This window comes from Pseudomonas saxonica (genome assembly GCF_007858365.1).
GTDB lineage: Bacteria > Pseudomonadota > Gammaproteobacteria > Pseudomonadales > Pseudomonadaceae > Aquipseudomonas > Aquipseudomonas saxonica.
In genome coordinates, this window is the sequence record NZ_VFIO01000004.1 from 112,206 (window position 1) to 169,241 (window position 57,036).

The 57,036-nt window shown below is 56.2% G+C and carries 53 protein-coding genes and 1 pseudogene (2 of these 54 running past the window's edge); 23 read left to right on the plus strand and 31 right to left on the minus strand.

The window, feature by feature from the left end:
* Together FJD38_RS12850 and FJD38_RS12855 are read left to right on the plus strand one after the other, a co-directional pair.
* On the plus strand, positions 1 to 511 hold the 3' end of the coding sequence (locus FJD38_RS12850) for a GMC family oxidoreductase (RefSeq protein WP_122786223.1). 1,274 nt of this gene lie to the left of the window's left edge; only the last 511 of its 1,785 coding nucleotides appear in the window; its start codon lies off the left edge, out of view; the stop codon is at positions 509 to 511.
* Between the two features lie 12 nt (positions 512 to 523).
* Complete coding sequence (locus FJD38_RS12855) at positions 524 to 1,777, plus strand: cytochrome c (RefSeq protein WP_146385636.1); 1,254 nt, start codon at positions 524 to 526, stop codon at positions 1,775 to 1,777.
* 55 nt (positions 1,778 to 1,832) lie between these two features.
* Here FJD38_RS12855 and FJD38_RS12860 read toward each other — a convergent pair whose 3' ends face one another.
* The 5 genes from FJD38_RS12860 to FJD38_RS12880 form a co-directional block, all read right to left on the minus strand.
* On the minus strand, positions 1,833 to 3,062 hold the full coding sequence (locus FJD38_RS12860; protein ID WP_122786221.1) for a nucleoside recognition domain-containing protein: 1,230 nt from the start codon (positions 3,060 to 3,062) through the stop codon (positions 1,833 to 1,835).
* Positions 3,063 to 3,163: 101 nt separating this feature from the next.
* Positions 3,164 to 4,483, minus strand: a complete 1,320-nt coding sequence (gltP, locus tag FJD38_RS12865; protein ID WP_122786220.1) for a glutamate/aspartate:proton symporter GltP — start codon at positions 4,481 to 4,483, stop codon at positions 3,164 to 3,166.
* Positions 4,484 to 5,084: 601 nt separating this feature from the next.
* On the minus strand, positions 5,085 to 5,549 hold the full coding sequence (locus tag FJD38_RS12870) for an inhibitor of vertebrate lysozyme family protein (RefSeq protein WP_122786218.1): 465 nt from the start codon (positions 5,547 to 5,549) through the stop codon (positions 5,085 to 5,087).
* Positions 5,550 to 5,551: 2 nt separating this feature from the next.
* Positions 5,552 to 5,716: a DUF1328 domain-containing protein gene (locus FJD38_RS12875; RefSeq protein WP_122786217.1), complete on the minus strand. Its 165-nt coding sequence runs from the start codon at positions 5,714 to 5,716 to the stop codon at positions 5,552 to 5,554.
* An 84-nt stretch (positions 5,717 to 5,800) separates the two neighbouring features.
* Positions 5,801 to 6,100: a hypothetical protein gene (locus FJD38_RS12880; protein WP_146385638.1), complete on the minus strand. Its 300-nt coding sequence runs from the start codon at positions 6,098 to 6,100 to the stop codon at positions 5,801 to 5,803.
* Between the two features lie 420 nt (positions 6,101 to 6,520).
* On the opposite strand from FJD38_RS12880, the gene algB reads away from it, so the two are divergent.
* Positions 6,521 to 7,867, plus strand: a complete 1,347-nt coding sequence (gene algB / locus FJD38_RS12885) for a sigma-54-dependent response regulator transcription factor AlgB (protein ID WP_122786215.1) — start codon at positions 6,521 to 6,523, stop codon at positions 7,865 to 7,867.
* 10 nt (positions 7,868 to 7,877) lie between these two features.
* Positions 7,878 to 9,665: an ATP-binding protein gene (locus tag FJD38_RS12890; protein WP_146385640.1), complete on the plus strand. Its 1,788-nt coding sequence runs from the start codon at positions 7,878 to 7,880 to the stop codon at positions 9,663 to 9,665.
* A 13-nt stretch (positions 9,666 to 9,678) separates the two neighbouring features.
* Here the strand turns inward: FJD38_RS12890 and FJD38_RS12895 are convergent, their stop codons facing one another.
* The 6 genes and pseudogenes from FJD38_RS12895 to FJD38_RS25145 form a co-directional block, all read right to left on the minus strand.
* On the minus strand, positions 9,679 to 10,461 hold the full coding sequence (locus FJD38_RS12895; protein WP_146385642.1) for an N-acetylmuramoyl-L-alanine amidase: 783 nt from the start codon (positions 10,459 to 10,461) through the stop codon (positions 9,679 to 9,681).
* A gap of 76 nt (positions 10,462 to 10,537) precedes the next feature.
* Positions 10,538 to 12,541, minus strand: coding sequence for a diguanylate cyclase (locus tag FJD38_RS12900; RefSeq protein ID WP_146385644.1), 2,004 nt, complete (start codon positions 12,539 to 12,541; stop codon positions 10,538 to 10,540).
* Positions 12,538 to 13,416: an endonuclease/exonuclease/phosphatase family protein gene (locus FJD38_RS12905; RefSeq protein ID WP_122786211.1), complete on the minus strand. Its 879-nt coding sequence runs from the start codon at positions 13,414 to 13,416 to the stop codon at positions 12,538 to 12,540. The genes FJD38_RS12900 and FJD38_RS12905 overlap by 4 nt, the downstream gene beginning before the upstream one ends.
* Positions 13,417 to 13,431: 15 nt before the next feature.
* Positions 13,432 to 14,079 (minus strand): thiol:disulfide interchange protein DsbA, encoded by a 648-nt coding sequence (gene dsbA / locus FJD38_RS12910; RefSeq protein WP_146385646.1) that lies wholly within the window; start codon positions 14,077 to 14,079, stop codon positions 13,432 to 13,434.
* 198 nt (positions 14,080 to 14,277) lie between these two features.
* Positions 14,278 to 14,898, minus strand: a complete 621-nt coding sequence (locus FJD38_RS12915) for a c-type cytochrome (RefSeq protein ID WP_122786209.1) — start codon at positions 14,896 to 14,898, stop codon at positions 14,278 to 14,280.
* 45 nt (positions 14,899 to 14,943) lie between these two features.
* Positions 14,944 to 15,068 (minus strand): annotated as a pseudogene (locus FJD38_RS25145) (c-type cytochrome); the annotation flags it as partial.
* 293 nt (positions 15,069 to 15,361) lie between these two features.
* Between FJD38_RS25145 and yihA the strand changes: the two are divergent.
* A complete protein-coding gene (gene yihA / locus FJD38_RS12925) occupies positions 15,362 to 16,015 on the plus strand; it encodes a ribosome biogenesis GTP-binding protein YihA/YsxC (RefSeq protein ID WP_122786208.1) in 654 nt (217 codons plus the stop codon).
* A 222-nt stretch (positions 16,016 to 16,237) separates the two neighbouring features.
* Here the strand turns inward: yihA and rpiA are convergent, their stop codons facing one another.
* A complete protein-coding gene (rpiA, locus tag FJD38_RS12930; RefSeq protein WP_122786207.1) occupies positions 16,238 to 16,909 on the minus strand; it encodes a ribose-5-phosphate isomerase RpiA in 672 nt (223 codons plus the stop codon).
* A 267-nt stretch (positions 16,910 to 17,176) separates the two neighbouring features.
* Between rpiA and FJD38_RS12935 the strand changes: the two genes are divergently transcribed.
* From FJD38_RS12935 to FJD38_RS12970, 8 genes are all read left to right on the plus strand, one after another.
* On the plus strand, positions 17,177 to 17,758 hold the full coding sequence (locus tag FJD38_RS12935) for an alpha/beta hydrolase (RefSeq protein WP_146385648.1): 582 nt from the start codon (positions 17,177 to 17,179) through the stop codon (positions 17,756 to 17,758).
* A 49-nt stretch (positions 17,759 to 17,807) separates the two neighbouring features.
* Positions 17,808 to 18,704 carry a sigma 54-interacting transcriptional regulator gene (locus tag FJD38_RS12940; protein WP_122786205.1) on the plus strand — a complete coding sequence of 299 codons (897 nt, stop codon included), beginning with the start codon at positions 17,808 to 17,810 and terminating at the stop codon, positions 18,702 to 18,704.
* Between the two features lie 137 nt (positions 18,705 to 18,841).
* Positions 18,842 to 19,624, plus strand: coding sequence for a MetQ/NlpA family ABC transporter substrate-binding protein (locus tag FJD38_RS12945; protein WP_122786204.1), 783 nt, complete (start codon positions 18,842 to 18,844; stop codon positions 19,622 to 19,624).
* 152 nt (positions 19,625 to 19,776) lie between these two features.
* Complete coding sequence (locus FJD38_RS12950) at positions 19,777 to 20,907, plus strand: RHS repeat-associated core domain-containing protein (RefSeq protein ID WP_146385650.1); 1,131 nt, start codon at positions 19,777 to 19,779, stop codon at positions 20,905 to 20,907.
* Positions 20,908 to 21,036: 129 nt separating this feature from the next.
* Positions 21,037 to 22,128, plus strand: a complete 1,092-nt coding sequence (locus FJD38_RS12955) for an efflux RND transporter periplasmic adaptor subunit (RefSeq protein ID WP_146385652.1) — start codon at positions 21,037 to 21,039, stop codon at positions 22,126 to 22,128.
* Positions 22,125 to 23,204 (plus strand): efflux RND transporter periplasmic adaptor subunit, encoded by a 1,080-nt coding sequence (locus tag FJD38_RS12960; RefSeq protein WP_122786201.1) that lies wholly within the window; start codon positions 22,125 to 22,127, stop codon positions 23,202 to 23,204. Before FJD38_RS12955 ends, FJD38_RS12960 begins: the two co-directional genes overlap by 4 nt.
* Positions 23,201 to 26,263: an efflux RND transporter permease subunit gene (locus FJD38_RS12965; protein WP_122786200.1), complete on the plus strand. Its 3,063-nt coding sequence runs from the start codon at positions 23,201 to 23,203 to the stop codon at positions 26,261 to 26,263. Before FJD38_RS12960 ends, FJD38_RS12965 begins: the two co-directional genes overlap by 4 nt.
* 322 nt (positions 26,264 to 26,585) lie before the next feature.
* On the plus strand, positions 26,586 to 27,326 hold the full coding sequence (locus FJD38_RS12970; RefSeq protein WP_146385654.1) for an SDR family oxidoreductase: 741 nt from the start codon (positions 26,586 to 26,588) through the stop codon (positions 27,324 to 27,326).
* Between the two features lie 72 nt (positions 27,327 to 27,398).
* Here FJD38_RS12970 and FJD38_RS12975 read toward each other — a convergent pair whose 3' ends face one another.
* The 5 genes from FJD38_RS12975 to dadA all read right to left on the minus strand — a co-directional run bounded on the left by FJD38_RS12975 (position 27,399) and on the right by dadA (position 31,467).
* A complete protein-coding gene (locus FJD38_RS12975; protein WP_208727516.1) occupies positions 27,399 to 27,821 on the minus strand; it encodes a c-type cytochrome in 423 nt (140 codons plus the stop codon).
* Positions 27,822 to 27,990: 169 nt separating this feature from the next.
* A complete protein-coding gene (locus tag FJD38_RS12980) occupies positions 27,991 to 28,539 on the minus strand; it encodes a cupin domain-containing protein (RefSeq protein ID WP_122786198.1) in 549 nt (182 codons plus the stop codon).
* Between the two features lie 127 nt (positions 28,540 to 28,666).
* Positions 28,667 to 29,740 (minus strand): alanine racemase, encoded by a 1,074-nt coding sequence (alr, locus tag FJD38_RS12985; RefSeq protein ID WP_146385656.1) that lies wholly within the window; start codon positions 29,738 to 29,740, stop codon positions 28,667 to 28,669.
* Between the two features lie 100 nt (positions 29,741 to 29,840).
* Positions 29,841 to 30,194, minus strand: a complete 354-nt coding sequence (locus FJD38_RS12990; protein ID WP_146385658.1) for a RidA family protein — start codon at positions 30,192 to 30,194, stop codon at positions 29,841 to 29,843.
* Complete coding sequence (dadA, locus tag FJD38_RS12995; RefSeq protein WP_122786195.1) at positions 30,166 to 31,467, minus strand: D-amino acid dehydrogenase; 1,302 nt, start codon at positions 31,465 to 31,467, stop codon at positions 30,166 to 30,168. Before dadA ends, FJD38_RS12990 begins: the two co-directional genes overlap by 29 nt.
* 156 nt (positions 31,468 to 31,623) lie before the next feature.
* On the opposite strand from dadA, the gene FJD38_RS13000 reads away from it, so the two are divergent.
* The gene (locus FJD38_RS13000) at positions 31,624 to 32,112 is read left to right on the plus strand and encodes an Lrp/AsnC ligand binding domain-containing protein (protein ID WP_122786194.1); all 489 of its coding nucleotides are present in this window, start codon (positions 31,624 to 31,626) and stop codon (positions 32,110 to 32,112) included.
* Between the two features lie 184 nt (positions 32,113 to 32,296).
* Here FJD38_RS13000 and FJD38_RS13005 read toward each other — a convergent pair whose 3' ends face one another.
* Positions 32,297 to 32,650 (minus strand): YkgJ family cysteine cluster protein, encoded by a 354-nt coding sequence (locus FJD38_RS13005; protein WP_016782682.1) that lies wholly within the window; start codon positions 32,648 to 32,650, stop codon positions 32,297 to 32,299.
* 147 nt (positions 32,651 to 32,797) lie between these two features.
* Here FJD38_RS13005 and FJD38_RS13010 point away from each other — a divergent pair, with 147 nt between their 5' ends.
* Positions 32,798 to 34,099, plus strand: coding sequence for an NAD(P)/FAD-dependent oxidoreductase (locus FJD38_RS13010; protein ID WP_146385660.1), 1,302 nt, complete (start codon positions 32,798 to 32,800; stop codon positions 34,097 to 34,099).
* 4 nt (positions 34,100 to 34,103) lie between these two features.
* On the opposite strand, the gene FJD38_RS13015 is transcribed toward FJD38_RS13010, so the two are convergent.
* Entirely contained in the window at positions 34,104 to 34,349 is a 246-nt protein-coding gene (locus FJD38_RS13015; protein WP_146385662.1) for a DUF1127 domain-containing protein, read from the minus strand.
* A gap of 169 nt (positions 34,350 to 34,518) precedes the next feature.
* Here FJD38_RS13015 and FJD38_RS13020 point away from each other — a divergent pair, with 169 nt between their 5' ends.
* On the plus strand, positions 34,519 to 35,955 hold the full coding sequence (locus FJD38_RS13020) for an aminotransferase-like domain-containing protein (RefSeq protein WP_146385664.1): 1,437 nt from the start codon (positions 34,519 to 34,521) through the stop codon (positions 35,953 to 35,955).
* 12 nt (positions 35,956 to 35,967) lie between these two features.
* Complete coding sequence (locus FJD38_RS13025; protein ID WP_146385666.1) at positions 35,968 to 37,521, plus strand: phospholipase D family protein; 1,554 nt, start codon at positions 35,968 to 35,970, stop codon at positions 37,519 to 37,521.
* Between the two features lie 82 nt (positions 37,522 to 37,603).
* Here the strand turns inward: FJD38_RS13025 and FJD38_RS13030 are convergent, their stop codons facing one another.
* From FJD38_RS13030 to FJD38_RS13065, 8 genes are all read right to left on the minus strand, one after another.
* Positions 37,604 to 38,494, minus strand: coding sequence for an ABC transporter permease subunit (locus FJD38_RS13030; RefSeq protein ID WP_122786189.1), 891 nt, complete (start codon positions 38,492 to 38,494; stop codon positions 37,604 to 37,606).
* Positions 38,491 to 39,372, minus strand: coding sequence for an ABC transporter permease subunit (locus FJD38_RS13035; RefSeq protein WP_199750890.1), 882 nt, complete (start codon positions 39,370 to 39,372; stop codon positions 38,491 to 38,493). The genes FJD38_RS13030 and FJD38_RS13035 overlap by 4 nt, the downstream gene beginning before the upstream one ends.
* A 35-nt stretch (positions 39,373 to 39,407) precedes the next feature.
* A complete protein-coding gene (gene potA, locus FJD38_RS13040; RefSeq protein WP_122786187.1) occupies positions 39,408 to 40,550 on the minus strand; it encodes a polyamine ABC transporter ATP-binding protein in 1,143 nt (380 codons plus the stop codon).
* A 69-nt stretch (positions 40,551 to 40,619) separates the two neighbouring features.
* Complete coding sequence (locus FJD38_RS13045; protein ID WP_146385668.1) at positions 40,620 to 41,714, minus strand: polyamine ABC transporter substrate-binding protein; 1,095 nt, start codon at positions 41,712 to 41,714, stop codon at positions 40,620 to 40,622.
* Positions 41,715 to 41,900: 186 nt separating this feature from the next.
* Positions 41,901 to 43,013 (minus strand): polyamine ABC transporter substrate-binding protein, encoded by a 1,113-nt coding sequence (locus FJD38_RS13050; RefSeq protein WP_122786185.1) that lies wholly within the window; start codon positions 43,011 to 43,013, stop codon positions 41,901 to 41,903.
* A 184-nt stretch (positions 43,014 to 43,197) separates the two neighbouring features.
* Positions 43,198 to 44,562, minus strand: a complete 1,365-nt coding sequence (locus tag FJD38_RS13055; protein WP_146385670.1) for an aspartate aminotransferase family protein — start codon at positions 44,560 to 44,562, stop codon at positions 43,198 to 43,200.
* A gap of 57 nt (positions 44,563 to 44,619) precedes the next feature.
* Positions 44,620 to 45,978, minus strand: coding sequence for a glutamine synthetase family protein (locus tag FJD38_RS13060; RefSeq protein ID WP_122786183.1), 1,359 nt, complete (start codon positions 45,976 to 45,978; stop codon positions 44,620 to 44,622).
* A gap of 36 nt (positions 45,979 to 46,014) precedes the next feature.
* Positions 46,015 to 46,791, minus strand: a complete 777-nt coding sequence (locus FJD38_RS13065) for a gamma-glutamyl-gamma-aminobutyrate hydrolase family protein (RefSeq protein ID WP_146385672.1) — start codon at positions 46,789 to 46,791, stop codon at positions 46,015 to 46,017.
* Between the two features lie 278 nt (positions 46,792 to 47,069).
* On the opposite strand from FJD38_RS13065, the gene FJD38_RS13070 reads away from it, so the two are divergent.
* The 3 genes from FJD38_RS13070 (at position 47,070) to FJD38_RS13080 (ending at position 50,046) form a co-directional block, all read left to right on the plus strand.
* Positions 47,070 to 48,446: a glutamine synthetase family protein gene (locus tag FJD38_RS13070; protein ID WP_122786181.1), complete on the plus strand. Its 1,377-nt coding sequence runs from the start codon at positions 47,070 to 47,072 to the stop codon at positions 48,444 to 48,446.
* 161 nt (positions 48,447 to 48,607) lie between these two features.
* A complete protein-coding gene (locus tag FJD38_RS13075) occupies positions 48,608 to 49,351 on the plus strand; it encodes a carbonic anhydrase family protein (protein WP_146385674.1) in 744 nt (247 codons plus the stop codon).
* A gap of 47 nt (positions 49,352 to 49,398) precedes the next feature.
* Complete coding sequence (locus tag FJD38_RS13080) at positions 49,399 to 50,046, plus strand: TetR/AcrR family transcriptional regulator (protein WP_146385676.1); 648 nt, start codon at positions 49,399 to 49,401, stop codon at positions 50,044 to 50,046.
* 116 nt (positions 50,047 to 50,162) lie between these two features.
* Here the strand turns inward: FJD38_RS13080 and tauD are convergent, their stop codons facing one another.
* From tauD to tauA, 4 genes are read right to left on the minus strand one after another with little or no spacing between them, the layout of a single operon-like run.
* The gene (gene tauD / locus FJD38_RS13085; protein WP_122786178.1) at positions 50,163 to 50,996 is read right to left on the minus strand and encodes a taurine dioxygenase; all 834 of its coding nucleotides are present in this window, start codon (positions 50,994 to 50,996) and stop codon (positions 50,163 to 50,165) included.
* Positions 50,997 to 51,051: 55 nt separating this feature from the next.
* On the minus strand, positions 51,052 to 51,888 hold the full coding sequence (gene tauC, locus FJD38_RS13090) for a taurine ABC transporter permease TauC (protein WP_122786177.1): 837 nt from the start codon (positions 51,886 to 51,888) through the stop codon (positions 51,052 to 51,054).
* Positions 51,885 to 52,679 (minus strand): taurine ABC transporter ATP-binding subunit, encoded by a 795-nt coding sequence (gene tauB, locus FJD38_RS13095; protein ID WP_122786176.1) that lies wholly within the window; start codon positions 52,677 to 52,679, stop codon positions 51,885 to 51,887. Before tauB ends, tauC begins: the two co-directional genes overlap by 4 nt.
* A gap of 29 nt (positions 52,680 to 52,708) precedes the next feature.
* On the minus strand, positions 52,709 to 53,686 hold the full coding sequence (tauA, locus tag FJD38_RS13100) for a taurine ABC transporter substrate-binding protein (protein ID WP_122786175.1): 978 nt from the start codon (positions 53,684 to 53,686) through the stop codon (positions 52,709 to 52,711).
* Positions 53,687 to 54,174: 488 nt separating this feature from the next.
* On the opposite strand from tauA, the gene FJD38_RS13105 reads away from it, so the two are divergent.
* The 3 genes from FJD38_RS13105 to FJD38_RS13115 form a co-directional block, all read left to right on the plus strand.
* Positions 54,175 to 55,527 carry an OprD family porin gene (locus FJD38_RS13105; protein WP_122786174.1) on the plus strand — a complete coding sequence of 451 codons (1,353 nt, stop codon included), beginning with the start codon at positions 54,175 to 54,177 and terminating at the stop codon, positions 55,525 to 55,527.
* A 295-nt stretch (positions 55,528 to 55,822) separates the two neighbouring features.
* Entirely contained in the window at positions 55,823 to 56,461 is a 639-nt protein-coding gene (locus FJD38_RS13110; RefSeq protein WP_146385678.1) for a peroxiredoxin, read from the plus strand.
* Positions 56,462 to 56,745: 284 nt separating this feature from the next.
* Positions 56,746 to 57,036: the start of a TonB-dependent siderophore receptor gene (locus FJD38_RS13115; RefSeq protein ID WP_240890935.1), read on the plus strand. 1,812 nt of this gene lie beyond the right edge of the window; the window shows 291 of its 2,103 coding nt (coding positions 1–291); it begins with the start codon at positions 56,746 to 56,748; its stop codon lies off the right edge, out of view.

Sequence of the window (57,036 nt, forward strand, 5' to 3'; positions counted from 1 at the left end):
GAAAAAAGCCACTGCCGATTACTACACCCACCAAGTGTCGATGGACGCCCACGGCGCGCATCAATCTTACCGTGGCAACTACCTCGATCTTGATCCGGTGTACCGCGATGCCTACGGCCAGCCGCTGCTGCGCATGACCTTCGACTGGCAAGAAAACGACATCAAGATGAACCGTTTCATGATGGAAAAAATGGGCAAGATTGCTGAAGCAATGAACCCCAAAGCCATCGCCCGTATCGGCAAGCAAGTGGGTGATCACTTCAACACCGCGTCGTACCAGACCACTCACCTCAATGGGGGAGCGATCATGGGCACCGACCCGAAAACCAGCGCGCTCAATCGTTACTTGCAGAGCTGGGATGTGCATAACGTTTTTGTACCGGGCGCATCGGCCTTCCCTCAGGGTTTGGGCTACAACCCGACAGGACTGGTGGCGGCACTGACCTATTGGTCAGCACGGGCGATTCGCGAGCAATACCTGAAAAACCCCGGCCCACTGGTTCAGGCATAAGGAGCGATGACCATGAAAGCAGTTGTTATCGCGACCCTGACCTTGTTGGGCAGTTTCTCGGCGGTTGGCGCTGAGGATGATCAGCAGGCGTTGATCAAACAAGGCGAATACCTGGCCCGTGCCGGCGATTGCGTGGCCTGCCACACGGTCAAGGGCGGCAAGCCATTTGCGGGTGGCCTGGCAATGGAAACCCCGATCGGCACGATTTACTCGACCAACATCACCCCGGATCCGAGTGGCATCGGGGCTTACAGCTTTGAGGACTTCGATAAGGCGGTGCGTCATGGTGTTGCCAAAAATGGCAGCACCTTGTACCCGGCCATGCCCTACCCCTCCTACGCTCGGGTCAATCAGGCCGATATGCAGGCCCTGTATGCTTACTTTATGAAAGGCGTTGCGCCCGTCGCGCAAGCCAATAAAGACTCGGATATTCCCTGGCCGATGAGCATGCGCTGGCCTCTGGCGATGTGGCGTTGGGCCTTTGCGCCTGCGGTAGCGGACTTCACACCGGTAGCAGGGCAAGATCCGGTCGTGAGCCGTGGCGCCTATCTGGTGGAAGGCCTTGGACATTGCGGCGCCTGCCACACGCCCCGTGCACTGACCATGCAGGAAAAGGCGCTGGGTGCCGACGATGGCAGCGCATTCTTGTCGGGTAGCGCCCCGCTGGAAGGCTGGATCGCTAAAAACTTGCGTGGCGACCACAAGGATGGACTCGGCAGCTGGGACGAAGCGCAACTGGTGCAGTTCCTGAAGACGGGACGCAGCGACCGCAGTGCGGTCTTTGGCGGCATGAGCGATGTGATTGAACACAGCATGCAGTACATGTCGCCGGCTGATTTGACGGCCATTGCCCGCTATTTGAAGTCCTTGCCTGCCGTCGACCCGGCCGACAAACCGCATAAATACGATCCCGCGGTGGCTGATGCCTTATGGAACGGGGATGACAGCAAGCGCGGTGCCGCGGTGTATATCGACAACTGCGCCGCGTGTCATCGAACGGACGGTAACGGTTACAAGCGAGTGTTCCCAGCGTTGGCGGGCAACCCGGTGTTGCAGTCAGAGGACCCGACGTCGCTGATTCATATTGTGCTCAAAGGCGGGACGCTACCGGCGACCCATACCGCGCCTTCGACCTTCACCATGCCAGCCTTTGACTGGCGTTTGTCGGATCAGGAAGTGGCCGATGTGGTCAATTTCATCCGTACTAGCTGGGGCAATAAAGGTGGGGATGTAACCGCGAAAGAAGTTAAAGCGCTGCGCGAGTAGTGACGTATGCCCCGGCCCTCTGCTGTTGAGAACAGAAGAGGGTCGGGAGCCACGGTTAACCGAAGAACCAGTAGCAAACGCTAATGGCCGCCACCACCCCAGCAAACTCGGCCAGCAGGGCACACCCCACCGCATGCCTCGCACGCTGGATACCCACGGCACCAAAATACACGGCCAGTACATAAAACGTGGTTTCCGTACTGCCCTGGACCGTCGCCGCCACCAGTGCCGCAAAACTGTCCACACCCTGGGTCTGCATGGTTTCGATCAGCAAGGCACGGGCTGCACTGCCCGAAAACGGCTTGACCATCGCCGTCGGCAGGGCGTCGACAAAACGAGTGTCCCAGCCCAGCCACTCAACCACATGACGAATGCCATCCAGGCCAAAATCCAGCGCCCCCGAAGCCCGCAACACCCCTACCGCACACAGCATGGCAACCAGATAGGGCAGCAGGTTTTTTGCCACATCAAAGCCTTCCTTCGCGCCCTCGATGAACGCTTCGTAAACCTTGACCTTGCGCAGGGCGCCAATCACCAGAAACAACATGATCAAACCAAACAGCGTCAGGTTGCCCAGCAGCGAAGACAGGCTCGACAGTGTCGCCACCGACAGACTGGCCAGCAACGCCATAAACCCGCCGAGCAGCAAAGCACCGGGTATAAGATACGCCAGCACCACAGGGTCCCACAGGCGCAAGCGCTGCATGACGGCCACCGAGAGCAGGCCTACGAGGGTAGAAGCACTGGTCGCCAGCAGGATAGGCAGAAACACCAGTGTCGGATCGGGTGCGCCCTGCTGAGCCCGATACATGAAGATGGTGACCGGCAATAACGTCAGCGATGATGCGTTAAGCACCAGAAACAGGATTTGCGCATTGGTGGCACTGGTTGGGCTGGGGTTCAGCTCCTGCAAGGCGCGCATGGCTTTTAGGCCAATGGGCGTGGCGGCGTTATCCAGACCTAAACCGTTGGCCGCAAAGTTCAAGGTAATGAACCCCAGCGCGGGATGGCCAGAAGGAACTTCCGGCATCAGGCGTTTGAACAAAGGCCCCAGCGCCCTGCCCAGCCAGTCAACGATTCCAGCCTTCTCGGCAATACGCAAAAAACCCAGCCAGAGGGTCAGCGTGCCGAACAACAGCACCATCACTTCAACCGATAGTTTGGCCATGGCGAAGATGCTTTCCACTATCGCCGCGAAAATTCCGGCATTACCACCCACAAGCCATTGGGCAAGTGCCGACACCGTAGCGACGACAAAAAAGCTGAGCCATAGGCCGTTAAGCATCGGAAAACTCCTAGAAAGTGCGACGAATAATAGCGGCCATACCCCAGAAACAACAAACCCCGGACAAGTCCGGGGTTTGGGAGTGAAGCAGCCTTAAGCGATTATTCGCCTTTTGGCAGGGCTTGCTTGCTGCGCCAGTGCGGCAGCGAGTTCCAGTAGCGTTCGCCTTTGGCCTCGTCGTACATGCCTTCCCAGCGGGAAATAACCAGTACGGCCAACGCGTTACCAATCACGTTCAGCGCGGTACGGGCCATGTCCATGATACGGTCGACACCGGCGATAAAGGCAAGGCCTTCCAGCGGGATACCCACACTGCCCAAGGTGGCCAGCAGCACCACAAAGGACACACCCGGTACACCGGCGATGCCTTTGGAGGTCACCATCAAGGTCAGTACCAGCAGCAGTTGCTGGCTGATCGACAGGTCAATGCCATACAACTGGGCGATAAAGATCGCTGCAATGCTTTGGTAGAGCGTCGAACCGTCAAGGTTGAACGAGTAGCCAGTCGGCACCACAAAGCTACAGATCGCTTTCGGGCAGCCGTAGGCTTCCATCTTCTCGATGACACGCGGCAGCACGGTTTCAGAGCTGGCGGTGGAGTAAGCCAGTACCAGCTCATCCTTGAAAATACGCATCAGCTTGAGGACAGAGAAGCCGAACAGCTTTGCAATCAAGCCCAATACTGCAAACGCGAAGAACAGAATTGCGACGTAAACCAGTACCACCAGTTTGGCCAGCGGCACCAGCGAAGCGAAGCCGAAGTTGGCTACGGTGACAGCGATCAGCGCAAACACACCAATGGGTGCGTAGTTCATGATCATGTGTGTCACTTTGAACATTGACTCAGACACGCCCTGGAAGGTTTTCACCAGCGGGTCGCGCAACTCAGCATTCAAGCTGGACAAGCCAAGACCGAACAGCACCGAGAAGAAGATGATCGGCAACATTTCACCGCGAGCCATGGCCGCGAAGATGTTCGAGGGGATCAGGTTAAGGATGGTCTCGATGAACGCATGTTCATGGGTGACCTCGGCAGCGGTGGCTGCGTACTTCGAAATATCGACCGTACCCAGGGTGCTCATGTCGATCCCGGCACCAGGCTGGAACACATTGGCAAGCACCAGACCGACCAGAATCGCGATGGTGGTCACGACCTCGAAGTAAATGATGGTTTTGAAACCGATACGACCAAGCTTCTTCGCATCCCCCACGCCTGCAATCCCGACAACCAGTGAAGAAATCACGATTGGGATCACGATCATCTTGATCAGACGGATAAAGATATCGCCTGCAGGTTGCAGAACGTTACTGATCCACCAGGCCTTTTCAGCACTGAAATGGTTGAGCAGCGCGCCGATTGCAATCCCGAGGACCAGACCTATGAGGATCTGCCAGGCGAGGCTAAGTTTTGCCTTCTTCATGTCATTACCCTTACTTCAAGTGGACTCGGGCAGAAGCACAAGCTAGAGCGCTCAGAAAGCGAAAAAAGCAGATGCTTCCACCCCCGTAGAAGGTCGCCCAAAACGAACCATACTGGCTCTTTGGCAGGCGAAAAAAGGCGCAACTATTCCCATGCAGGAGTAAACCGTCTAATGCCGTAAACGCCTACCCTATGCCGAATCGGCATGGACATTGTCAGACAAGAGCTTATGGACCCAGAGGTCAGATTGGTAATAGTAGACGACATAAGCGCCGTACACCGGCTGTTTCAAGGTCTTTTATGTAGTGCTGGGAGGGTAAATTTCAAGCTCAGCCATCAGAAATATCTGACAACACAAATCGGAAATGCAGAAGAAATGAATTTAAGGATAGTCGATATACGGTCGACGTTTCTCACCCCTGCCCGAGCCACATTCAGAATGAAAAAAAATCAACTGGCAGAAGGGATTAGGAGGATTACGAGAGGGGCAGAAAGCTGAAAACGGATGACTTCAACGCACGGTTTGAACGCCGGAACAATCGTTGCGATAGCCAACAAACTGCTTATCGCAACGTATTGCCCTGCCTGCTCTGTGTCACCGGTTAATACCAGTTGGGGTCTTTCTTCAGCTGCTCTTTAAGCAACACCTGGATACCTTCATCCGGCTCGCCCAAAAAACGATAATCGGCATGACGCGTCGGCGACTTGTCAGCAGGTAAACCTGCGGGCACCTCTACCAACATCGCGTAGGCATGTTTCTTATCAAAGCTGACAGCCACGATCAAACGCTTGTTGAGACACGTTTGCGCGGTTTCACATAAAGGACCGACCAGGTATCGGTCGCCATCCTCTGTGACCGCTGTCATTTGCTCGGCACTGCCTGAAAGGTTGATCACCCACTCAGGGAGGCGTTCTTCCTTTTTCACGACTTGCTGCCAGGCCTGCCGGTATTCAGGGTCATTAAGTAGCTGGTTAGCATGCGACTGGCCTGCATTATCGGCCAGGGCCATGGTACTGCCGCCCATCAACAGGGCGGCAACCATTGCCTTATAAGAGAGGCTGAACATACTCAGCCTTTACCGCGACGGCCAAAGATGAAGGACACCACGAACATTACCAGGAACACGACAAAGAGAATCTTGGCGATGCCGGTCGCGGTGCCTGCAATACCACCGAAGCCCAGGACAGCAGCGATGATGGCGATAATCAGGAAGGTAATTGCCCAACTCAACATGGTGATTCTCCTTATTGGTGTACGAAAGGGTAAAGCCAGTTTTGCTACTTGAGGCCCCAACCAGGGTCTCAAGGTTGTGAACACTTAAAACACCCAACGTTCCTGCACAGGTTGGGAATTGGCAATTTGCGTGTCTTCAACCGCAGCCAGATTGAATCGACCGGCGTCATATACCCGAGTGACCAAGGCATTGGATTTGATCGCGGTGAAATGCTTCTGCTGCTTATTGATCACGGAGTAAGAGGCGTCAGGCGCCTGCGCTTGCTCCCAGCGTGCATATTGCTGACCACCGATCAGCGTCACCATCAACGTCAGGCTGGCGAACAGGCCCTGTTGAAGATGCCGCGAAGAAATACGCATGCTGGCGAAACCTTGACGATTCATGCTCAAACTCCTGCCAATCGGTGGTTAATAAAGGGGGAGGTCGTCAGCGATAACCCGCTTAACAACCTCATAACTGTGTATTGCAGGGCACATGCCAAGTTTTATATAAATATAAAATCTATATATATCAATGACTTACGGAGAGATATCGAACGAGATAACGCTCATCCTGCACGATGCCTGAAAGATCGGTCGTGCGTTCTGCACGACTCGTGCGGTGCAATAAAAGAAGATCCGGGATAAACGTGGGACATGCTTCAAACGAAAAATCTGGTATAGGTACTTAATTGTTCAAAATCAGCATGTTATGGAATGCAGGGGCACCTCTTCCCTGCTAGCCTCCAAACAATCCTGAAAAATCATGCAACTTGCCCGATTATTCCGACACTAACGAAGATCACTTATTGAGGAAGGCCGGACATGGAATCAGCCAAAGAGAAACAGGGCCGCATTCTGCTGGTCGACGACGAGTCCGCCATCCTGCGCACATTCCGCTATTGCCTCGAAGACGAGGGCTATACCGTCGCCACTGCCAGCAGTGCGGCTCAAGCCGAAGCGCTGTTGCAACGCCAGGTGTTTGACCTGTGCTTTCTGGACTTGCGCCTGGGTGAAGACAATGGCCTGGATGTTCTGGCTCAGATGCGCATTCAAGCACCGTGGATGCGGGTGGTGATCGTCACTGCTCATTCGGCTGTGGATACCGCTGTCGATGCTATTCAGGCCGGCGCGGCAGATTATCTGGTTAAACCGTGCAGCCCTGACCAGTTGCGCCTGGCCACCGCCAAACAGCTGGAAGTGCGCCAACTGTCAGCACGTCTTGAAGCCCTTGAAGGTGAGATCCGCAAGCCCAAAGAAGGGCTCGATTCGCATAGCCCGGCCATGATGGCGGTGCTGGAGACCGCCCGTCAGGTAGCCGGTACGGATGCGAATATTTTGATCCTGGGTGAGTCCGGTACGGGTAAAGGCGAACTGGCCAAGGCCATTCACAGCTGGAGCAAACGGGCTAAAAAAGCCTGCACCACGATCAACTGCCCATCATTGACCGCAGAACTGATGGAGAGCGAGCTGTTCGGGCACACCCGCGGTGCGTTCACCGGCGCCAGCGAAAGCACGTTGGGCCGGGTTAATCAGGCGGACGGTGGCACGTTGTTTCTGGACGAAATTGGCGACTTTCCACTGACATTACAGCCCAAGCTACTGCGCTTTATTCAGGACAAGGTGTATGAGCGCGTGGGTGACCCCGTGACCCGCAATGCCGATGTGCGCATTCTGGCCGCCACCAACCTTAATCTTGAAGACATGGTGCGTGATGGCCGTTTCCGCGAAGATTTGCTCTATCGCCTGAATGTCATCACCTTGCACCTGCCACCGCTGCGCGAGCGCAGTGAAGACATCTTGACCTTGGCCGACCGCTTCCTGGCCCGTTTCGTAAAAGAATATGCCCGCCCCGCTCGAGGCTTCAGCGAAGCAGCGCGTCTGGCGCTGGCCAATTACCGCTGGCCGGGCAATATTCGCGAACTGCGCAACGTGGTGGAGCGCGCGAGCATTATTTGCCCTCAAGAGGTGGTCGAAATCAGCCACTTGGGCATGGCCGAACAAACGGTGCCAAACACCCCGCGCATTGGCGCAGCATTGAGCCTCGACCAGCTTGAAAAAGCCCACATCGGCGCCGTGCTGGCCACCAGTGAGACGCTCGATCAGGCCGCCAAAACCTTGGGCATTGATGCTTCTACGCTCTATCGCAAGCGCAAGCAGTACAACTTGTGAGCTCGCTGCGATGAAACTGGCGATCAAATTACGTACCCGGTTATTTCTCAGCATCTCGGCATTAATCACGGTGGCGCTGCTCGGGCTAGGGCTCGGCGTCGTCAGCGTGATGCAAATGGCCAAGACCCAGGAATTACTGATCCGCAATAACACCGTCACCCTTGATTTGGGCCTCAAGCTGCGTCAAACCCTGGGTGATCACCTCATCTTGCTGTTGCGCAATCACGAGGACCCTCAGGCGTTACAAGCCGCAACGCGCCAATATCTGGCATTGCTGGACGAGGGTATTGAACACGAGCGCAATAACAATCTGCACAGCGGCTTTGCCCAGGCCCGTATCGATTACGAAAACTTTTTAACCGCCCTGGATGAAGCGCAGCGCAATACGCTGGACCTGAGTTCTGACAGCGAACTGACCAATCGCTTCAATCAATTGCGCAACGGCTTGATTGCCGAACATCGCCAGGCACTCAATAACATCTACAACGCGCAGGCAGCGGCCCGTGACCGCGCGCTGATCATTGCCTTATTGCTGGGGCTTATCGGCCTTGCAGTATTGATCATCGGTTTTATTACCGCTCATGGCATCGCCCGGCGCTTTGGCGCACCGATCGAAGCGCTGGCCAAAGCGGCTGACAATATAGGCAAGGGCAATTTTGAAGTGGTACTGCCACTCTCTTCAGCCGCCGAAATGAACCTGCTGACACGGCGTTTCGGAATCATGGCCGAGGCTTTGCGACAACATCAGGCGACCAATGTCGATGAGTTACTGGCTGGCCAGCAACGGCTTCAAGCCGTGCTCGACAGCATTAATGACGGCTTGTTGATGGTTGATCCGCAAGGTCGCCTGGAACTATTGAACCCCGTAGCTCAACGTCAATTAGCCTGGACTGAAGCGCTTCACGGCCAATCACTGGGCGAAGCCTTCAGCCGTCCGGAACTGGACCAGCAACTCAGCACCGTTTTACGTGGCGGTAGCCTAGAGCGCGCGCCTGACGATTTGAGCGTGGTGATTGAAGGTGAAAATCGACTGCTGACCTACAGCCTCACACCTGTCAGCCAACCTAAAGGCCCCATTCTGGGCGCGGTCATGGTGTTGCATGACGTGACTGAGCAGCGCGCGTTTGAGCGTGTGCGCAGTGAGTTTGTGTTGCGCGCCTCTCATGAGTTACGCACACCGGTGACAGGCATGCATATGGCGTTTGGGCTTTTTATGGAGCGCGCGCGCTTTGACCCACAGTCCCGCGAGCTGGATCTGTTGAACACGGTCAGCGAAGAAATGCAGCGGCTCATGCAACTCATCAATGATTTGCTGAATTTCTCCCGCTATCAAAACGGCATGCAAAAGTTGTCGGTGGCACCCTGTGACATTGAGCAAATGCTCACTGAGACACGCGAGCGTTTCGCCGAAGATGCTGCAAGCAAGCTGATAGAGATCCAGATCGACCTGCAACAACCCTTGCCTGCACTTAACGCCGATCGGGCACAGCTGGATCGAGTGCTGGATAACCTGCTGGAAAACGCCCTGCGCCATACCCCAAGCGGCGGGCATATCCGCCTACAAGCTCGGCGTCATGGCGAGCGGGTCATTATCAGTATCGAAGACAATGGCGAAGGCATTGCCTATGGCCAGCAAGGGCGCATATTCGAGCCCTTCGTTCAGGTGGGCCGTAAAAAAGGCGGCGCAGGGCTTGGCCTGGCGCTGTGCAAAGAGATTGTGCAGCTGCATGGCGGGCGTATTGGTGTGTACTCCCGCCCGGGCCAGGGCACGCAGTTCTACATGGCCCTGGCGCTATAGCCTGTGGAGCAGCTCATCGGCTTTTTTGAGTGTTGAGCACGCTCAAAATGGCTGCACTTTCAGCATCCGGAGTGCCATCGAATTTCGAGGGCCGGAAATGCATCTGGAAGGCAGCCAGCACATGACGGGTAGCCACATCCAGCTCACCCGTCTGTGGGGTTTCGTAGCCCAATAGCGCCAACTGTTGCTGAAACCAGGTGATGCCAGGCATCTCGCGGGCAAATCGTGCTTGCTCGCGGGCAACGGCCTGTTCATTCGGCCAAACACCAAAGCCCGCTTGTGCTAATCGCTTCCACGGAAAAAGCGGGCCGGGGTCAAGCTTGCGCAGTGGCGCAATATCACTGTGGCCAATGATGTTTTGCGGATCGATTTTGTAGCGCGTCGAAATGTCTTTGAGCAGCTCGATCAGCGCTTGAATCTGCCCTTCGGTGTAGGGATACCAGACCCGCCCGTTGGGTGTATCTCGATAGCCTTTATTGACGATCTCGATACCAATGGAACTGGAGTTGAGCCAGGTACGGCCTTTCCATTGGCTTTCACCGGCGTGCCAGGCCCGCTGGTTTTCATCCACCAGCTTGTAAATCGTGGGTGGCGTATCGCCAATCAGGTAATGGCTGCTGACAGGGCCTGTCGTCAGTAGTTGCAACGAGTGCTCAAGTGATGTTGAGGTGTAATGAAGCACCACAAACTGCACTCGACTGTCCTGATTGGCCGAAGGATGGCTGGTATCCATACGAGGCCCGCTGGCACAGCCAACCAGCAGGGCAAGAGACATGAGAAGCGCAGGTAATTTCATGGCAGAGGCAACACAGGAAAATGTTAATGGGCCAGCATACCTTACTGATCCTGTCCGTATCTGACACCGGATGCCTTTAAAACGCAGTGCGCTGCTCGTCGGTGGGATGTTCTACCTTGCCGGAAATCGACTCGACACAATTTCGGCCTTTGTATTTGGCCTGATAGAGCGCTTCGTCGGCCCGTTTGAGCACTCGTTCGCTCCGGTCACCCGCTTTGAACGCTGATACACCGATTGAAACGGTAATGGTGACCGGCTCGCCTTTGAAGTGGAACGGGCAGGCTTCGATTGCAGCCCGCAACTGTTCGGCGAGTACAGTGCCCTCATCCAGTGCAGTGTCCGGCATTAACAGCACAAACTCTTCGCCGCCAAACCGGGCCATAAAGTCCCCTGCCCGCAGGTGTTTGCGCAGTTGAGCCGCAATGATTTTGAGCACCTTGTCACCCGCCAAATGGCCGTACCCATCATTGATGCGCTTGAAGTGGTCAAGGTCGAGCATGGCGATCAGCAGAGGAGTGCCGCGGGCTTGCCACTGAGCGACTTCCTGCGCCAAGCGCTCAGCCCAGGCGGCACGATTAGGCAAACCGGTAAGCGGGTCGATCAAAGCCTTCTTACGCTGCTCTTCGAGGTGATCACGATAACTTTGGGCCTGCTGTTCCATTTGCACCACGCGCTCGGCCAGCCCGTGCAGATGTGCCGCGACCTCTTGTTCACGCGCGTCCCGTTGCTGGCGGTGCTGGTCCAGCGTGCCCAGCAGCCCTTCAAGACGATTCTCCAGTAAATGCTTGAGACTCGGCAGGTCGACGGCGTCTTGCACGCTGCTTTGCAACCCGTCGACGTGTTCGCGCAACTGGTCATGCAGGTCAGCGGCAGCGCTGCGTCCTTCTGCGTGGCCTTCGCTCGCCGCTTGCAGGTTGTTCTGGAAGACCTCCAGACGCCCATTGAGCTGCTTCAGGTAAGCCTCGAATTCATGCTGACCACTGTCGTTCACGGCCAACATCAAAACGGCAAGATCGTCGAGAACAGGCAGCAATTCGTACCAGTTAAGGCCTTTTTCGAGACGAGATCGCAATGCCTCTGCTTGCGGCCGGTGGTGCTCGGGCAGCGACAGATCGGTGAGCAACCCGAGCAGAGTGGACTCAATATGCAGGGCAACCGAGCTGTAGGATGGCTCGGGGGTTTCGGGCAAGGCATAGACGGTGTCTGGATCGGCCAGTGCCGAGGTCTCGCCGATTTCATGGGCTGCGCTGTCGATCTGCGGTTCAGTCAGGCTACTGAGTGCTTCAGGTTGCTCCACATCAGGCGCTCGTGCGTCCTTTGGGGCTTGCTCAGCACCTATTTCCGGTACACCTGGTTCTGGCGTGGCCAACGGCTGCTCAGGCAGCCGCTGAACGTCCAATGACGTGGGGCTGTCTTCTTCATCAGCAGGTTGCTGCTCGTCAGGAATGGCATCGTTGAGGACCAGCACAGGCTCGCCGGGGTCCCTGACAGCAGAAGACTGGGGGGAGGCGACTTCACGAACTGGAGCAGGCTCGGACGACGGCTTTTCGGCCTCGTTAGCCCCGAACAGCCGTTGCAACAACCCTGGCTTGACGGGCTCGGGCTCGTGCACCTGCCGCCCCAGCACCAAACCTTGCAAGTGGCTGAGCTCGCCAAGCAACAGGGGAATTTCACGCGCTTGGGTCACCCGGCTGTCGAGCTGCTTGGCAAAAGCCTTTAACGGCTTGCTCACTTCTCGGGGCAGCGGCATGGCTTGCAGTTGGGTGACCAAGGTAGTGAGCGCGGTGCTGACTTGCTCGACACGGGTTTCGCGACGCTGCTCGGAGTCGAGCACGGCCTTTTCGAGACGCGGCAGCAAAGCCGCCAGTGCAGCGTCCATGTCATCCGTACGCACGGCTTCGCGCATCTCTTTCATGCACTGGTCGACGGTACGGTCTGTGCCCTCGGCGGCCAGTGTGCTGCGCACCAGACCACGGCGCAGCAAGTCGAGACGGGCATTCCAGCGCCGTTCAAGCTTTTCTTGTTGCTCGATACTTTTAAGGTACTTTTCTTTCCAGCGCTTGGCGTCGTCGGCGGTCATGCAAGTGGCTCATTGCCAGTCGGGCTTACCACGGGCAACGAATCGATGCCCACAGTACCGGGCAGGCGAATCTCAACCGCCACAGGCAAATGGTCAGAAATGGGTTGATCCAATACCTGCACGCGTTCAAGCGTCAGGCTGGGGCTGAGCAAAATATGGTCAAGGCAACGCTGGGGCCGCCAGCTGGGGAAGGTGGCTTCCAATTGCGGCGCCAGCAAACCGAGGTCGCGTAAAGGTGATGTTTGTAACAGGTCTGCGGCATGGGTGTTCATATCGCCCATCAGCACCTGATGCTGATAGCCGCTCACCAGCTCGCGGATATAGGCCAGTTGCAGCGTTCGTGTTTTGGTACCCAGCGCCAAGTGCATGATCACCACGGCCAACGCATCTGGACCTTCACCAAAACGAACCAAAATGGCACCACGACCCGCAGGGCCGGGCAGGGGATGATCTTCAATCGCGGAAGGACGCAGCCGGCTGAGCACGCCGTTGCTATGTTGGGCCAAGCGACCGAGGTTGCGATTGAGTTGTTGATACCAATAGGGGAATTCACCCTGCTGGGCAAGGTACTTCACCTGATTGACGTAGCCAGATCGATGGCTGCCGCCATCCGCTTCTTGCAAGGCCACCAGATCAAAGTCGCTCAGCAAGTCGCCTATTTTATCCAGGTTACTGGTGCGCCCTTTGTGTGGCAGCACGTGCTGCCAGCTGCGGGTCAGATAATGGCGGTAACTTTGCGTGCTGTTACCAACCTGAATATTGAAACTGAGCAGCCGTAAACGTCGATCATCCGGCAACACGCTGGTTGCCAGATGATCCTCATTGACCTGCGCTTCGTGCAGGCCAACGATTCGTTCGCTTCTCCAGCGGCGCATAGAGAAGGGCGCCGCTTAGTTTGTAGCCGCTTTGGCTGCGCGCTCTTTGGCGATCAATTGATCAGCGACGTTCAAAGCCTGCTCAGGACCACCCGCCGTGCCGAGGTCAAAGCGGTATTTGCCGTCAACGACCATGGTCGGCACACCTGAAATTTCATATTTCTTGGCGAGCTCTTTGGCTTTGACAATCTGACCTTTGATCGCAAACGAGTCGAAGGTCTGCAAGAACTTTGCTTTATCGACGCCCTGAGTGGCCAGGAAATCAGCCATTTCTTCCTTGTCGGTCAGACGCTTGCCTTCTTTCTGGATAGCGTTGAAAACTGCCGCATGTACCTTGTGCTCAACGCCCATGGCTTCAAGGGTCAGGAACATTTGACCGTGTGCGTCCCACGGGCCGCCAAACATAGCGGGCAGGCGGACGAAATTCACATCAGAAGGCAGTTTCTCGGCCCAAGGGTTAACGACGGGTTCAAAAGCGTAGCAATGGGGGCAGCCGTACCAGAACAGCTCGACCACTTCGATTTTGCCGGGCACGGCAACGGGTACAGCGCTGTTCAGCTCAATGTATGTTTTACCCGCTTCGAGCGGTACATCTGCAGCTTGAGCGGTCATGCCAAACAGAGTGGCACTGACGAGAGCGGCGCTGAGAATCAGGTTACGCATGCTTTACTCCTGGACATAGTGAAGTCGCTTCAACGTGACCTGTCTGACAGGCCTGTTATAACTTGAGTTCGGTAGTGTAGCGGTAGATGGTACGAAAAAGGGCAGCCTAAGCTGCCCTTTCAGGTTCACAGTCATACATTAAACGATCGTTAACGTCGCTAAAATCACCGGCCATTGGCGCTGACGCCCGTTCAAGCTTCAGTGCAGACCTTGAATGTAACTGGCCAGCGCCTTGATGTCCTTGTTACTCAGCTTGGCTGAAATACTGCGCATGGTCATAGAGTCGCCGTCATTGGTGCGGTCGCCTTCGCGAAAGCCAATGAGCTGTTTCTCGATGTAGTCGGCGTGCTGGCCTCCCAGATGCGGGAAGCCGGCAGGTGCATTACCAACGCCATCTGGCGAATGGCAGCCCGTGCATGCGGGTAAGCCTTTGCTTAAGTCGCCACCGCGGAACAGCGCCTGGCCGCGCTCAACCAGTTTCGGGTCAGCAGCACCGACCGAGTTTTTCTGTTTGGCGTAATACGCGGCGATGTCCGCAAGATCCTGCTCGCTCAGGTTGGTCAGCTGACCGGTCATTTCCAGCACCTGACGCTTGCCATCCTTGATGTCGGTCAGTTGCTTGAGCAGGTAGCGTTCACCTTGCCCTGCGAGTTTCGGAAAGTTGGGGGCCGCGCTATTGCCGTCCGGGCCATGACAGGCACCACATACGGCGGTTTTTGCCTGGCCGGCTGATGCATCGCCCACAATGGCGGCACTTGCCGCTTGAGCCATACCGGTCACGCCAAAGGTCAACAGCAGACTCACGAATAATTTGTTCATCAGCTAATCCAACTACGGCTAAGGGTTAAAGAGTTGTGGCCGGGCTTACTCTGTCATCCAGAGGATGAATCTTCGGTAATCCTCGGCACAGCGGTCCATGCACACACTTCACGCGGCGGCATCGCCTTGAAACCCTGAGTCACGCGCTGTAACAGCGTCTGCGTACCTTGCTTGAACATGGCGTGCGCCGGTTAAAGGGCTACAAACAGACCTGCATGGCAGACAAATTAACGCGGTTGAGCACGGTCTCCGATTGCGGTGTAGCCTCAATGCTGACAAATGGCATCAAGACACGGGGAGCTGGCTGCGTTCTAATGCGCAACATGATTTTTGCTCCCGCGTACTTCATCCTGCGCTGGGACAAAGCACACACAAAATCTGCGGCATTATATACTGGCGCCACTGAAACGGAAACGACACGCTCGCCGCGTCCCTTCCTGACGCCGCTCACATCGGAAATCCCATGCAACTCAAGAATCCCATTCTCGGTCTGTGCCAACAGGCTACCTTTATGCTCAGCGCTGCCAAAGTGGAGCAATGCCCTGACGACGAAGGTTATGAAGTCGCGTTTGCCGGGCGTTCCAACGCCGGCAAGTCCAGCGCACTCAACACTTTGACGCACGCCAGCCTGGCCCGCACCTCGAAAACACCAGGCCGTACCCAGTTGCTCAACTTCTTCAAACTGGACGAAGAACGTCGCCTGGTTGACTTGCCGGGTTACGGCTACGCCAAGGTGCCTATCCCGTTGAAGCTGCACTGGCAGCGTCACCTTGAAGCCTATTTTGGCAGCCGCGAAAGCCTCAAAGGTGTGATTTTGATGATGGACATCCGTCATCCAATGACAGATTTCGACCTGTTGATGCTCGACTGGACAGTTTCCAGCGGCATGCCGATGCATATTTTGCTGACCAAGGCTGACAAACTGACGTACGGCGCTGCGAAAAATACGCTGCTCAAAATCCAGTCTGATATCCGCAAACAGTGGGGCGACGCCGTCACTATCCAGCTGTTCTCCACGCCAAAGCGCATGGGCCTGGAAGAGGCTTACACCGTGCTGGCTCGCTGGATGGAGCTGCCCAACAAGGGCGAAGAGCTGGTTGAAGAGACGGCAGAGTAAGAAATTGCAGGCAAAAAAAACCCCGGACTTCGTATTGGGGGAGAAGTTCGGGGTTCAAGTGCTGGACCGCTAGGGCGTGGTCCAGCAATCTGCCAACACTTAACACAACATTAGGAGCATTGAAGGGCTTCAGCAGCCATTCAAAAAATCTGAGTCGTGTTGGGCAGATTTAGTTCCTTGGGGCAGAAAATAATTTCGCCGCCAGAGCGAACTCGCTGACTGTTACTTGCGGAGGGTTTTGACCCCCTCAGGTGTACCCAGCAGCAGCAAATCAGCCGGACGGGCCGCAAACAGCCCGTTGGTAACAACACCCACAATGTTGTTGATTTGACGTTCCAGCTCCACCGGGTTGGTGATCTGCATGTTGAACACGTCAATGATGATATTGCCGTTGTCTGTCACCACGCCTTCACGGTAAACCGGGTCACCGCCCAGCTTGACCAGCTCACGGGCCACGTGGCTGCGGGCCATGGGAATCACTTCTACCGGCAACGGGAATGCGCCCAATACAGGCACCAGCTTGCTGGCATCCGCGATGCAGATAAATGTTTTGGCCACCGCCGCGACGATCTTTTCGCGGGTCAGAGCTGCGCCCCCGCCTTTGATCAAGTTCAGGTGTTCGTCGCTTTCATCGGCCCCATCAACGTAAAACTCCAGGTCAGTGACGGTGTTCAATTCGTATACGGGAATGCCGTGGCCTTTAAGGCGTGCAGCGGTCGCTTCAGAGCTGGCCACTGCGCCGTCGAATGCACCTTTGTGCAACGCCAGGGCGTCAATGAAGCAGTTGGCCGTGGAGCCGGTACCGACACCAATGACGCTCTTGTCATCCAGCTTTGGAAGGATGAAGTCGACAGCAGCCTGGGCAACGGCCTGCTTGAGTTGATCTTGAGTCATACGGGCTCCGGAGCGGGACTGAAAACAGAAAGCGCGCATTATACGGTGATGTGCACGGGATCAAATGCCCCAATAGGTGCCGATTGGCAGTTATCCACAGAAGAGGTGAAAACCTTTCGACTGATACCAGCCTCTAAAGACTGAAGGAAGTATCAGCCACAATTAATGACTTTTTGGTTATTAACAAATAGCTTCTTATTCCTTAGCGAATCTAAAAAGCGTCCCTATACTGACTCGGTAACACACCAACAGCAGGAGGCGCCCCCCATGGGAAACGAGTCGATTCGCTATCTGATAGTGCCGGGCTGGCAAGGTTCGTCTGACGATCATTGGCAAACCCACTGGCAAAATAGCTTGCCGAACAGTGCCCGTGTGGAGCAGGCCGACTGGCTGACCCCGCGCCTCGAAGACTGGGTTGCAGCACTCGCCGAGGGCATCGCCTGCGACAGCACGCCGGTCATTTTGATTGCCCATAGCTTGGGCTGCATCACTGTCGCGCATTGGGCCCAGCGTGCGCCTGCCAGCCAGATCAGTCAGGTACGCGGGGCATTGCTGGTCGCCCCGGCCGATGTCGAACGACCCACCTGCGCCCCGGCCTTGCGTAACTTTGCACCGATCCCTGCTCAACGGTTGCCGTTTCCCAGCCAGATTGTCAGCTCCGACAACGACGCTGCCGTCAGCGCCACCCGGGCAATGGAATTCGCTCAGCAATGGGGTGCCAAGATCGGAATTATCAGCGGCGCCGGTCATATCAACGTCAAATCCGGGCATCAACGCTGGGAGCAAGGATTCGCATACCTTTACCACCTGCAAACCCGCATCGAGCACGACGCCCTGCGCCGCGCGTAATTTTTAGTAACGCCCGCGCCCACCCTACGGCGGCGGGCGGGAGCCTGCCATGAGCCTGCACGAAACCTTTGGCCAGCCATTGCTGACCTTTCCCGACGCTGAAAAAAGCCCACTGAGCATCCGCGCCAAGGCACTGGTGTTTGTCGACCCGCGCTCGCGTCAGTTGCGCGACGACCTGGAGCGTTTAGCGCCGCGTGCGCTGCCCGTGTTGATACGCGGAGAAACCGGCAGCGGCAAGGAACTGCTCGCCCGGCACATTCACCGGGCCAGCGACCGTACAGGTCTGTTTGTTTCAGTGAATTGCGGGGCAATCAGCCCGACTTACGCTGACGCGGAGCTGTTCGGCTACGCCCCGGGGGCGCACACCAGTTCGGCCAGCAGCCGCGCGGGCTGGTTCGGCTCTGCCAATGGCGGCACTTTGTACCTGGATGAAATCGGCGATTTGCCACAGGCCATTCAGGTCAAACTGCTCGCCGCGCTTGAAACTCATGAAGTGACGCGGGTAGGGGCCCACCATCCCAACCCGGTGGATGTGCGTCTGGTGGCCGCTACCAGCATCGATCTGGCGCAAGCAGTAAAGGCTGGCAAGTTCCACGAACGCTTGTACCACTACCTCAGTGAAGGCCGTCTTGACTTGCCGGCCTTGCGTGAGCGGGTGGGCGATATTATGTCGTTGGCCGAATACTTTTTGGGCATCTACAGCCAGCGCTTGAACCTGCCCGTGCCATTTATCACTGACAGCGCACAACGTGTGCTGGAGCGTCATAGTTGGCCGGGCAATACCCGGGAGCTGGAAAATGTGATTCATTTTGCGTTGCTGGTGAGCACGGGCGATGAGATTTTGCCGGAGCATTTAAACCTGCCTGATTCGCTCAGCCAGATTGAAGCCTTCGTACAGGGGGCGACTGCACAGGAATTGGCGGCTCTGAAAAAATTGCTGGCTTGAGTGCCAAAAGGCAAGTGAACAAAATGGAATAACAAGCTGAATAAATATTATTGTTCGGGAATAAAGATTCTCGGTATTGTCCGCTTCGTCTTCCAAAAAAACCGTCAATCAAGCGGTCACTGACTTAAGGGCATTGCATGAAAAAGGTTCTGTTGTTTACCGCATTGGCGGCTGCTTTAACGGCAGGCCTGGCGCAAGCGGGCGAAAAACTGGTAGTGGCTGCGACCCCGGTTCCGCACGCCGAAATCCTTGAGCTGATCAAGCCGACCCTCGCCAAAGAAGGCGTTGACCTGGAAATCAAAGTGTTCACTGATTACGTGCAGCCCAATGTGCAGCTCGCTCAGAAGCACCTGGACGCCAACTATTTTCAGACAAAGCCTTACCTGGACAGCTTCAACAAAGGTAAAGGCACTGATCTTGAGACAGTGATCGGCGTTCACGTAGAACCGTTCGGTGGCTACTCGAAAAAATACAAAAGTCTGGCTGAACTGCCCGATGGCGCAACGATTGCCATCCCTAATGAAGGCAGCAACAGCGGCCGCGCTTTGATTCTTCTGCAAAAAGCCGGTTTGATCGAACTTAAAGATCCGACTAACGCTGTTTCTACGCCAAGGGACATTGCCAAGAACCCGCACAATTTCAAGTTCAAAGAACTTGAATCCGCCATGCTGCCGCGCGTACTCGACCAGGTTGATCTGGACATGATCAACACTAACTACGCACTGGATGCCGGTCTGAAGCCGAGCAAAGATGCATTGATTATCGAGGGCGCGGACTCGCCATACGTAAACTTCCTGGTGGCTCGCCCCGATAACAAGGACAGCGCTGCAATACAAAAGCTGGCCAAGGCGCTTACCAGCCCTGAAGTAAAAGCGTTTATTGCAAAAAAATACGACGGCGCGGTGTTCCCAGCGTTCTAAATTACCCCGCACGTCACTGAAAACGCCGACAGCATTGTTATTGCTGTCGGCGTTTTTTTTGTTGTCTGCAAAACTACCTACCTCTTTCAACAGGTAGTCAATTTTTGGCCGCAGGTCGACTCTACAGCTCTATTACGTGAGGAGTCGCCATCATGGCCCAAAGAAACGGATTGATAAAAACCTACGCCTACGACCCGCTTGACCGGCTCACGGAGGCACACACTGGACACCTCAAAAATGAGCAGTTTTTCTATAATCACGAGCGTCTGATTACCGAGAAGGAAGGGGGCGTAACCCGTTCGTTGATGCACGCAAAAAATCAATTGTTGGCGCAGACGTACGTCGACAATCAGTCGTGTGAGACAACGCTTTTGAGCACCAACCGCCAGTGCAGTGTTATACATTCGGTTAGCCATTCAGAAGTGCGCCGGCAAGCGTTCACGCCTTTTGGGCACCATCACATTCAGGAAGGGGTGAACGGTTTGCCAGGCTTTAACGGCGAGCGACCTGACCCGCTCACCGGGCACTATCATCTGGGTAAAGGGCATCGTGCTTATAACCCGCATCTGATGCGTTTCAACAGCCCGGACCAATTGAGCCCTTTCGATGCAGGCGGCCTGAATGCTTACGCTTATTGTGCGGCAGACCCTGTTAATCGGTCCGATCCCAGTGGCCGGGCGTCTCTTAACGATATTCTTATCGCGGGCCTGGGCGTGGTCGGTGTATTGGGGGGCAGCCTGGGTATGTACGCCACTCTAAAAGCCGCGCGCGCAATGAAAACAACCCAGCTCAGTACCGCTGTGGCGGCAAAGGTCGCCGGCTCGGCGCTGACTATCTCTGGCGGTTTGGTCGGGGTTACTCGACTCTCAATGGGGGCCGCAGGAGAAGAAACGGGTAAAAGCGGTATGGTTATTGCGACTACCATTTTGGCTTTGTCGGGGCTTGGACTTTCCGCATATGGGACCCGCCTCGGTGTGATGAACGCTCGGCGTCAGCGGAAGTTGGCCAATATTAAAATCGGTTCGAATTCGAATTCGAATTCAAACATAAGTACCTCTTCGAGCAACCCCCCTACCGTTGACACTCCCCTGTCCGCCACATCATCAGGGTCGGAAACGGCATCCAATTACAGTGGTTCAAATACGCTTGCCTCTGCACCGTCCCAGAGCCAACTCCTGAATGACGTTATCGTGATGCAAAACAGAAAGATGTTCGAAATGATACCGAGCAGTAAAAAACAAATCACAACCAAAAGCGGCCTTGTCAGACGCGATTCAATTTGATCTGCCCCTACACCAAACCCGCTACTTCAGTTCAAGGCCAGCGCCAATAAGACTCACACAGTTACTGAACCCTGTTCTACGCTGTCAGTCGTATCGGAATGTTAATCAGCATCACGCAAAGGAGCTTGCATGGCGGGTCCACTGAAGACGAGCATTTTGGGCTTGAGCCTGTTGGTATTCCTGACAGCGTGCAGCAAGGAAGGCCCCCAAGCACCGCTGGCACCACGGGTGTATGTGCAGCAAGTGAGCACCCGCGAGCTTGCGCCCCCCATTCAGCTCAGCGGTGATATTCAAGCGCGGGTTGAAACCCAACTGTCCTTTCGCGTGGGCGGCAAGATTATCGAACGCAAGGTGGATGTGGGCGACCATGTCCAGGCCCATCAGGTGTTGGCCCGCCTTGACCCCAAAGACCTGAAAATCCAGGTCGAAACCGCGCAAGCTGGGGTCAATGCGCAACAAGCCCAAGTGGTGCAAACCCGCGCTGCGTTTATTCGCCAGCAAAAATTGCTGCCCAAGGGCTACACCAGCCAAAGCGAATACGATGCGGCCAATGCGGCCCAACTGAGTGCAAAAAGCGCGTTGGCTGCGGCGCAGGCGCAACTGGCCAACGCCCGCGAACAACTCAGTTACGCTGATTTGGAAGCGGAGGCGCCGGGGGTGATTACGGCGCGTCAGGCCGAAGTCGGGCAGGTGGTGCAAGCCACCATGCCGATTTACACCCTGGCCCGGGATGGCGCCCGCGACGCGGTGTTCAACGTGTATGAATCGCTGTTTATCGAACCGCCCAAAGACCCCACCGTGCAGGTCACGTTGCTGAGCAACCCGGCCATTACCGTGAAAGGCCAGATTCGCGAAATCACCCCAACGGTGTCGGCACAAAGTGGCACCCTGCAAATCAAGGTGCAGCTGGACGCACTGCCCAAAGGCATGGATTTGGGCTCAATAGTGACCGTTAACCTCACCCCGCACCCAAGCCCCAGCATCGAGTTGCCGTGGTCTGCCTTGACCAAAGACGTCAGCGAACCTGCCGTGTGGATTACCGATGCGCAAAACAATGTGCGGCTCCAGCGCGTCAAAGTCGGTCGCTACCTGACTGGCAGCGTGATTGTCAGCGAGGGCCTCAAGGATGGAGAAAACGTCGTGGTCGCAGGCGGTCAATTGTTACACCCCGGCATGAAAGTCGAAGTTGCCCCCCTCCCGGCACAGGGGACGCAATTATGAGCCGTATTTCCCGCCACCCGTTATGGCTGCTACCACTCGCCGCCATACTGCTGGGCTGCTCTGAAAAAGAAGCGCCTGAGCCTGTCCGTCCAGCCTTGTATGTCGTGGCGCACCCCTTGCTCATCGACAACCTGGGACGCTTTGCCGGCACGATCGAAGCGCGCTACGAGAGCACCTTGGGCTTTCGGGTGCCGGGCCGCATCGTGCGGCGTAATTACGATGTCGGGGCGGTGGTCAAAGAGGGCGATATTCTGGCTAACCTCGACCCCACCGATCAGCAGAATCAGTTGCGTGCAGCCCAAGGCGATCTGGCTAAAGTGCAGGCCCAGTTGATCAACGCCCAAGCCAACGCCCGCCGCCAGCAAGAGCTGTTTGACCGAGGTGTGGGCGCTCAGGCGCAACTGGACACGGCGCAAGCAGATCTCAAAACCACGGCAGCCTCGGTGCAGCAAGCCCAGGCGGCCGTCAATCAGGCCAAGGACGAGCTCAGCTACTGCAACCTGCGCGCTGATCATGACTCCGTCATCACTCAATGGCAGGCCGAGGCCGGGCAAGTGGTGAGCGTCGGTGAGTCGGTGGTCACACTGGCCCGTCCTGAAATCAAGGAAGCCGTGATTGATCTACCGGGGCCGTTGGCCGAAGCGCTACCCAAAGGTATCGAGTTCCGCGTCGCCGGTCAGCTCGACCCTGACGTCAACACGCTGGCCCATGTGCGAGAAATCGCTCCGCAAGCCGACAGCGCCACCCGCACCCGGCGTACGCGCCTGACTCTGGATCAAACGCCGCCAGCCTTTCGTTTGGGCAGCTCGGTCAGTGTGACCGTCAGCTCACCGATTGCCCAACACTACTCATTGCCGCTCACTGCCGTGCAAGAAACTGACGGTCACGCCCGCGTGTGGATCATCGACAAAACCACCTATACCGTTACCCCGCAGAACGTCAACATACTGCGCCGCGGTCCAAAAACCGTGCTGCTGGAAGGGGGACTGAAAGACGGCGATTACGTGGTCAGCTACGGCGTACACAGCCTTAAGCCTGGACAGACCGTCAAACTCGATAAGGAAAGCGCGCAATGAATGGGAAGTTCAACCTGTCCGAGTGGGCGCTCAAACATCAGTCTTTTGTCTGGTATCTGATGTTTATGGCCGCCGTTGCCGGGATCTTTTCTTACATCAATCTGGGCCGCGCAGAAGACCCTTCCTTCGCCATCAAAACCATGGTGATCCAGGCAAAATGGCCGGGCGCTACGGTCGATGAGACACGCCTGCAAATCACTGATCGCATCGAGAAAAAGCTCGAAGAACTGGATTCGCTCGATTACGTGCAAAGCTACACACGGCCGGGCGAATCGACAGTGTTTGTGTTCCTCAAAGACACCACTAAAGCGGATGCCATTCCGCATATCTGGTATGAGGTGCGCAAAAAAATCGGCGATATTCGCGGCGACTTCCCCCAAGGCATTCAAGGCCCTGGGTTCGACGATGAATTCGGTGATGTGTACGGCACCATCTTCGCCTTTACCGGCGATGGCTTTACCATGCGCCAGTTGCGCGATTACGTCGAAAAGGTACGCACAGGTATTCGCGACGTGCCCAATCGCGGCAAGATCATGACCATCGGTGAGCAGGACGAAACCTTCTACCTGGATTTCTCCACGCGCAAACTGGCCGCACTGGGCCTCGATCAGCAACAGGTACTCGAAAGTCTGCAGGCACAGAATGCCGTAACCCCGGCGGGTGTTATCGAAGCGGGGCCGGAGCGCATGTCAGTGCGCACCTCGGGCCAATTTCACAGCGTGGCCGACCTTGAGGCGGTCAACCTGCGGGTCAACGACCGCTTTTATCGACTGGCCGACATAGCAGACATTAGCCGCGGCTACGTCTACCCGGCCACGCCGATGTTCCACTACAACGGCAAACCTGCCATCGGGCTGGCCATTGCCATGGTCGATGGCGGCAACATCCAGGAGTTCGGCCAACAACTGCAACAACGCATCAACGACCTGACCGCAGAACTGCCGGTAGGCGTGGACGTGCACATGGTGTCCGATCAGGCGCAAGTGGTTGAAGTGGCCGTGAGCGGCTTTACCAGTGCACTGTTTGAAGCCGTGATCATCGTACTGGCCGTGAGCTTTATCAGCCTGGGCCTGCGCGCAGGGCTGGTGGTCGCCATTTCGATTCCCTTGGTGCTGGCCCTGGTGTTCGTGTTCATGGAGTTCACCGGGATTGCCATGCAGCGTGTGTCGCTGGGGGCACTGATCATCGCCCTGGGCCTGCTGGTGGACGACGCGATGATCACGGTAGAAATGATGATCACGCGGCTCGAACTGGGCGAAACCAAGGAACAGGCTGCGACATTCGCCTACCATTCCACGGCGTTTCCGATGCTCACCGGCACCTTGGTCACGGTGGCCGGCTTTGTGCCCATCGGCCTCAACAACAGCTCGGCCGGTGAATACACCTTCACCCTGTTCGCCGTGATTGCCGTCGCGATGTTGGTCTCCTGGGTGGTGGCGGTCTTGTTCGCCCCCGTTCTGGGCGTGCATATCCTCAGCGCCAAGGTCAAACCCAAACCCGAAAAACCGGGGCGTCTGGCCCAGGCCTTCGACACCGGCCTGTTGTGGTGCATGCGCAATCGCTGGTGGACCATTGCCGCGACGGTATTGATGTTTGTGCTGTCGATAGTCGGTATGACGTTTGTACAAAACCAGTTCTTCCCGGCCTCTGACCGACCGGAAATACTGGTCGACCTGAACCTGCCGCAAAATGCCTCGATTGAAGAAACCCTCAAAGTGACCCAGCGCTTTGAAGACACCCTCAAGGGTGACCCGGACATCCTGCGGTGGAGCTCCTATATCGGCGAAGGGGCGATTCGTTTCTATCTGCCACTGGACCAGCAACTGCAAAACCCCTTCTACGCCCAACTGGTCATCGTCAGCACCGGGCTTGAAAGCCGCGATGCCCTGATGGACCGCCTGAACAAACGCCTGCGCGAAGATTTCGTCGGGGTCGGCAGCTTTGTGCACACACTCGAATTGGGCCCGCCCGTTGGGCAGCCCCTGCAATATCGGGTCAGCGGCAGCAATGTCGATCTGGTGCGCAAGTATTCTCTTGATCTGGCCTCGATACTCGACGCCAACCCCAACGTGGGCGAAACCATCTTTAACTGGAACGAACCGGGCAAGGTGCTGCGTGTCGACATTGCCCAGGACAAAGCCCGGCAGTTCGGGCTGTCGTCCGAAGATGTTGCGCACGTAATGAACAGTATTGTCAGCGGCGCGGCCGTGAGCCAGGTCAAAGACGATATCTACCTGATCAACATTGTCGGTCGGGCCATTGGCAATGAACGCGACACCCCGCAAACCCTGCTTAACCTACAGATCACCACCCCGAGCGGCACCTCCATCCCGCTGCTGGCATTTGCCACCGTGCGCTATGAACTGGAGCAGCCGCTGATCTGGAGCCGTGACCGCATCCCCACCTTGACCCTCAAGGCCTCGGTGCGCGGTTCAATCCAACCGACGGATCTGGTCGCACTGCTCAAACCTGAGGTCGATAAGTTCGCCGCTAACCTGCCGCAAGGCTACACCCTGCAAACCGGCGGTACAGTCGAACAAAGCGCCAAAGCCCAAGGCCCTATCGCCAAAGTGGTGCCCTTGATGCTGTTTCTGATGGCCACTTTCCTGATGATCCAGCTACAAAGCGTGCAGAAAATGTTCATCGTGGTGAGTGTCGCGCCGCTGGGCCTGATCGGTGTGGTACTGGCGCTCGTGCCCACCGGTACGCCGATGGGCTTCGTGGCGATATTGGGGATCTTGGCGCTGGTGGGCATCATCGTGCGTAACTCGGTGATTCTGGTCACCCAGATCGACCAATACGAACGGGACGGCTATGACCCGTGGCACGCCGTGCTGCAAGCCACCCAGCACCGTCGCAGGCCTATTCTGCTGACTGCAGCGGCCGCCAGCCTGGGCATGATCCCTATCGCTCGGGACGTGTTCTGGGGGCCGATGGCCTACGCCATGATCGGCGGCATCATCTCAGCCACCTTGCTGACCCTGTTGTTCCTGCCAGCGCTGTATGTGGCCTGGTACAAAATAAAGGAGAACAAAAACCCACCGCCTGCGCATGCATGAGATGACTCTCAGGAGCCGTCGGTTGAGGCTCCACAAAGCTTCATCCAATTTGGTAGACGCTTGTAGTCGCTGACGAAGGCTGCGATCGAGCGAGAAGCGGTCGCGAAATGAGGCACCTTGTTGCGTCAGGTTTTAGGGCGGCTTTGCCGCCCATCGCAGCCTTCGTTCCTCGTCAGCGGCTACAAACCCAGCTTGACCCGCAACAGAGTACCTACAGGGATTATTGTGAATTTACGAATACCGCTATCAAATTCACCCTCTTTATCCCTGAAAACTGACATGTAAACCTAGCCCCACGCCTAAGACATTACGGAGTGTTGCCATGAGTACATCCAACCCTAAAGTCGCCCTCATCACGGGTGCTTCACGTGGTATCGGCGCTGTCATTGCCCAACAACTGGCCAAAGAAGGTTTTGCTGTCGTCATTAACTACGCCAACAGCGCCAGTGAAGCCACTGCACTGGTGGCCGAATTGCGCGAGGCCGGGCATCAGGCCATTGCGGTGCAGGCCGATGTGGCCAAAGCCACAGACGTGGCGCGGTTGTTTGATGAAACCGAACAACAACTGGGCAAGGTTGATGTATTGGTTAATAACGCCGGTGTGCTCAAGGTTCTACCCTTGGCTCACTACAGCGACGAAGATTTTGAACAGACCTTTAACATCAATACACGAGGCACCTTCAACACCTTGCGTGAAGCGGCTACCCGGCTGAACAGCGGCGGGCGAATTGTTAATTTTTCAAGCAGTACGGTGGGCATGAACCTGCCCGGTTATGCGGTGTATATCGCCAGCAAGGCGGCGGTAGAGTCGCTGACCCACGTGTTTGCCAAAGAATTACGAGGTCGCCAAATCACCGTCAACGCCGTAGCACCGGGGCCGGTGGCGACTGAATTGTTCATGCACGGCAAGACCGAAGAACAAATTGAGGCGTTTTCAAAAATGCCGCCTCTGGAGCGTTTAGGTCAGCCGCAAGACATTGCCAATATCGTCTCGTTCCTGGTGAGCCCGGCGGCAGCATGGGTCAACGGGCAGGTATTGAGGGCCAATGGTGGGCTGGTTTAAACGGTATTGGCGTTAATACAAACAAAACCCACTAAAAAGCCGCTTTTCAGCGGCTTTTTTGCGCAAGATCGCTTATTTCAAACCCGACATCTTCTCAATGGCGGACTTCAACTCGGCATCTGAACATTCAGCACAGGTGCCTTTAGGCGGCATGGCGTTCAACCCGGTAATGGCCTTGGCCAAAAGCCCATCTAGCCCGCCTTCCTTGTCTGCACGTTCTTTCCAGGCGGCGGTATCACCCACTTTGGGCGCACCCAATAAGCCAATGCTGTGGCAAGCGGTGCAATGGGTTGCAATGATGTCGTCAGCCGATTTAGCAGCACCTCCGGTAGAAACGGCCACGTCCATCCCTTGGCATTCCTGACCCTGCACGCACACTTTACCCACCGGTTCGAGACGCTTGGCAATGTCGTCGTGGGTGGAGGCTTGAGCGGTGACGGCCCAAAGGGCTAACACGGCTGCTGGTACGGCCAGCATTTTCATAATCAGGTTCACGCGTTCACCCTCAATGGTGGCTATTCACGCCCACAACCACGGTTTTGCAGGCGGCGAAAGTATAACGGTTAGCCCGCCACTGCGAAACAACCCTATATTTAAAGGGGGCATTAGCGGTGGCGAAATACAACAACGGGTGCCTCTACACGTGTGCAGGGCGCCTCTTTTCTTAGAAGTTCGCCGGAGTGGCTGCGCTGATTAGCCGCGCTGCAACGTCGAACGGGTTACGAAAACGATGTGGCTTGGCGCTTTCAAAATAATAGCTGTCGCCTGCTTCAAGCACGAAAGTCTCAAGACCTACGGTCAACTCCAGTCGGCCTTCAACCAAAATGCCGGTTTCTTCGCCTTCATGGGTCAGCATTTCGTCCCCGGTATCTGCGCCCGGTGGATAAATTTCGTTCAGAAAGGCGATCGCGCGACTCGGATGCGCCTTGCCGACCAACTTCATGGTCACGGCGCCATCAGAGATATCGATCAGTTCATTGGCTTTGTAAACAATCTGTGTCGGTTTTTCCTGAAGGATCTCTTCGGAAAAAAACTCGACCATAGACATGGGAATGCCACTCAGCACTTTTCTCAGGGAGCTTATTGAAGGGCTCACGCTGTTCTTTTCGATCATCGAAATAGTGCTGTTGGTGACGCCCGCGCGCTTGGCGAGTTCACGCTGTGACAAGCCTTTGAGTTTGCGGATGGATTGCAGTCGTTCACCGACGTCCAATGCGGGAGCCTCCTAGGGATCAGATTCAGGTCGAGAAGTCGCCATCATGGCGATAGCGTTCAGTATTTACAACACTTCGACTTCAAACCTGTGCGCCCCGTTGGCCCCACCTGTTGGATACAACCTTTCAGGCCCCGGAATAGACGCGTGGCACTCGTTTCAGGTTGCAAAATATCTGGTAAGGGATGGTGTCTGCCTGGGCGGCCACTTCGCTGGCGAGAATGTTTTTACCCCACAGTTCCACGGTTGAACCAAGACCGGCTTGCGGCACATCGGTCAGGTCGATGCACAGCATGTCCATCGAGACGCGGCCCAACAACTGGCTACGGACACCGTCTACAAGAACCGGCGTCCCCGTGGGTGCCTGACGTGGATAACCGTCGGCATAACCCATCGCCACCACACCAATTCGCATCGGTTTCGGGGTAATGAATTTCGCGCCATAACCTACCGGTTCGCCCGCGGGTAACTCACGCACGCAAATGACTTTGGATTCCAGCGTCATGACCGGCTGCAAGCGCGCGGCGACGGCGTGTGGCTCTTCAAAGGGCGTGGTTCCGTAGAGCATCAGCCCAGGACGTACCCAATCACTCGGCACCTTCGGCCAACCCAGCACGGAAGGCGAGTTGCGCAAACTGATCTCAGCTGTCAGAGCAGCGCGGGCGCCGAGAAATATGGCCACTTGTTCGACGCTGCGCACGCTGTCCAGCTCATCGGCGCGGGCGAAGTGGCTCATTAGCACGATTTTGGAAACATTGGCGCTGGCTTGCAGGCGCTGATACGCGGCCTGGTAATCGCTTGGATGCAAGCCAACCCGGTGCATGCCGCTGTCCAGTTTTAACCACACGTGAATCGGTTTGCTGAGGGAGGCCTGTTCAACAGCGTCGAGCTGCCACAACGAATGGACGACGCACCACAAGTCGTTTTCAACGATCAATGGCAGTTCATCGGCTTCAAAAAAACCTTCAAGCAGCAGCACCGGCGCGCGAATGCCCGCCGCCCGCAACTCCAGCGCTTCTTCGATACAGGCCACAGCAAAACCATCGGCCTCGGCTTCCAGCGCCTGGGCACACTGCACAGCACCATGACCATAGGCATCGGCCTTGATCACAGCGAGCGCCTTGGCTCCTGTCACCTCGCGGGCCAGTTGATAGTTATGACGCAGGGCTTGAAGGTCGATCAGGGCACGGGCTGGGCGCATGGCGGCGGACTTCTAACGGCTAATGAATAAAAAAGCGGCGCTAGCCCGTGGCAAGCCACGCGCTGCACCGCAAGAGGGACTCTTTACTGCATTGATGGATCTAGGGCAGCGCGGCGATAACGGACAATTCAACCAGAATTTCCGGTTCGCACAGTTTGGCTTCAACGGTCGCGCGGGCAGGGGCAACGCCTTTAGGCAGCCATTGATCCCACGCACGGTTCATGGCCACAAAATCGGCATCGATATCTTTCAGATAAATCGTCACTGAAAGAATGCGTGTTTTGTCGGTGCCTGCCAGATCCAGCAAATGCTCAATATTTTTCAAGGTTTCACGGGTTTGCTGTTCAACCTCGGCGGTCATGTCATCGCCGACTTGGCCGGACAGATAAACAATCCCGTTATGAGCCACAATCTGGCTCATGCGTTCATTGGTGAGCTGGCGCTGGATTGCCATGTTTTGCAGTCTCCTGGTGGTTTCCGTAACGGGAAATATCTAAGCCTTCAGCGCTGATTTGTGGCGTCTTTTTGGCCATCACGTCAGCGAGGAAGCGACCGGAGCCGCAGGCCATGGTCCAGCCGAGTGTGCCATGACCGGTGTTCAGGAACAGGTTTTTAAACGGGGTGGCGCCCACAATCGGCGTGCCGTCCGGTGTCGTTGGCCGCAAGCCCGTCCAGAAGCTGGCTTGAGACAAATCACCGCCCTGAGGATAAAGGTCGTTGACGATCATCTCCAGCGTTTCACGTCGACGCGGATTAAGCGACAGGTCAAAACCGGCTATTTCAGCCATGCCGCCGACGCGGATGCGGTTATCGAAACGGGTAATGGCGACCTTGTAGGTCTCATCCAGAATTGTTGAAGTCGGCGCCATCGCTGGGTTGGTGATAGGGATGGTCATCGAATAACCCTTGAGCGGGTATACCGGCGCCTTGATCCCCAACGGCTTGAGCATCTGCGGCGAGTAGCTGCCCAATGCGAGTACGTAGCGGTCAGCGGTTTCGAGCTTGCCGTCGATCATCACACCGTTGATGCGATCACCAGCGTAGTCCAGACGTTGAATGTCCTGACTGAAACGGAATTCGACACCCAGATTTTTGGCCATTTCAGCCAGGCGCGTGGTGAACATCTGGCAATCACCCGTCTGGTCATTGGGCAAGCGCAGGGCACCGGCCAGAATGTCGGTCACACTGGCCAGCGCTGGTTCAACCCGGGCAATGCCGGCGCGGTCGAGCAGCTCGAACGGCACGCCTGACTCCTTGAGCACCGCAATGTCCTTGGCGGCACCATCAAGCTGGGCCTGAGTTCGAAACAGCTGCGTCGTGCCGAGGTTGCGCGCCTCGTAGGCAATTCCGGTTTCAGCACGCAGCTCATCAAGGCAGTCGCGGCTGTATTCGGACAGACGAACCATGCGCTCCTTGTTAACGGCATAACGGCTGGCGGTGCAGTTGCGCAGCATCTGCGCCATCCACAGGTATTGATCGATATTGGCAGTGGCCTTGATCGCCAGAGGCGCATGACGTTCCAGTAGCCACTTGATCGCTTTGAGCGGTACGCCCGGCGCAGCCCACGGCGAAGCATAGCCAGGAGACACCTGGCCGGCGTTAGCAAAGCTGGTTTCCATGGCAACGGCTGGCTGACGGTCGACGACCACCACTTCGAAACCGGCTCGGGCCAGATAATAGGCGCTGGCAGTACCAATAACGCCGCCACCCAATACCATAACTCGCATATTTATTTCCCTCATCGCGGCCAGCCGCAGACGTTTATTGTTCAAAGCGAAGATGAGCGAAGTATAAGAAGCATTGGTCAGTGGATTTCACTGTATAAGCAGCTATATTTGGCGACAATTCTCGGCGAAAACGCTTTTCACAAAGGAGAATCTCCTATGCGTACAAATCATCAAACAAAGCGGGAATTGGACAAGATTGATCGCAACATTTTGCGCATCTTGCAGGCGGATGGGCGCATCTCGTTTACCGAGCTTGGAGACAAGGTCGGGCTGTCGACCACACCTTGCACAGAGCGGGTACGCAGGCTGGAACGCGAAGGCATCATCATGGGGTACAACGCCCGGCTTAACCCGCAGCATTTGCAGGGCAGCTTGTTGGTGTTTGTCGAGATCAGCCTGGATTACAAGTCAGGCGATACCTTTGATGAGTTTCGCCGCGCAGTGCTGAAACTGCCCCATGTGCTGGAATGCCATCTGGTGTCGGGGGATTTCGACTATCTGGTAAAAGCGCGCATCAGCGAGATGGCCTCGTACCGCAAATTGCTGGGCGATATTTTGCTCAAGCTGCCCCATGTGCGCGAATCCAAGAGCTATATCGTGATGGAGGAAGTGAAAGAGAGTCTGTGCTTGCCGATTGCGGACTGACTGCCCCCTCACCCCAGCCCTCTCCCGAGGGCGAGGGAGCCCAATTGGGGTGCTGCACAGCTCTGTTTTTGCCTTTAGTCCTCCTATTTTTAAATAAGGAGAAGGCCCCAATTGTGGTGTTGCACAGCTCTGTTTTGCCTTTGGTCCCCTCTCCCTTTGGGAGAGGGTTAGGGTGAGGGGCCTTTTAAACCAGCACCTGCCGCGTACTGGCGATGTATTCATGCACCAATTTTTCGGCACTCGGGTGAATCATCTCGACCGGACGCCGACCATTGGGGCAGGGCAAGGTCGGGGTGGTGCCGAACAGGCGGCAAATCAGTGGGCGCTCTTCATACACCGTGCAGCCGTTAGGCCCCAAGTGCACACAGTTCAGTTCATCCATAGCGGCTTCTTGCTCTGCCGCCGTTTTGCGCGGCAAGCGAGCCATTTCTTCGGATGAGGTGGTCACTGGCCCACAGCAATCATGGCAACCCGGCACGCAGTCGAATGACGGAATTTGCTGCCTGAGAAAGCGGATTTTATGACTGTTGCAGCTCATCTAAGGCTCACCGGATGTGAAAAGGCCGCGAAGTCTGCCCCAAAAGCCACGTAATGGACAACGCCGTCTGGCTGTTCTTGCTCCATGAGAAGGGCGCGGCTTATGCTCCGTAAAATTTTCCAAACACACCTAATCGGGATTACGCACATGAACGCCCCTGTTCAGCGCAGCCAGCACACCGCTTCTTACTACGCCGCCAGCAGCCTGCCGCAGCCTGATCATCCGGTGCTGCAAGGCGAGTGGGTGGCCGATGTCTGCGTCGTGGGCGGCGGCTTTTCTGGGCTCAATACGGCTCTGGAGCTGGCCGAACGCGGCATGAGCGTCATCCTGCTAGAAGCTCACAAGATCGGCTGGGGCGCCAGCGGTCGTAACGGTGGTCAACTTATTCGCGGTGTCGGCCACGGCCTTGAACAGTTTGAAGGCGTCATCGGCAAGGAAGGCGTGCGGCAAATGAAGCTGATGGGCCTGGAGGCGGTGGAAATCGTTCGCCAGCGCGTCGAGCGTTTCAATATTGCCTGCGACCTGACTTGGGGTTATTGCGACTTGGCCAATAAACCCAGCGACCTGGAGGGTTTTGCCGAAGAGGCCGAAGAATTGCGCAGCCTGGGTTATCGCCACCCAACGCGCTTGCTCCAAGCCAGTGAGATGCGCAGCGTGGTGGGGTCTGACCGTTATGTCGGTGGCCTGATCGACATGGGCTCAGGCCATTTGCACCCGCTGAATCTGGCGTTGGGCGAAGCAGCGGCGGCGCAACAGCTGGGCGTCCAACTGTTCGAGAACTCCGCCGTTACACGAATCGACTACGGCCCTGAAGTGAAGGTTCATACCGCTTCAGGAACCGTACGGGCGAAAAGTCTGGTGCTGGGATGTAATGCCTACTTGAAAGACCTCAACCCGCAACTCAGTGGCAAAGTGCTGCCTGCAGGCAGTTACATCATCGCTACCGAGCCATTGAGTGAAGCCCAAGCCCACGCCTTGTTGCCACAAAATATGGCCGTATGCGATCAGCGTGTGGCGCTGGATTACTACCGGCTTTCCGCGGATCGGCGCTTGCTGTTTGGTGGCGCGTGTCATTACTCGGGCCGTGACCCGCAAGATATTGGCGCTTACATGCGTCCGAAAATGCTCGAAGTATTCCCACAGCTGGCGAACGTCAAAATCGATTACCAGTGGGGCGGCATGATTGGCATCGGCGCCAACCGTTTGCCGCAGATTGGCCGCTTGCACGATCAGCCCAACGTGTACTACGCCCAGGCCTATTCGGGTCACGGGGTGAACGCTACTCACCTGGCGGGCAAGTTACTGGCCGAAGCGATCAGCGGCCAGCACAGTGTTGGTTTCGATCTGTTTGCAAAAGTCCCGCACATCACCTTCCCCGGCGGCAAATACCTGCGCTCACCCCTGTTGGCTCTGGGCATGCTGTGGCATCGACTCAAAGAGCTGCGTTAAGTGTTCATGAACGCCAAAACGGCTTGCAGCCTTCTTGTCGGGCCTGCTCTTGGTTTAATCCAACGTCGCGTAGTTGATCAGCGTCCAGATTGCGCAAGACACGGCGCGTTTTGAAACGATGTGCAAATAGACCCCAGCGCCCCAAACAGGCAGGGGCGCTGCGGGGTTGAAAAACGTCCTTCACGGCCCCGTGTTCGGCCTCTAACTGGGGGCCGTGCAACGTCAGGCGCACATCACTCAAGCCATTCATCAGGCAGCTCCTTTTGACTCAGCGGGTAGGAGTCAGCATGATGGCCTTGAGCTAAAAACCATGACAGATTCAGCAAGCAGTTATTAAAGCCATACAGAAACCGCTGCCGAGGCGCTGAATCCTCTGTTTTTGCGCCATCTGTACTGCTTATTCCTTATAGAGTCCGGCCATGACACTTTATGTGAACCTTGCTGACCTTCTGGGCATGCGCATCGAGCAAGGCTTTTACCGGCCCGGCGATCGCTTGCCTTCCGTGCGCGCCTTGAGCGCCGAATATGGCGTGAGTTTGAGCACCGTACAACAGGCTTACCGCTTACTGGAGGACAACGGCCTGGCCTCACCTCGCCCTAAATCGGGCTACTTTGTCCCTATGGAGCGTGAGCTGCCGGCACTGCCGGGCATGGGCAAACCTGCCCAGCGACCCGTCGAAATTTCTCAGTGGGAGCAGGTTCTGGAGTTGGTGCGTTCGGTGCCACAAAAGGACGTCATTCAATTAGGTCGCGGCATGCCCGACGTCTCCACGCCAACCTTGAAACCACTGCTACGCAGCCTGGCGCAGATTTGTCGGCGTCAGGACGCTCCAGGGCTGTACTACGACAATGTGTATGGCGTGCTGGGCCTGCGCGAGCAATTGGCGCGCTTGCTGCTCGACTCGGGCTGCCAGTTGGGTGCCGATGATTTTGTGATCACCACGGGGTGTCATGAAGCGCTGTCCTGCAGCATTCGGGCGGTGTGCGAACCGGGCGATATTGTGGCCGTGGACTCGCCCAGTTTTCACGGTGCCATGCAGACCCTCAAAGGGCTGGGCATGAAAGCCCTGGAAATCCCCACCGACCCGCTGACCGGCATCAGCCTTGAGGCTCTGGAACTGGCGCTGGAGCAATGGCCGATCAAGGCCATACAGCTCACCCCAAGTTGTAATAACCCGCTGGGTTACATCATGCCCGAGGCACGCAAACGGGCGCTCGTAACACTGGCGCAGCGCTTTGATGTGGCCATTATCGAAGACGATGTGTATGGAGAGCTGGCCTACACCTACCCACGCCCGCGCACCATCAAGTCGTTCGACGACGATGGCCGGGTGCTCTTGTGCAGCTCGTTCTCCAAGACCCTGGCCCCAGGGTTACGCGTGGGCTGGGTCGCACCGGGGCGCTACCTGGAGCGTGTGCTGCACATGAAATACATCAGCACCGGTTCCACGGCGCCACAGCCGCAACTGGCGGTGGCCGACTTTTTGAAAAACGGGCACTTCGAACCCCATCTGCGCAAAATGCGCACTCAATATCAGCGCAATAGAGACCTGATGCTGGGGTGGGTGAGCCGCTACTTCCCAGCCGGTACTCGCGCCAGCCGACCGCAGGGCAGCTTTATGCTGTGGCTTGAGCTGCCGGAAGGTTTTGACAGTTTACGCCTCAACCGCGTGTTGCTTGACCAAGGTGTACAGATCGCCGTGGGCAGCATTTTTTCAGCCTCGGGCAAGTACCGTAACTGCTTGCGGATGAACTACGCTGCCAAGCCTACGCCTGAGGTTGAAGAGGCCGTGCGTAAGGTCGGGGCCGCGGCGAGCACGCTGTTGATCGACGTGATTGAACATGCGGACAGTTGAGCGAGGCATCGCATGTTGAAATCACTCTGCATACTGTTCTTCGCACTGCTATTGGGGGGATGCAGCACCTTGGATGAACCCCGACACTCGAGCCAGGCCACGCCTGCAGCGACATCATCCTTTGGGCGGTCCATTCAGAATCAGGCTGCGGCTTACAATGGCCGCTCGGGTTTTCGCTTGCTGCCCAACAGCAGCGAAGCATTCCGAGCGCGCGCCGAGCTGATCCGCAGGGCACAAAGCAGCCTGGATTTGCAGTACTACATTGTTCATGACGGCTTGAGTACCCGCATGCTGGTGGATGAACTGCTCAAGGCGGCAGACCGTGGCGTGCGCGTGCGCATACTGCTCGATGACACAGCAAGCGACGGGCTGGACGAGATTCTGGCAACGCTGGCCGCCCATCCCAATATTCAGGTTCGCGTGTTCAACCCGTTGCAACTGGGCCGCAGCACTGGCGTGACCCGGGCCGTGGGGCGCCTGTTCAACCTTTCACGCCAACACCGGCGCATGCATAACAAGCTGTGGCTGACCGACAACAGTGCGGCGATTGTCGGCGGGCGCAATTTGGGCGATGAATATTTCGATGCTCAGCCTGACCTGAATTTCACCGACATCGACTTGCTGGGCGTTGGCCCGGTGGCCGAGCAATTGGGGCAAAGCTTCGATCAATACTGGAACAGCGCCCTGAGCCAACCCATTGGCGATTTTGTTTCGACCCGCCTTTCAACCCAGGAACTGGTCCAGGCACGCGCGGTACTGGAGGCGTCGCTGAAACTGGCGAAACAGAGCAACCCTACGCTCTATCAACAACTGGCGTCATATGAGACCAACCCGCAGTTGGACGTGTGGCGCAAAGACCTTATCTGGGCCTGGAATCAGGCGCTTTGGGACGCTCCAAGCAAGGTCTTGGCCAAGGATGAGCCTGACCCGCATCTATTGCTGACAACGCAGCTGGCGCCGGATCTGGCGGCCGTGAACAAAGAACTGATTCTGGTCTCGGCCTATTTTGTCCCGGGGGAAACAGGCCTGGTGTACCTCACGGGCCGGTCAGACGCGGGCGTCGATGTTCGTTTATTGACCAACTCACTGGAAGCCACCGATGTGCCCGCCGTGCATGGCGGGTATGCCCCGTATCGCAAGGCATTACTGGAACATGGCGTTAAATTGTTCGAGCTGCGCCGCCAGCCGGGCAGCACCAGCGGCAGTGGCCCTCATCTGTTCAAGACCAACATGAGCAGTGACTCCAGCTTGCACAGCAAAGCCATGATCTTCGATCAGCAAAAGTCATTTATCGGCTCATTCAACTTCGACCCGCGTTCCGGATTGTGGAATACCGAGGTCGGTGTATTGGTTGATAGCCCTGAGCTGGCCGCACAAGCCCGCGAGCTGGCGTTGCAGGGCATGGCGCCCGACCTCAGTTATGAGCCGATGCTGGAGCAGGGAAAGATCGTCTGGGTGACTGAAGACAATGGCCAGTTGCACACCTTGCGCCATGAACCGGGCAACTGGTGGCGGCGACTTAATGCGTGGTTCAGTAAACGTGTAGGGCTGGAGAAAATGCTCTGACCGCAGGGAGCGGGGAGCCAGTTCAAGGCCATAAAAAACCCCGCTTCCGGTTAAAGGGAAGCGGGGTCTTCAGAGAGCCGTCTTAAACCGCGCTGGGCGATTTAGGACGGCGCGCATCCGGTTGCTTCCAGGACTCGGCCATCGACTCATCAATGGCTTGCTGGATGGCTTTTTTGCGGTGTTCTTCTGCACGGCGGCTGAAGAACCACACCAGGAAGGTCACCAGCGACACCGCCAGCAGAATCAAGCTGGCCACCGCGTTGATCTCGGGTTTAACCCCCAGACGGACCGCCGAGAACACTTCCATCGGCAAGGTGGTCGACCCCGGCCCGGACACAAAGCTGGCCAGTACCAGATCGTCCAGCGACAAGGCAAAGGACATCATGGCACCCGCCGCCAGCGAGGGCGCAATCATCGGGATAGTGATCAGGAAGAACACTTTCCAGGGCTTGGCGCCCAAGTCCATGGCGGCTTCCTCGATCGACAGGTCCAGCTCTCGCAGGCGCGCAGACACAACGACCGCCACATAGGCCGCACAGAACGTGGTGTGGGCGATCCAGATGGTGACGATACCGCGTTCCTGCGGCCAGCCAATCAACTGCGCCATGGCCACGAACAGCAGCAATAGCGAGAGGCCGGTGATCACTTCAGGCATCACCAGCGGCGCTGTTACCAGCCCACCGAACAACGTACGGCCCTTGAAGTGCGAGATACGCGTCAGCACAAAGGCTGCCAACGTACCCAAGGCCACCGCTGCAATTGCCGTGTAAAAGGCGATTTCCAGCGAGCGCATCACTGAGCCCATCAGTTGCGTATTGTCCAGAAGGCCCGTGTACCACTTCAGCGACCAGCCGCCCCATACGGTTACCAGCTTGGAGGCGTTGAACGAGTAGATCACCAGAATCAGCATCGGCAGGTAGATGAACAACAACCCCGCGACCAACATAAAGCTAGAAAAACGGAAGCGATTCATATCTTGCCCTCCAGTTCTTTAGCCTGGCTGCGGTTGAACAGAATGATCGGCACGATCAGGATTGCCAGCATCACCACGGCAAGCGCAGACGCTACGGGCCAGTCACGGTTGTTGAAGAACTCTTGCCACAGCACTTTACCGATCATCAGCGTTTCCGGGCCACCCAGCAGTTCCGGAATCACGAACTCGCCCACGACCGGAATGAACACCAGCATGCAGCCGGCGATGATGCCGTTTTTGGACAGCGGAACGGTGATTTTCCAGAAGCTGTTGAACGTGCTCGAACCCAAGTCAGACGCCGCTTCCAGCAAGCTGTGATCGTGTTTGACCAAGTTGGCGTACAGCGGCAGGATCATGAACGGCAAGTACGAATAAACGATACCGATGTACACCGCGATATTGGTGTTGAGGATCTGCAAGGGTTCGCTGATCCAGCCCATCGACATCAAAAAGCCATTGAGCAGGCCGTTGTTGCTGAGGATGCCCATCCAGGCGTAAACGCGGATCAGAATGGCAGTCCAGGTCGGCATCATGATCAGCAGCACCAGTACGGTCTGCATCTCTTTACGCGCATTGGCAATCGCATAGGCCATGGGAAAGCCGATCAGCAGGCATAGCACCGTGCTGAAGAAGGCCATCTTCAATGAGCCCAGATACGCGGCGATATACAACTCATCGTCGCCCAACAAGGCGTAATTGCCGAGGTTCAGCAGGATCTGAATCTTTTGATCAACGTAGCTGTAGATCTCGGTGTAAGGCGGGATCGCAACGTCCGCTTCTGCAAAGCTGATCTTCAGAACGATGAAGAACGGCAGCATGAAGAACAGAAACAGCCACAGGAATGGAATCCCGATAACCGCATGGCGGCCACCGGGGATTATTCGATGCATTCGGCGTTTGAATTTGCGCATGTTCATGAGCGCAGTACCACGCCGCTGTCGTCTTCCCACCACACGTAGACTTCGTCATCCCACGTCGGGCGCGCGCCACGGCGCTCAGCATTGGCCACGAATGACTGCACCAGCTTGCCGCTTGGCAGCTCGACGTAGAACACCGAGTGGCCACCCAGATAAGCGATGTCATGCACCTTGCCGCGCGACCAGTTGTACTCGTAGGTCGGCTTCTCGGTGGTGACGAGCATTTTTTCCGGGCGAATGGCGTAGGTGATGTGCTTGTCTTCAACCGAGGTGCTGACGCCATGCCCGACGTAGATGTCGTTTTCCAGTTCCGGGCAGTCGATGCGCGCGTAACCTTCGGCGTCATCAACCACTTCACCCTCGAACAGGTTGACGTTGCCGATGAACTCGCACACCAGACGGCTGACCGGAGTTTCGTAGATGTCGATCGGGCTGCCGATCTGGGCGATCCAGCCCTGATGCATGATCGCGATGCGTTGGGCCATGGTCATGGCCTCTTCCTGATCATGGGTCACCATGACGCAGGTCACGCCAACGCGCTCGATAATTTCCACCAGTTCCAGCTGCATTTGCGAGCGCAGCTTTTTGTCCAGCGCGCCCATCGGCTCATCAAGCAACAGCAACTTAGGACGCTTGGCCAGGGAGCGGGCGAGGGCGACACGCTGACGCTGACCGCCAGACAACTGGTGCGGCTTGCGCTTGGCATACTGGGTCATGTGCACCAGTTTGAGCATTTCGCCGACGCGAGCATCGATCTCGGCAGTGGACATTTTGTCCTGCTTGAGACCGAACGCGATGTTCTGGGCCACGGTCATGTGCGGGAACAGGGCGTAGGACTGGAACATCATATTGATCGGCCGTTCATACGGCGGCATATCAGTGATGTCTACGCCATCGAGGAAAATACGGCCTTCTGTTGGGCGCTCGAAACCGGCGAGCATGCGCAGCAAGGTGGATTTGCCCGATCCCGATCCGCCGAGCATGGCGAAAATTTCGCCTTTGTTGATTTCCAGGGACACGTCGTCCACGGCAATCGTCTCGTCGAATTTTTTCGTGACCCGGTCGATTTTGACCAGCACCTGTTTAGGGGTCTGGTCGCCCTCGAGGGCTTTCTTATAGGCGCCGGAGGCAACAGCCATTTACGAAACTCCCAACAAATTTAGCAGCCCGATCAAGAGTGTCGGGCCTTGGATAGATGGTCAGGCGAGCTATTTGCCCGTTTTAACCTTGGTCCACGTGCGCGTCATGAGACGCTGAACTTTCGGCGGCAGCTCGGTTGAAACGTAGGTTTTGTCCAGCACCGCTTGTGTTGGGTAAACCGCCTCGTCCTTGCGGATGGACTCATCCATCTCATTGTCAGCTACCGGATTAGGGTTGGCATAGCCGACATAATCACTGACCTGAGCGATCACCTTGGGGTTCAGCAAGTAGTTGATGAACGCGTGCGCTTCCTTGACGTTGCTGGAGTCCTTGGGGATCGCCAGCATGTCAAACCACAGTGCGCCGCCTTCCTTGGGAACAATGTAGGCGATGTTGACGCCCTTTTTCGCTTCCTCGGCACGGGACTTGGCTTGAAATACATCACCGGAGAAGCCAATGGCCACACAGATATTGCCGTTGGCAAGGTCCGAAATGTATTTGGACGAATGGAAGTAGGTGACGTAAGGACGCACCGACATCAGGGTTTTTTCTGCTTTTTTGTAGTCTTCCGGGTTGGTGCTGTTGGCATCCAAGCCCAGATAGTTGAGCACGGTCGGCAGCATTTCATCGGCGGAATCCAGGAAAGCCACGCCACACGATTGCAGCTTCTTCATGTTCTCGGGTTTGAACACCACGTCCCAGGAGTCGATCGAATCGACACCCAGCACTTCCTTGACCTTGTCGACGTTGTAACCAATGCCATTGGTGCCCCACAGATAAGGCACGGCATATTGGTTGCCCGGATCGTTAGCCTGAAGACGCTTGAGCAGGGCTGGGTCCAGGTTGGAATAGTTAGGCAACTGAGTCAGGTCGAGTTTTTGGAACGCGCCCGCTTTGATTTGCTTGCCCAGGAAGTGGTTAGACGGAACGACCACGTCATAACCGGTACGTCCGGCCAGCAGTTTGCCTTCCAGCGTTTCGTTGGAATCAAACACGTCATACACCGGTTTGATACCGGTGGTTTTCTCGAAATCAGCCAGCGTGGTCGGCGCGATATAGTCCGACCAGTTATAAATATGCACGGTAGGTGCCGCTTGAACGCTGACGGCAAGCGTCAAACCAGCTCCGACCAGCAGGGTCTTGCGAAACAAAGATTTAGACACGTGGTGGTCCTCAAAATAGTTGGGCTTGGGTTGCCCGCGTCACACGGCAGCAGAACCGCCAAAGACAAAACCGGCGCGCAACTTACCCTCGATAAACCGACACAGCAAAGTTTTCTGCAATTAATTGCATATGCGTCCGATTCTGTAGCCGCTACCGCAAGCTGCGGCAGCGTCTACAGGGCCTGTTTACTTACCGGATTTGATCTTGGTCCAGCTACGTGTCAGCAGCCGTTGCGTAGCAGCCGGCAGGTCGCTGATGGCGTACAGCTTGGCTTTCACTGCATCCGACGGATAAATGGCCGGATCACCCGAGATGTCTTTATCTACCAGTGGCGTTGCCGCCTGGTTACCGTTCGGGAAACGCACGCTGTTGGTGATTTCAGCCATCACTTCTGGCTGCAACAGGAAGTTCATGAACTTGTAAGCAGCGTCGACGTTCTCGGCATCCTTGGGAATGGCGACCATGTCGTAGAAGCTGCCAGCACCTTCTTTAGGAATGCTGTAGGCCAGTTTAACTTTGCCACCTGCCTCGGCCGCACGGGTTTTGGATTGCTCAAGGTCACCCGAGTAACCCACGGCCACGCAGATGTTGCCATTGGCCAGGTCGGAGATGTACTTGGAGGAGTGGAAGTAACCCACTGAAGGACGAATCTTCAGGAACAGATCTTCGGCTTCCTTCAATTGCTTCTTGTCTTGGGAATCGGTCGGGTAGCCCAAGTAGTGCAAGGCCACCGGAATCATTTCGGTCGGCGAGTCGAGGAAGCTTATGCCGCAGCTTTTAAGTTTGGCTGCGTTTTCTGGCTTGAACAGCACGTCCCAGGAGTCGATGGTATCGACGCCCAGTGCGGCTTTGACTTTCTCAGGGTTGTAACCAATGCCGATGGTGCCCCACATATACGGGAACGCATGTTTATTGCCCGGGTCACTGGCATCGCCCACGGCTTTAAGCAACGCAGGGTCAAGGTTTTTCCAGTTAGGCAGCTTGGACTTGTCCAGCTCCTGGTAAACCCCGGCCTTGATCTGCTTGGCCAGAAAATTGTTGGACGGCACGACGATGTCGTAGCCGGACTTGCCTGCCAACAGCTTGGCCTCAAGGGTTTCATTGCTGTCGAAGACGTCATAGACAACCTTCACACCGCTTTCTTTTTCAAACTTGGCCACGGTGTCTGGTGCGATGTAATCGGACCAGTTGTAAATGTGCAGCACGTTATCTGCTGCCTGTGCCGCCCCAGCCATCACACCCATCAAGGACAGGGCAAGAAGGGTCTTGCCAGCTTTTTTAAAACCTGATGCCTTCATCTGTAATGCTCCAAATGTTCTTTTTAAACCACCGATTCAACGACCTGATCTAAAGGTGGCTAAAGCCGGCGGCTAGTCTGGCAAGATACGGGGCAGGCTTTCAAGGGAAGAGCCTTGATTCTTAAGGCTCAGAACGCATTTACCTACACTAAATCTGCAGATTTCTGCGCTCTGAGCCAAACCATCAACCTTGCAATGTTTCCAAGGTCAGATCCAGGCACTTACGAGCCTTGGTCACTAGCTCATCGATCTCGTCTTTGCTGATGACCAATGGAGGGGCGATGATCATGGTGTCGCCAACGGCACGCATGATCAGTCCGCTGTCGAAGCAGAATTGGCGGCAGATCATGCCGGCACCACGGCCTTCGTAACGTTTGCGAGTGGCTTTGTCCTGCACCAGTTCAATGGCACCCAATAAACCGACACCGCGTACTTCGCCCACCAAAGGGTGATCGTTCAGTTCACGTAACCGCTTTTGCAAATACGGTGCCGTTTCGTTGTGAGCGTTCTCAATAATTTTTTCGTCGCGCAGGATACGAATGTTTTCCAGCGCAACGGCGGCGGCTACCGGATGACCGGAATAGGTAAAACCGTGGTTGAAGTCGCCACCTTCGTTCAGCACGGCCACGACTTCGTCGCGCACAATCAAGCCACCCATCGGGATATAGCCCGAGGTCAGCCCCTTGGCGATGGTCATCATGTCCGGTTTAAGGTCATAGAAATCGCTACCGAACCACTCACCGGTGCGACCAAAGCCACAAATCACTTCGTCGGCAACGAAGAGAATGTCGTACTTGGCCAGGATCTCTTTGATGCGAGGCCAGTAAGTCTCAGGCGGCACGATCACGCCCCCTGCGCCCTGGATCGGCTCGGCAATAAATGCACCGACATTGTCCACGCCGATCTCGAGAATTTTTTCTTCGAGTTGATTGGCAGCCCAGACCCCGAACTCTTCCGGCGACATGTCGCCACCTTCACCGAACCAGTACGGCTGCGCGATATGGGTGATGCCCGGAATCGGCAAGTCGCCTTGCTCGTGCATGTAAGTCATGCCGCCCAGGCTGGCGCCAGCAACGGTTGAGCCGTGATAGCCGTTCTTGCGGCTGATGATAACTTTTTTGTTTGGCTGGCCCTTGATCGCCCAATAGTGGCGAACCATACGCAGCATGGTGTCGTTGCCTTCGGAACCGGAACCCGTGAAGAACACATGGTTCATGCCTTCGGGGGCAATTTCGGCAATCACTTTGGCCAACTCAAGCACCGGCGGGTGAGCGGTCATGAAAAACAAGTTGTAGTACGGCAATTCGCGCATTTGCTTGCTGGCGGCATCGGCCAGCTCGTCACGTCCGTAACCGATGGCGACACACCATAGGCCGGCCATGCCGTCGAGAATTTTGTGGCCTTCGCTGTCCCACAGGTACACGCCCTTGGCGTGCGTAATAATGCGTGGGCCGACTTCCTTGAGCTGTTTGAAGTCGCTGAACGGTGCCAGATGGTGATCGTTACTCAGATTTTGCCAAGCGAGGGTTTGCGGGTTTTTATTTGTCATACAGCGCTCCTTTATTCAGTTGGGGGGCTGACACTCCTGAAGTCAGCCCCCTGCGTGTCAGACGGCGAACAGCAGGAATTCCCGCTCCCACGAACTGATGACGCGTTTGAAGTTTTCATGCTCGGCACGTTTGACCGCGACGTAACCGGTGATGAATTTGGTGCCCAAATACTTCTCGACGGTCTTGCTGTTTTCCATCCGCTCCAGAGCGTCTTCGATGGTCAACGGCAGGCGCAGGTTGCGGCGTTCATAACCGCGACCGACCACGGGTGCACTCGGGTTGATGCCTTCGACCATGCCGATGTAACCACACAGCAAGCTGGCAGCAATGGCCAGATACGGGTTGGCGTCGGCACCCGGCAAGCGGTTTTCAACCCGGCGGTTTTGCGGCCCGGCATCGGGTACACGCAAGCCAACGGTACGGTTCTCTTCGCCCCACTCCACGTTTACAGGCGCAGACGTATCCGGCAGGAAGCGGCGGAAGGAGTTCACATTGGGGGCAAATAAAGGCAGCAGTTCAGGGATGAACTTTTGCAAGCCGCCAATGTGATTGAGAAACAGCTGGCTCATGGTTCCGTCTTCGTTGGAAAAGACGTTTTTGCCGGTCTCGATGTCAATAATGCTCTGGTGCAAGTGCATGGCACTGCCAGGCTCGCCGGTCATGGGTTTAGCCATGAACGTAGCGGCTACATCGTGCTTGAGCGCGGCTTCACGCATGGTGCGCTTGAACACCAGAATCTGGTCGGCAAGCGACAGTGCGTCACCGTGACGGAAGTTGATTTCCATCTGCGCCGTGCCGTCTTCATGGATCAGGGTGTCCAGATCCAGCTCTTGCAATTCACACCAGTCGTAAACGTCCTCAAACAGCGGATCGAATTCGTTAGCGGCTTCTATAGAGAAGGATTGGCGACCGGTTTCTGGCCGCCCGGAGCGCCCTACTGGCGGCTGCAACGGGTAGTCCGGGTCATCGCTGCGCTTGGTCAGGTAAAACTCCATCTCTGGCGCCACAATCGGCTGCCAGCCATGGTCGGCGTAGAGTTTCAGTACCTTTTTGAGCACGTTGCGCGGCGACAACTCAATCGGGTTGCCCTGCTTGTCATAGGTATCGTGAATCACCTGAGCCGTCGGCTCTATCGCCCAAGGCACGACAAATACGGCGTTCTGATCAGGACGGCAGACCATGTCAATGTCAGCTGGATCGAGAAGCTCGTAATAAATGTCGTCTTCGACGTAGTCGCCCGTCACGGTTTGCAGCAGGACGCTTTCGGGCAGGCGCATGCCTTTTTCGGCAATGAACTTATTGGTCGGCGAGATCTTGCCGCGAGTAATCCCGGTAAGGTCGGCGATCATGCATTCGACTTCTGTGATCTTGTGGTCTTTCAACCAATCGGTGAGCTGGTCGAGGTTGTTACTCATAAATGCCTCTGGGCTGAGTGTCCTGACTTGAATAAGTCAGGGGTTTACTGACGCATCGGCGTCGCGTTGTGTTGCGCGCCGCCTGCAGGCATCTCCAAATGCCTGGAAGATGGCGAGATAAAACGGGTTAGAGCTTACCTGCCATTCGGGGTGCCACTGAACCGCTAAAGCAAAAGCCTTGCCGCCTTCGACCGAAACAGCCTCTACCAGACCGTCCGGGGCGGTGGCTTCAACCCGCAAACCGGGGGCCAATTGATCAATACCCTGGGTGTGGATCGAGTTGACCTCCAAAGCCGTCGGCAAGCCTAGACCAGCCAAAACGCCGCCGGGTTGAATATGCACCGCATGACTGGGACCGTACTGCACATCAAGGGGTGCGTCGGCGTCTTCTCGGTGCTCGATAAATCCTGCGACTTCATGCAGTTTCTGGTGAAGTGAGCCACCCAGCGCTACATTCAACTCTTGAAAGCCGCGGCAAATGCCGAGCACAGGAACACCGGCGGCCAAGGCGGCGCGGATCAAGGGCAGAGTGGTGCGGTCACGGTCAGGGTCATGCAAGGTGCCAGGCGCGCTGGCGGGGCCGTGATACAAATGGGGCTCGATATTGGACGGTGAACCGGTAAAAAGCAGGCCGTCCAGACCGTTAAGAATATCGGCCGGATCTATCAGTTCCGCTAACGAGGGAACAATCAGAGGCAAGCCTTTGGCTGCCACTGCAACAGCTCGCACGTACTTGTCACCCGTGACGTGATAAGGATGCAAACCGATCTGCTTGGTGCAGGCGGTGACGCCGATCAACGGCAGGCGTGGCATGTAGCACCCCGGTATTATTGCTGTTGTGGGTTTGAATCGAGCTTAGCCTTGTTCATTTTTTTCCACAACACCCCCGTAAAAAATACTACACGGCCCGCTCAAGCCTGGGGCAGGCAAGCTTTATTTAAGTGCAAAGCCGCCCTGAAAAGCGTCAAAAATGGCCCTTAGGCGCTTTTTTAGGGCAGAAAATCAGCTGCTTGACTTCGGTAGGGCGTTCGGGTTGACTGAAACCCGTAGCGTTCAATGATTGATATTTTTAACAACAAAGGTGTTGCATCATGTCGGTACCCCCGCGTGCCGTTCAGCTTAATGAAGCGAACGCGTTCCTTAAGGATCATCCTGAGGTTCTGTACGTAGACCTTCTAATTGCGGATATGAATGGTGTGGTGCGCGGTAAGCGCATCGAACGCACCAGCCTCCACAAGGTTTACGAGAAAGGCATCAACCTGCCTGCCTCTTTATTTGCGCTGGATATCAATGGCTCGACCGTAGAAAGCACCGGTCTGGGTCTGGATATCGGTGACGCTGACCGAATCTGTTATCCAATTCCTGACACCCTGTGCAACGAACCTTGGCAAAAACGCCCTACCGCGCAATTGCTGATGACGATGCACGAACTAGAAGGTGAACCGTTCTTCGCCGATCCGCGCGAAGTGCTCCGTCAGGTTGTTACTAAATTTGACGAGATGGGCCTGACCATCTGCGCTGCTTTTGAGCTGGAGTTCTACCTGATCGACCAGGAGAACGTTAACGGCCGTCCGCAGCCACCTCGTTCGCCGATCTCCGGCAAGCGCCCACATTCGACTCAGGTTTACTTGATCGACGACCTCGACGAATACGTCGACTGCCTCCAGGACATTCTGGAAGGTGCGAAAGAGCAAGGCATCCCGGCAGACGCCATCGTCAAGGAAAGTGCCCCGGCGCAGTTCGAAGTGAACCTGCACCACGTGGCCGATCCGATCAAGGCGTGCGACTACGCGGTACTGCTCAAACGTCTGATTAAAAACATCGCCTACGACCATGAGATGGACACCACCTTCATGGCCAAGCCTTATCCGGGCCAGGCGGGGAACGGGCTACACGTTCATATTTCGATTCTGGATAAAGAAGGCAAAAATATTTTTGCCAGCGAGGATCCCGAGCAGAACGCCGCATTGCGTCATGCGATCGGCGGTGTGCTCGAGACCCTACCGGCGCAAATGGCGTTCCTGTGCCCTAACGTCAACTCTTACCGTCGTTTCGGCGCACAGTTTTACGTGCCGAACTCGCCGTGCTGGGGGCTGGATAACCGCACTGTCGCTATTCGCGTACCGACCGGCTCGGCCGACTCGGTGCGTATCGAACACCGGGTTGCCGGTGCCGATGCCAACCCGTATCTGTTGATGGCCTCTGTGCTTGCGGGCATTCACCACGGCCTGACCAACAAAATCGAGCCGGGTGCGCCCGTCGAAGGCAACAGCTACGAGCAGAACGAGCAAAGCCTGCCAAACAATTTGCGCGATGCACTGCGCGAACTGGATGACAGTGAAGTCATGGCCAAATATATCGATCCGAAATACATCGATATCTTTGTGGCCTGCAAAGAGAGTGAGCTGGAAGAGTTTGAACACTCCATCTCCGACCTCGAATACAACTGGTACTTGCATACCGTTTAAGCGATTGCAGTGCTGAGAAAACGCCGCCGGTTAACACCTGCGGCGTTTTTTTCTGCCTAATCGTTAGTCAATTTCTTAATCAATTAAGGAAAAGCCCTACATAAACAAAGACCAAAAGCTTCCAAGATTCGCGTTGTATTTATCTTGCGACGACTCCCCTAATGAAGTTTCACTTAGTGCATGTGATGGTTTTTTTATTGGGGCTGAGCCTCTGTACAAAGGCTTATTCAAATGACCGAACATGGAGCAATGCTGCAGCCACCGGGGCTGAGCGCTGGGCTGAGTTGGACCCTGCTTTCGCGTTATGCCGCTCAGGCAAACTTCATTCACCGATCAATATCGATACAGCCGCCCCCACAGAGCAGTCAAAACTAAACCTCAATTACTTGTCGAGCCCTTCAACCCTCCTGCACAACGGGCATAACCTGAACATCTCACCCTATTCAAAGGGCTGGATCAGCGTTGGGCCAGATATTTTCGACTTCAAAAGTGTGTACTTTCATACGCCCAGTGAAGTGCAGATAAACAGTCAACGGTTTCCTCTAGCCGTGTACCTGGAGCACCGCAGCCAGGCGGGCAAACCAATGATGGTGGCCATCCTGTTTGAGATTGGCGCCAAAAATAGTGTGCTGGAAAAATTTTTGTCCTCAATCCCTGCTCAAAGGGGCGACGTCCTGACCCTGGGCAGTTTTGATGCGACGCAGTTGTACCCTGCACTGCGCGATTACCATGACTTCATTGGGTCAATGACCACCCAACCTTGCAGCGAGGGCATGCGCCTGCTGGTCATGACGACCCCTGTGCAACTCTCCGAGGCTCAACTTAGTACCTTGCAGCTGGCGTTCCCCAAGAGCACCCGGCCTGACCAGCCCTCCAATAACCGCACCCTACAGGTCGGTGGCTAACATCAAACCCGGCTCGTACAATGCCTGCTGCCCCGCAGGAGACAGCCATGACGCGCCCCGCCCTTCCACGCCCTCGCAAGCCTCGCGCAGGTAGCCAGAGTCGAATCGACACAATTCTTGATGCTGCCCGTGCACTGCTCGCCGCAGAAGGTGTGAGCAGCCTGTCGATTTACAGCGTGGCCGAACGTGCAGCAATGGCGCCCTCATCGGTCTATCACTTCTTTGCCGGCGTACCGGCCTTGCTCCAGGCATTGACGGGGGACGTGCACGCGGCGTTCCGCGCGTGCCTGCAAGCGCCGATTGCGCATGAGTCACTTAAGAGTTGGCGCGATCTGTCACAGATCGTTGAGCAACGCATGTTAAAGATTTACAGCGACGATGCAGCGGCCCGGCAGTTGATTTTGGCCCAGCACGGGTTGACCGAAGTGACACGGGCGGATCGTCAGCACGACCTTGAATTGGGCCAGTTAATGCAGGGGTTGTTTACGCGCCACTTTGAATTGCCAGTGTTGCCACACGACGTTGATGTGTTTGCGCTGGCCATGGAGTTGGGCGACCGGGTGTATGCGCGGTCTATACAGATTCACGGCGTTATCACCGAGCGCATGGCTGAAGAAGGCTCGCGGGTAGTGGATGCATATTTAGGGTTGTACTTGCCGCCGTTTTTGCCAAAACGCCAAAGCCCCTCACCCTAACCCTCTCCCAGAGGGAGAGGGGACTAAAAGCAAAAAGCAGAAGCAAAGCAGATCAAGCTCCCTCTCCCTCAGGGAGAGGGTTGGGGTGAGGGAAAAGGGTTTACACGGACGCCAAATCAAAACGGCGCATCACCCAAAATAGTGGCGCGGTGCATCACACGGCGGTTCGGCCGGTAATCATCTACCGCGTAATGCTGGGTCACACGGTTGTCCCAAAATGCGACGTCGTTTTCCTGCCAGCGCCAACGAATGGTGTACTCGGGACGGGTGGCGTGGGCGAACAATAACTTCAGAATGGCTTCGCTTTCCGCCTCTGACAGTTCATTGATTTTGGTGGTGAAACCTTCGTTGACGAACAACGACTTTCGCCCACTCACCGGATGCGTACGAATCACCGGATGCGACAGCGGCGGGTTGTTTTTGCGGGTTTGCTCCCAACGCGCCAAATCTTCTGGCGTCGAACCAAAACGTTCCAGCGGGAAGGACTTGGTGAAATCGTGGGTCGCCGTCAAGCCATCCAGCAATACTTGCAAGGGCTTGGACAACCCCTCAAACGCCGCGATACCGCTGGCCCATAACGTATCGCCACCAAAGGCTGGCAATTGCTTGGCACTCAGCACCGCGCCCATCGCTGGCGTCGGCAAGAAGGTCACATCGGTGTGCCACACCGCATTGTCACGCACGTCAGTGACCGCCGTATCCAGCACCAGAACCTCGGGCTGCTCAGGCACATTGGGGTAAATCGGGTGAATATGCAGATCTCCAAAGTTAGCGGCAAAACGCGCCTGCTGCTGTGGAGTGATCGATTGGTTCTTGAAGAAAATAACCTGATGCTCAAGCAACGCCTGCTCAATGGCAGTGCGCTGTTGATCATTCAAGGGCTGAGTCAGGTCAACGCCGTCAATTTGGGCGCCAAGGGCAGAGCTAAGCGGGGTGATGGTCAGGCTCATGGTGATCTCTTCATCAGCGCGCTGATTGATCAGCGTCGAATGTTACTAAAAAGGGTTAGTGAGCCTGGCCGTGCCACGGCACCAGCTTGCGTTGCAGGGCGCGCAGACCCATTTCCATGGCAAAAGCGATGACAGCAATAACCAGGATGCCCAACACCACCACGTCGGTGACCAGAAATTGCGCCGCCGATTGCACCATGAAGCCCAGGCCGCTAGTGGCGGCGATCAGTTCAGCGGCCACCAACGTCGACCAGCCCACTCCGAGACCAATGCGCACACCGGTCAAAATGTCCGGCAGGGCGCTAGGCAAGATCACGTAGCGAATCAACTGCCAGCGGCTTGCACCTAACGACTGGGCAGCGCGGACTTTGGCCGGGTCTACCGTGCGCACGCCGGTGGCGGTGGCAATGGCGATCGGGGCGAAAATGGCCAGATAGATCAGCAACACTTTCGACAGCTCGCCAATGCCGCACCAAATCACGATCAGCGGCAGGTAAGCCAACGGCGGAATAGGGCGGTAAAACTCGATCAGCGGATCGAAAATGCCTCGCGCAATACGGTTGTGACCAATGGCTATACCGACCGGCACGGCCGTTAAAATCGCAAACCCCAGACCCAGACCGATACGGGTTAAGCTCGCGCCCAAGTGCTGCCACAAGGTGGCGTCCATGTAACCGGTGGTGGCCAGTAACCAGCCTTTTTCCAGCACGGCTGAGGGAGGTGGCAAAAACAGTGGTTCAATTAAACCCGCGGCCGTGACGGCCCACCACGTGGCGATCAATGTCAGAAGGGTCAACACGCTGATCCAGCGCGTGCTCAGGCTTCGTTTGGCCGGGCGCGGCGCATGGGCAGCGACAATCGGGGCGGACGGGGCCGCTTCATAGGTACTCATGCGCGCTCCTGCCGCTGAGCGGCACCGCGTTGTGAAAACACGCGCTCCAGCACGTGCTCACGGGTTTCGATAAAACGAGGGTCGGACTTGATAGAGCGCGCCGACTCGCCTGCGTTGTAACGCTGACCGAAGTCCAGCGTCAGCCGCTCAACGATACGACCCGGATTCGGTGCCAACAGAATCAGGTCAGTCGCCAGAAACACGGCTTCTTCGATGTCGTGAGTAATCAAAAAGACCGGTTTGGCGGTGCGCTTGCACACTTGCAGCAACAGCTCTTGCATCTGTTCGCGGGTGAATGCATCGAGTGCGCCGAAGGGTTCGTCCATCAGCAACACGCGTGGATCAGCAGCCAAAGCGCGAGCCAGGCCGACACGTTGTTTTTGACCGCCGGACAACTCCCACACACGGCGCTGCTCGAAGCCCGACAAGTCCACCAGTGCCAACATTTCACGGGCGCGGATTTCGCGTTTGTTGCGCGGTACACCCGCCAGTTCAAGGCCGAAGGCTACGTTGGCCAGCACGTCCTGCCAAGGCAGCAGCACATCATCCTGAAACACCACGCCACGTTCAGCGCTCGGGCCTTTGACCGGGACGCCATCGAGCGTGATGCGCCCGGCGCTTGGCTCAACAAAGCCGGCAATCAAGTTAAGCAATGACGTTTTGCCGCTGCCCGAAGGGCCGAGTGCGACCAGCAGTTGCTGAGGGCCAAGGTTGACGGAAATATCCGCAAGCACTGGCTCCGCGGCGCCCGGGTACTGTGCGCTGATGCGCTCCAGTGATAACAAGGCCATGACGGTCGACTCCTGTGCGGCAACAATAATTAATTAACAAACGTGGCGTTAACCGCTGGCGCATAGTCCGGCAGTACGGCATCAACCTTTTTTTGCTCTTTCAGGAACGCGGCCGTGTCGGCCAGGGCTTTACTGGTTGGTGCGCCCAGCAATACCGCCTGATCGGCAGCCAGTGGGTACACGTTGCCCTGCAGCAGCAACGGAATGTCAGCCGCTTTAGCGCCCGAGAGTTTCACCACTTTGTCGATGTTGCTCTGATTGGCCAGCCAGCCTTTCGGATCTTTGTTGTAGTCGGCGTAAGCATCCAGAGTCACTTTGGCAAAAGCCTTGACCACCTCAGGGTGCTGCTTGGCGAAGTCCTTGCGCACAATCCAGGCGTCAAAGGTCGGTGCGCCCAGCTTGCCCAGTTCGCCTGACGTGATCAGCACTTTGCCGTTTTCCTTGGCGGTGCCCAGCGCGGGGTCCCACACATAGGTCGCATCGATATCACCGCGCTTCCAGGCCGCCACAATGGCTGGCGGGGCGAGGTTTAAAATGGTGACTTTGGAAGGGTCGATGTTCCAGTGCTTCAGCGCCGCCAGCAGGCTGTAGTGCCCGGTAGAAACAAACGGCACCGCGACCTTCTTGCCGACCAGATCCTGCGGACTGTTGATGCCCGAACCGTCACGCGCAACCAGCGCTTCAGAGCCGCCAAGCTGGGTGGCAATCAAAAAAGTCTCAACCGGTACGTTGCGAGTGATCGCGGCGGTCAACGGGCTAGAACCCAGGTAAGCGATTTGCACATCACCGGAGGCAATGGCCGCAATAATGTCGGCGCCGTTATCAAACTTGCGCCACTTGATGTTGGCACCCGTGGCCTTTTCGTAAGCGCCGTCCGCTTGAGCCACTTTGGCCGGGTCGGCTGAAGTCTGGTAAGCCACGGTGACCTCTGGAGCGGCCTGTACGAAGAAGCTGGCACCTGCCAGGGATAAAGCAGCCAAAAGGCGTAGGGGAGAACGCAATTTCATGATGTAGCTCCTCGGCAGGCGACCGGAAATCGGCAGAACGCGAGGTTAAATGATCTAAGAATGAGTAAATAAATAACTTTTAAGCATTAGCTTATGAGGTTCTGAATCCTTCTCTAACGCGCGCGTACGCGAGCAGTTAAGAGTCGACCTGAGCCGGGGATTCTCTAAGCAGTAAACGATCTTAAAAATTTAATAAAAAAATGTTTAAGCCTTAGACCAAAGGCCTATAGCATCCGCGCGAGGCCAAGTAGGAAATATCCTGCATATTCCTAATTATTATGAACAATCCATAAATAATTCTTTTTGGCTTTATAAAATTGGCTTTACCCTGCGTGAACACGGGCACCGACTAGACCATAGTCGTAGACATGATTGGTTACGATTGACTTGCCAGTCACCGTCTGGCGCTAATCGCGCATCTGAAGCACTCGGACGTCAGATCTGGGGCTAAAGAACTACAAAAATTAGAAAGACAAAGGAGCAACACCATGAACAAGTCCACCTTGGCCATCGCTGTGGCCGTAGGTTTGTTGGCACAACAAGCGAGTGCTGCTGGCTTCATCGAAGACAGCAAAGCAACGCTTAAACTGCGTAACTTCTATATCAACAACGATAACCGCGATTCGGGCACTGCCAAGAACGCCAACTACCAGGAAGAATGGGGCCAAGGCTTCCAGCTGGACTTCACCTCCGGCTTTACTCAAGGCACCGTGGGTTTTGGTGTTGATGCCATTGGCTTGCTGGGCGTGCGTCTGGATTCGGGCAAAGGCCGTCACGGCAACCCGACCAGCAGCAACTACGGCGGTACGGTCTTCCCGACTGACAGCGATGGCCGTGCGGTGAGTGACTACTCTAGCTTGGGCCTGACCGCCAAAGCCAAAATCTCTCAAACTGAATTGCGCTACGGCACCCTGATGCCGAAACTGCCGGTTGTCTCGTACAACGACGGCCGTTTGCTGCCGCAGACATTCGAGGGTGGGCAGATCACCTCCAATGAGTTCAAGGACCTGACCTTGATCGGCGGTCAGATCGAACACGCCAAGGGCCGTAACTCCAGCAACAACGAAGAGCTGTCGATTGCCGGCGCCAACAATGCCCGTACCGGTGAGTTCAGCAACAAGTTCCTGTATGGCGGTGCCGACTACAAGCTGAATAAAGACCTGCTGTTGCAGTACTACTACGGCAACCTGAAAGACTTCTACAAACAGCACTTCCTGGGGCTGACTCACAACTGGGCAATCGGCCCGGGCGTGCTGAAATCTGACCTGCGTTACTTCCACAGCACTGACGACGGCAAGAATGGCAGCGATCCTGCTTACTATTCGTCGGGTGATTACCGTGGCCAGGCAAGCGGCAAGGGCAAGGTCGACAACAACCTGCTCAGCGGCCTGTTCTTGTACTCGGTAGAAGGCCATACCTTCGGTGCCGGTTATCAAGTCAGCAACGGCAGCAGCGACTTCCCTTGGCTGAACCAGGGCGACGGCTCGTCGGCTTACATCATCACCGACATGCAAATCTCGAAGTTCGCCCGCGCTGGCGAGCGTACCTGGCAGGCACGTTACTCCTATGACTTTGCCAAACTGGGCGCACCAGGCCTGACCGCGGGTCTTGTTTACCTGCGTGGCGATAATATCGACACTGTAGGTGGCGCGGGTCAGCTCACAGGCTCTGGCCGCTCCGAATGGGAACGCGACATTACCTTGGCCTACGTGGTGCAGGACGGTCCGTTGAAAAATCTCGGCGTGATGTGGAAAAACGCCATGTGGCGCAACGATATTCCGTCGACTCGCGATCAGGACGAGAACCGTCTGATCGTCAGCTACTCGATCCCGTTGCTGTAAGCCGGTTGTAGTTCAAGGCTAGAAAAATCCTGCCCGGCGCAATGCCGGGCAGGGTGTTTACCGAAGACCGAATCGATCAATTCGCAACACATTTTAAATGTCGCAGCTCCCTGCCGCTCCCCTTGCCTAAACCTGACTCAAGAGTGAACTGCGGACATTGGTGCGTCCAATGAAACACTTTTTAATATGCTATTTAGGTATAAATAAATCGATATATATTCTTTTTAAATAGCTTTGGATGCAGGCAGAGTAAGCCTGTCACGCCCTGCCAATGCCTATAAAAAGGAGTTGCACCATGAGCCTCAGACTCGGCGACATCGCCCCCGATTTCCAACAGGATTCCAGCGCGGGTCCGATTCAATTCCATGAGTGGCTGGGCGACAGCTGGGGCGTTCTGTTTTCGCACCCTGCAGACTTCACGCCGGTGTGCACCACTGAACTGGGCTTTACTGCAAAGCTTAAAGATGAATTTGCAAAACGCGGTGTAAAAGCCATCGCACTGTCGGTTGACCCCGTGGACTCACACCACGCATGGATCGATGACATCAACGAAACCCAGAATACCGTGGTCAACTTTCCGATCCTGGCCGATGCTGATCGCAAGGTTAGTGACCTCTACGACCTGATCCATCCCAATGCCAGCGACACCCTGACCGTACGCTCGCTGTTCGTGATTGACCCGAACAAAAAGATCCGTCTGACCATCACCTACCCGGCGAGCACTGGCCGCAACTTCAATGAAATTTTGCGGGTGATTGATTCATTGCAACTCACCGACAACTTCAAAGTTGCCACTCCGGCCAACTGGCAGGACGGTGACGACGTGGTGATCGTGCCGTCGCTCAAGGATGAAGACGAGATCATTAAGCGCTTCCCCAAGGGCTACCGCGCCGTGAAGCCGTACCTGCGTTTGACGCCGCAGCCGAACAAATAACCGATACCTGTGTAGCCGCTGCCGCAGGCTGCGTCGCCGCCTGAAGTCGCAAACCAGACCTGGCAGAAAAACACGAGGCTCAGGTTTTACGATCGCTGCGCAATCGGACGCAGCCTTCGGCAGCTGCTACGGGGCGGGACAACTTTCAAGTGCAACAGGGTTTAGGCCGTTTCGACGGCCTTTTTTTATGAACATTAAATGTTACAAAAAACCCGCCAAGCGCTATACGTAATAATCATTCTCAAATAGTATTCGGGCGCATCCGCATTCAGAGACTCGCCGCCTTGAAAACTTTCTTGCCCGTTTCAGCCCTGCTGACCGTTGTATGGGCCGTTGCACCTGCCGCTTTTGCCGACCCTCTGACGCTGCCCAAGACCGACGTGCAAGCCAGTTCCGAGAGTGACCTTTCTGCGTCCGGCTACCAGCAGCCGCTCGACAGCACCACCACGCGACTGGGCCTTACGCCCAAGGAAACGCCCCAAGGCGTCACGAGCCTGTCCCGCGAACAGTTGAATGATTTCAACCTCAACAGCGTCAAGGACGCGCTGCGCAGCGCGCCTTCGGTGACGGTCGAA

Excerpts from the sequence above, each read along its gene's own strand:
- FJD38_RS12855 (WP_146385636.1), top strand. The coding sequence starts at position 524 with ATGAAAGCAGTTGTTATCGCGACCCTGACCTTGTTGGGCAGTTTCTCG.
- FJD38_RS12860 (WP_122786221.1), bottom strand. The coding sequence starts at position 3,062 with ATGCTTAACGGCCTATGGCTCAGCTTTTTTGTCGTCGCTACGGTGTCG.
- gltP (WP_122786220.1), bottom strand. The coding sequence starts at position 4,483 with ATGAAGAAGGCAAAACTTAGCCTCGCCTGGCAGATCCTCATAGGTCTG.
- FJD38_RS12870 (WP_122786218.1), bottom strand. The coding sequence starts at position 5,549 with ATGTTCAGCCTCTCTTATAAGGCAATGGTTGCCGCCCTGTTGATGGGC.
- FJD38_RS12875 (WP_122786217.1), bottom strand. The coding sequence starts at position 5,716 with ATGTTGAGTTGGGCAATTACCTTCCTGATTATCGCCATCATCGCTGCT.
- FJD38_RS12880 (WP_146385638.1), bottom strand. The coding sequence starts at position 6,100 with ATGAATCGTCAAGGTTTCGCCAGCATGCGTATTTCTTCGCGGCATCTT.
- algB (WP_122786215.1), top strand. The coding sequence starts at position 6,521 with ATGGAATCAGCCAAAGAGAAACAGGGCCGCATTCTGCTGGTCGACGAC.
- FJD38_RS12890 (WP_146385640.1), top strand. The coding sequence starts at position 7,878 with ATGAAACTGGCGATCAAATTACGTACCCGGTTATTTCTCAGCATCTCG.
- FJD38_RS12895 (WP_146385642.1), bottom strand. The coding sequence starts at position 10,461 with ATGAAATTACCTGCGCTTCTCATGTCTCTTGCCCTGCTGGTTGGCTGT.
- FJD38_RS12900 (WP_146385644.1), bottom strand. The coding sequence starts at position 12,541 with ATGACCGCCGACGACGCCAAGCGCTGGAAAGAAAAGTACCTTAAAAGT.
- FJD38_RS12905 (WP_122786211.1), bottom strand. The coding sequence starts at position 13,416 with ATGCGCCGCTGGAGAAGCGAACGAATCGTTGGCCTGCACGAAGCGCAG.
- dsbA (WP_146385646.1), bottom strand. The coding sequence starts at position 14,079 with ATGCGTAACCTGATTCTCAGCGCCGCTCTCGTCAGTGCCACTCTGTTT.
- FJD38_RS12915 (WP_122786209.1), bottom strand. The coding sequence starts at position 14,898 with ATGAACAAATTATTCGTGAGTCTGCTGTTGACCTTTGGCGTGACCGGT.
- yihA (WP_122786208.1), top strand. The coding sequence starts at position 15,362 with ATGCAACTCAAGAATCCCATTCTCGGTCTGTGCCAACAGGCTACCTTT.
- rpiA (WP_122786207.1), bottom strand. The coding sequence starts at position 16,909 with ATGACTCAAGATCAACTCAAGCAGGCCGTTGCCCAGGCTGCTGTCGAC.
- FJD38_RS12935 (WP_146385648.1), top strand. The coding sequence starts at position 17,177 with ATGGGAAACGAGTCGATTCGCTATCTGATAGTGCCGGGCTGGCAAGGT.
- FJD38_RS12940 (WP_122786205.1), top strand. The coding sequence starts at position 17,808 with ATGAGCCTGCACGAAACCTTTGGCCAGCCATTGCTGACCTTTCCCGAC.
- FJD38_RS12945 (WP_122786204.1), top strand. The coding sequence starts at position 18,842 with ATGAAAAAGGTTCTGTTGTTTACCGCATTGGCGGCTGCTTTAACGGCA.
- FJD38_RS12950 (WP_146385650.1), top strand. The coding sequence starts at position 19,777 with ATGGCCCAAAGAAACGGATTGATAAAAACCTACGCCTACGACCCGCTT.
- FJD38_RS12955 (WP_146385652.1), top strand. The coding sequence starts at position 21,037 with ATGGCGGGTCCACTGAAGACGAGCATTTTGGGCTTGAGCCTGTTGGTA.
- FJD38_RS12960 (WP_122786201.1), top strand. The coding sequence starts at position 22,125 with ATGAGCCGTATTTCCCGCCACCCGTTATGGCTGCTACCACTCGCCGCC.
- FJD38_RS12965 (WP_122786200.1), top strand. The coding sequence starts at position 23,201 with ATGAATGGGAAGTTCAACCTGTCCGAGTGGGCGCTCAAACATCAGTCT.
- FJD38_RS12970 (WP_146385654.1), top strand. The coding sequence starts at position 26,586 with ATGAGTACATCCAACCCTAAAGTCGCCCTCATCACGGGTGCTTCACGT.
- alr (WP_146385656.1), bottom strand. The coding sequence starts at position 29,740 with ATGCGCCCAGCCCGTGCCCTGATCGACCTTCAAGCCCTGCGTCATAAC.
- FJD38_RS12990 (WP_146385658.1), bottom strand. The coding sequence starts at position 30,194 with ATGGCAATCCAGCGCCAGCTCACCAATGAACGCATGAGCCAGATTGTG.
- dadA (WP_122786195.1), bottom strand. The coding sequence starts at position 31,467 with ATGCGAGTTATGGTATTGGGTGGCGGCGTTATTGGTACTGCCAGCGCC.
- FJD38_RS13000 (WP_122786194.1), top strand. The coding sequence starts at position 31,624 with ATGCGTACAAATCATCAAACAAAGCGGGAATTGGACAAGATTGATCGC.
- FJD38_RS13005 (WP_016782682.1), bottom strand. The coding sequence starts at position 32,650 with ATGAGCTGCAACAGTCATAAAATCCGCTTTCTCAGGCAGCAAATTCCG.
- FJD38_RS13010 (WP_146385660.1), top strand. The coding sequence starts at position 32,798 with ATGAACGCCCCTGTTCAGCGCAGCCAGCACACCGCTTCTTACTACGCC.
- FJD38_RS13015 (WP_146385662.1), bottom strand. The coding sequence starts at position 34,349 with ATGAATGGCTTGAGTGATGTGCGCCTGACGTTGCACGGCCCCCAGTTA.
- FJD38_RS13020 (WP_146385664.1), top strand. The coding sequence starts at position 34,519 with ATGACACTTTATGTGAACCTTGCTGACCTTCTGGGCATGCGCATCGAG.
- FJD38_RS13025 (WP_146385666.1), top strand. The coding sequence starts at position 35,968 with ATGTTGAAATCACTCTGCATACTGTTCTTCGCACTGCTATTGGGGGGA.
- FJD38_RS13030 (WP_122786189.1), bottom strand. The coding sequence starts at position 38,494 with ATGAATCGCTTCCGTTTTTCTAGCTTTATGTTGGTCGCGGGGTTGTTG.
- potA (WP_122786187.1), bottom strand. The coding sequence starts at position 40,550 with ATGGCTGTTGCCTCCGGCGCCTATAAGAAAGCCCTCGAGGGCGACCAG.
- FJD38_RS13050 (WP_122786185.1), bottom strand. The coding sequence starts at position 43,013 with ATGAAGGCATCAGGTTTTAAAAAAGCTGGCAAGACCCTTCTTGCCCTG.
- FJD38_RS13055 (WP_146385670.1), bottom strand. The coding sequence starts at position 44,562 with ATGACAAATAAAAACCCGCAAACCCTCGCTTGGCAAAATCTGAGTAAC.
- FJD38_RS13060 (WP_122786183.1), bottom strand. The coding sequence starts at position 45,978 with ATGAGTAACAACCTCGACCAGCTCACCGATTGGTTGAAAGACCACAAG.
- FJD38_RS13065 (WP_146385672.1), bottom strand. The coding sequence starts at position 46,791 with ATGCCACGCCTGCCGTTGATCGGCGTCACCGCCTGCACCAAGCAGATC.
- FJD38_RS13070 (WP_122786181.1), top strand. The coding sequence starts at position 47,070 with ATGTCGGTACCCCCGCGTGCCGTTCAGCTTAATGAAGCGAACGCGTTC.
- FJD38_RS13075 (WP_146385674.1), top strand. The coding sequence starts at position 48,608 with ATGAAGTTTCACTTAGTGCATGTGATGGTTTTTTTATTGGGGCTGAGC.
- FJD38_RS13080 (WP_146385676.1), top strand. The coding sequence starts at position 49,399 with ATGACGCGCCCCGCCCTTCCACGCCCTCGCAAGCCTCGCGCAGGTAGC.
- tauD (WP_122786178.1), bottom strand. The coding sequence starts at position 50,996 with ATGAGCCTGACCATCACCCCGCTTAGCTCTGCCCTTGGCGCCCAAATT.
- tauC (WP_122786177.1), bottom strand. The coding sequence starts at position 51,888 with ATGAGTACCTATGAAGCGGCCCCGTCCGCCCCGATTGTCGCTGCCCAT.
- tauB (WP_122786176.1), bottom strand. The coding sequence starts at position 52,679 with ATGGCCTTGTTATCACTGGAGCGCATCAGCGCACAGTACCCGGGCGCC.
- tauA (WP_122786175.1), bottom strand. The coding sequence starts at position 53,686 with ATGAAATTGCGTTCTCCCCTACGCCTTTTGGCTGCTTTATCCCTGGCA.
- FJD38_RS13105 (WP_122786174.1), top strand. The coding sequence starts at position 54,175 with ATGAACAAGTCCACCTTGGCCATCGCTGTGGCCGTAGGTTTGTTGGCA.
- FJD38_RS13110 (WP_146385678.1), top strand. The coding sequence starts at position 55,823 with ATGAGCCTCAGACTCGGCGACATCGCCCCCGATTTCCAACAGGATTCC.